Source organism: Clostridium sp. AUH-JLR23 (genome assembly GCF_964238065.1).
GTDB classification, from domain to species: domain Bacteria; phylum Bacillota_I; class Bacilli_A; order Erysipelotrichales; family Coprobacillaceae; genus Allocoprobacillus; species Allocoprobacillus merdigallinarum.
Genome location: NZ_CAXSKY010000016.1, coordinates 1 through 57,671 on the forward strand (window position 1 = coordinate 1; position 57,671 = coordinate 57,671).

Sequence of the window (57,671 nt, forward strand, 5' to 3'; positions counted from 1 at the left end):
ACATATAGTCATACCACAAGAATTACAGAAATAAAAAAAGAGTCACCTAGTCTAATATACTAAGTTGACTCCATTGAGCTTCTGTGAAGTAAGCTCTTTTTTTCAAGCAATTTTGCATTGAAATTCAAGTTATAATCTCTAAAAATATTAATATAGTAAGCGATTACAAAATGGGAGGAAAAGAAATGATAAAAAAACTGTTAAGAATAACATTATCATTAGTACTATCACTAGGAATGATTTTAAGTTCTTTAAATGTATCTTATGCAGCAAGTGATGATTTTGCAACAATTAAGTTACGATTAAAAGAATTTATGATTTCTCAAGATACTTTTGATGATGGTGCTAAAGTAGAAACATGTTATGTATCTAAGGCAAAAGATTATCTTGATATGATTCAAGATGATGGTTCTTTTGCAGATGTTGATTACACAACGACAGGAAGTGCAGCTAATGGTGGGGCATGGGAACCTTATTTGGCATTGGATCGTCTTCAAGCTATTGCAATTGCATATCATGTTGAAGGCAATGATCTTTATCAAAATAAAGAAGTCATTGAAAAATTGAATTTAGCCATTGCACATTGGACAAAAGCCAACAATGGCAGTGAACCAACAAATACAAACTGGTGGGAAAGACAAATTGGTATCCAATTAAGATTTTCTCGTATTGCTTTGATGATGGATGGAGTAGAGGGCATTACAGAAGAAACAATGAATACTTTACTTTATAAATTATTAGAGAAAACACCAGAAAAATATGGGACTGGTCAAAACAATCTCTGGTTTGATCAAAATTATGTATACTATGCTATTATTACAGAAAATGGGGCAAAGTATAAAGATTCTTTAAAAGATAGACATATGATTGATCTTAGAGAATTAGTTGATAATTATTTAAGTTACTGCTTAGTTGTACAGGAAGATGACAATACAGCTGAAGCTGTACAAGTAGACAATAGTTTCTATATGCATGGGAGACAATTCTATTCTAACGGCTATGGTCTTTCTATGTTTAGAGATATGAGTTATTGGCTTTATATGTTAAATGATACAGCATATGAATTTGATCAAAGTATTGTTGATTTAATGGCTGATTACATGTTAGATGGAACAAGTTGGACGATTAGAGATGATATTATGGAACTTTATCTTGGTTATCGTCCATATGATTCAGCCATTGGTTATGACAATTATGCATCAGCTTATATTTTGCCATTAGAAAGAATGATGGCTGTTGATACAGAACGTGCTGATGAATATCAAGCTATTTTAAATAATATTACTGATAAGAGTACGACAAATGGTAAAAATGGAAACTACTATATGTGGCGTTCGACTTATGCGTCTCATATGCGAGATAATTATGGTGTCAATATAAAAATGGATTCTAACCAGGTTATTGGTGGAGAGTGGCGAGGAAGCTGGACTGGACAAGAAGATGGTGGTCAATTAATTTATTGGACATCTTCAGCTTCATCTTATATTACTGTTAATGGTGGAGAATATATCCATGTTTATCCAACTTATGACTGGGCACATGTTCCAGGAACAACAACAGCTGCACGTGTTGTTGAAGATTATTCAAATTATGGACGTTTTACAAATGGAACAGAACATACGATTGGTGTATCTAATGGAAAATATGGGGCAACAGCCTACGATATGAATAAAAAAGGAACACAAGTCAAAAAAGGATACTTCTTCTTTGATGATGAATTTGTAGCATTAGGTGCAGGTATCAATTCTACAGAGAAAGTCAAAATTCATACAACACTTAATCAAAGTGAAGCAAAAGATGTAAATGTTGGTGGAACTGAAGTTCCAATTGGAACAGTTGATGAAACATATAACACAAAATGGTTATATAACGATGATATCGGATATGTCTTTTTAGACAATACTGATGTTGTTGTCAGCAATGCAAAACAGGATAATCCATCATTATGGAGTGAAGAAGCTAAAGAAAATGTTGCACCAGCATTTAAAGCTTATATTAATCATGGATTAAATCCAGATAATGATACTTATGCTTATATTGTTGTACCGGATAAGAGTGCTAACGAAGTTAAGAATTATGCTGAAGGAGAAATTCCTGTTACAATTCTTTCTAATACAAGTGATATTCAGGCAGTAAGACATGATGGATTAAAAATCACACAAATTAATTTCTATAAATCAGGAACATTAGATTTAAAAAATGATATGACAATCACTGTTGATCGACCTTGTAGTTTAATTGTTGATGAATCAAGTGATGTCAAAAAAATTTCATTAGCTGTTAGCGATACAAGTGCTAATGAAACAGTAAAAGTACAAATAAAAGATGGTAATCATGAATCACAAACAACATTTGTATCATCTGGTTTACCTTATGCAGGTCAAACAATGACAATGAATGAAGGTGCTGACAATCATTATCAGACAAGTTCACAAGTGTCAGATCATGGAATTGAAAAAGCATTTGATAATGATGAAGCAACATATTGGCAAAGTGAATCTCAACAAGATCAATGGGTAAGTTTCTTTACAGAAAACAATAACCATTTATCTATGCTTAATATTCTATGGGACGAAAACTATGCCAGTGATTATGATATTTATGTATCAGACAATGGTCAAAAATATGAATTGTTGAAATCTGTTACAGATAGTGATGGTGGAGAAGATACAATTGATTTAAATGGTGTTTATCCATATATTATGATTAAATTTGGTAATGGAGTAGGAGCAAATTATCAAATTAAGGAAATCACGTGGAAAGCAAGTGAATCACTAGCTTTAAATAAAGTGGTAGAAGTCAGCAGTACATCAACAAATGATCCAGGTAATACAAAAGAAAAAGCTGTTGACGGAAATACTTCAACAAGATGGAGTTCTCTAAGAAATGAAGATGATAACTGGATTATCGTTGATTTAGGGCATTATGCACAAATTGATGCCATGAGTATCCAATGGGAATCAGCATGTTCTGATGATTATGATATTCAAGTATCAAATAATAAAGTGAATTGGACAACTGTTGAAGATGGTAAGAAAACTTCTAGTGAATATCTTGATAGTTATAGTTATGATGAACCTGTTTATGGACGTTATGTGAAAGTTCATTCACATAAGTCAACGCAATTAAAATATGGTATTAGTATTTATGAACTATCTGTTTATGGAAAATTTGTAGATGAAGATATAGCATCAAATAAAAATGCGTTTTCAAGTACAATTAAGGATTTAAATTTACCAACAAATGCAGTTGATCATAAATCAAATACATCTTGGATTTCTGAAAAATCAGGAGAACAATGGATTTATGTAGAATTAAAAGGTATTTATGAACTTTCTCAGATGGATATTGAATGGGGAACAAATTATGCTTCTCAATATGAAATTCAAATATCTGATGATGCACAAGATTGGACAACAATAAAAACAGTCAAAGGACAAGGAAATATTGAAACAATTAATGATTTAGGCAATCAACAAGCAAAATATGTACGTTTGAAACTCAATGAATCAAGTGGAGATAATTATCAGATTGTACAGTGGTCTATTTATGGAAATCTTATAGAGGCAGATAGCCAAGAAAATATTGCTTTCAATAAAGAAGCAACTGCTTCATCAGTTCATAACAATGTTTATGATGCTAGTAGAGCCTTTGATGGCAGCTTCGAAAATAATGGTGGAAATAATCAATCAAGATGGGTTTCAAATAGAAATTCTAATGATGAATATATTCAAGTTGATTTAAATGGTATCTATGATTTAAGTGGGGCTAAACTTTACTGGGAAGGTAATGGTGCAAAGAAATATGAAATTTTAGTATCAATGGATGGTGAAAAATGGACACAAGTTTACTTGCAAGAAAATGGACAACCTGGTATTGATGAAATCGCATTTAATCAGGAAGTTCAGGCAAGATATGTAAAAATGCATGGTATTGATATAAGCAATAATAAATATGGTTATTCATTGTGGGAATTCGAGGTTTATGGAAAGTTCAATCATGATATTGATGAACCAGAACCAAAGGTGAATATTGCATTAAATAAAGATTCTGTGGCAAGTTCAGAGTTTATAGATACAAAGGATGGAAATAAACAGTATTATTCATCACTTGCTTTTGATGGTTCTACTGGAACAGTTGATGGTAAACAATCACGTTGGGTATCTTTAAGAACAAAAGAGATGCTAGATGCTAAAAATGAATGGATTTATGTTGATTTAGGAGCAAATTATGATATTTCAAAAGTTATTTTGAATTGGGAAGGTGCTGGAGCTAAAGAATATAAAGTTCAAGTATCTGATGATGCTAAAGAATGGAAAGATATCACACATATCACAGATGGTAATGGTGGTATAGATGAATTTGATTATGATAACGTTACTGGTCGCTATGTGAAAATGCAGGGATTAGAACCAGGTGGTGTATATGGCTTTTCATTATGGGAATTTGAAGTCTATGGTGAGGCAATCCTAGATGTTGAAGGACCAAACGAAAATATCTCTTTAAATAAAGAAGCACAATCAAGTTATGAATATAAGTCACATAAGGCTTCCTTAGCTTTTGATGGTTTAGGTATTGGACAAAATGCTGCAGATGGTACAGCATCACGTTGGGTATCATTAAGAAAAAAAGATGCTGGAGATCAAGACTATATGAATCAATGGATTTATGTCGATCTTGGTGGAACTTATGAGATTAATAAAGTTGTACTGATGTGGGAAGGAGATGGAGCTTCAGAATACAAAGTTCAGGTGTCTGATGATGCAAAAACATGGAAGGATGTCGCTCATATCATAGACACAAATGATGGAGTTGCTATGTTATCTATTGATGAAACAAAAGAAGGTAACAATCGCATTCAAACATTGACATTTGATACTGTTCAAGCGAGATATGTCAAAATGCAAGGAATTGAACCAGCTAGTGAATATGGATATTCATTATGGGAATTTGAAGTTTACAATACAACAGATTTAGATTTATTAGTTGAAGCATATAATCAATACAAAGACTTTGATGTTTCTTCTTATACACCAGCAAGTGTGGCTCAGTTTACAGAAGCATTAAATGCTCTTGTTGCATTAAGTAATGATAAAAAAACGACAAAAGAAGATATTTTAAAAGCTATTGAAAATCTTGAAGCAACAGTTTCAGCTTTAACAAAACTGGCAGATAAGACAGATTTAATTGCAGCTATTGATAATGCTTCTCAGAGTTTAGATACTGTAAAATATACACCTAATTCTATTACAAAAGTGACTGAAGCATTAGAAAAAGCAAGAAAAGTTTTCAGTAATGATAATGCAACTCAAGATGAGGTAGATGAAGCTATTGAAACTTTAAATCATGCAGTTGAAGGACTTGTTGAAAAAGCTCATAAAGATAATTTAACATCTATCTTTAATGAAGTTTATCAACTTGATAAAGAACAATATACAACAGAAAGTTACGCAAAAGTAGAAGCATTGTTATTACAGGTTGAAGCAATCATTGATGATGAAAATGTATCACAAAAAGATGTTGATCAAATGTATGAACAATTACGTCAAGCATTAGATGCTTTGGTTGTTATACCTTCTGAAGAAGAAAAACTTGGTGAAGAACCAAAACCAGAGGAAAAACCAGAAGAAGAAACAAAACCTGAAGATACAACGAAACCTGAACAAAAACCAGATAGCGATATTGAAATAACTGTTCAGCCTGATCAAAAACCTCAAGAAATTGAAAAACCTATTGGACAAGTCACAAATACAACAGAAACGGTAACGCAGACAGGAGATACAACATCTCTATTACCAATGATGATTCTTTTGATGGCTTCTAGTGCAGGGTATTATGTTATCAAGAAAAGTTCTTTATTTAAAAAGTAATATAAAAAATACGGTGTCATAAGGCATCGTATTTTTTATAAGTATGTGTTAATATTTTGAATAGCTGCTTGAATGCGGTGCAGTGCTTCTTCTTGACCAAAAATATGAATTAATTCTACAGCACCACCCGCACTTGAACGTTTGTTTGTTAATGCAGCTCTAACAGGTTCCATGATTTGACCATTTTTAAGTCCATTTTCTCTAGCAAGATTGATAAAGAATTGAAGAATATTTTCATCATTTTGAAAATCTGATATTTCATGCAAATGGTTTTGTACTAATAAGAGAGCATTGAGTGATTTTTCAGGATTTGTTTTAAATTTTTTATGAGAATAGACTTGAATATCAAATGGATATGCCTGATTGATAAAGTCTAATGTTTCTTGAATGATTGCATCATTGACCTGAAGTAAACGAGGTTGTAGGACACGAGAGACTTCTAATAAATTAACAGATTGATGAATAAAAGAATAGTGTGGTAATAAAAGTTTATGAAAATCCTGCAAAGGCATATTGCGTAAATACATACCATTGATCCATTTTAATTTTTCTATATCAAAAATAGCAGGAGCTTTAGAAATATGATGAATATCAAATTGTTCAATCAATTCATTTAAAGATAAGATTTCACAACCTTCAGGAGCCCATCCTAAAAGTGCAATATAATTCATAATAGCTTCAGTTAAAAAACCCTGATTTTTTAAATCATAATAAGATGCATCACCATCACGTTTACTTAATTTATGTGTTTCATCTTTATTGACAGTAGGAAGATGAATATAAATGGGAATATCCCAACCTAATGTCTGATAAATCAGATTATATTTAGGAGTGCTGGAAAGATATTCATTTCCTCTTACAACATGAGTGATGTGCATGAGATGATCATCAATAACATTTGCAAAATTATATGTAGGATAGCCATCACTTTTAATGAGAATACCTTCATTTAAAGTTTTGTTTTCGACTTCAATATGTCCATAGACTTCATCATCAAAAGTCGTTATACCTGTTTGAGGAATGGTTTGTCTAATAACATAAGGAGTACCATTTTGAATCTTTTGTTGAATTTCTTCATCACTTAAATGAATACAAGGATCTTGTTCTTGGATTTCATCTGAACAAAAACAATAATGGGCACCACCTTTACGAATTAATTCTTGAGCATAATGATGATAAATATCTAATCTTTGTGATTGGATATAAGGTCCATAAGGACCACCCATTTGAGGACCTTCATCATAATGTAGACCTGTTTCTTCTAAAGTCTGATATATTAATTGACTGGCATTACTGACTTCTCTTTTTTGATCAGTATCTTCAATTCTTAAAATAAAATCTCCATTATTCTTTTTGGCGATTAAATAACAATATAAAGCTGTTCTTAAATTACCAATATGCATGTAACCAGTAGGGCTAGGTGCAAAACGTGTGCGTATTTTCATTTTTTTCTTTACTCCTTTAAAAAAAAGATATATAATAGATTTTGTGATTGGGGTATAGCCAAGTGGTAAGGCATCAGACTCTGAATCTGACATTTCCTTGGTTCGAATCCAAGTACCCCAGCCATAAAGTTATCAAAGAATCATTCGTGATTCTTTTTTTAATTATAAATGATATGAGTGTCAAATCTCATTTCATATAGATTGATTTTATAATCTCTATTCTTTATTATATGAGTAAAAAATTATTTTCGCAATGAAATATACATATTATCATTTTAGTATTTATAGATGTTTTAAAGATCAATGATTAAAATCTGGACCCTTCAATTATTTAAAGTCCTATTGGCGCAGTTCTCTTTCTCTTTGAGTATTTTTATTTACTCATATAGTTCCCACTTCTAGTGTGCCACAAAGAATGATAATGTAAATTGAAAAGATGATAAAAATACGTCAATTGAAAAATGAAATTTTATTCCTAGACGATATTATGATTGGAGGAATATTTTTAATGTATTTTTGAACGTCAATTAAGTTGCTTTTATACTTATATAAATAATCATCATAAATAAGAAGTCATAAACTATGTTTTTCTAAATGAGTGTCGTAAATTAATATGTAAATTTTTAATTTTAACTACTTTTAATATAGACTTAAAAATATTTTTTCAATTCTTTTTAATTTAATTGGATATATACTAATGATATTATAATAAATACAGTTTCTAAATATGTGGATAAAAAAGATCTTTCCTTGATATTCGATGTCATATGTTTTATCTCTAATTTAAGAGTATATTTTTCTTTGATATTATGGTATATTATAAGCAGAGGTGATATTCATGGATTCTAAATTGAATGTAAATGATTTTCCAACTTCTAATGGTATTTCTAAAATACCTACAGATTTATTAACAAAAATGATAAAAATTTATAATGATAGTATTGATGAAGAATTTGAGAATAGAACTTTAGAAAAATATAAGCTCATCAAAGAAGGAAAAATAAAAACACATACTGAAGAAGAATTTTTTACTATTTTGGAAGAATCAGGGCTTTAATGTGTATAAGGTTATTGTTTCTACAGAAGTCAGTATGTTTTTATTAGAAAATAGAATGAGAATCAAAGATGAATTACAGGAAAAAATAAATGTTTTAAAAGAAAATCCTAGATTATATCCAGTTATTCATAACAATGATATTGTAAGGTCGTTTTATATACGTTCACTAGCTTTTTCGTATATTATAGATGATAATAATAAACTAATAACAATTACTGAAGCTGTATTTATTAAATCATCATTAAAATTGAAAGTAAAATAATATGTTAGGGGTTGTTTTTCAACTCCTTTTATTTTTTTTAGCATAAAAATCAGTAGATATAAAAATATATTATTATTAAAATCAAGATAATAATATGTGAATATATCTGTATATATTGAATATGTACGGACAAAAATGCATACTAGGGATAAAATGTGAGGAGATGTAATATGATGAAAAAAGAATTGAATTAAGAGTCAGTAAAGAAGAGAAAAAAATAATGAATGATACATTAGAAAATGATATGAGCATGACTGATATATATTGAGATGTGTTAATGCTCAAAGATGCTGTATAAATAATAATAGTATAAAGTTAGATAACACAAAAGATATTATCGAATGCATAATGGATCTTGATGATATTGCTAGTGAAAAAATGATGAACGATCAAGACACATGTTGAAAAGATTGGGGGATTTAGAATGTCTATTATAATTGTGATGAGCATAAACAAGTAGTCATAAACTATGTTTTTTTCTAAATAAGTGTCGTATGAGTGTCGCGGGTACTTTTAAAATGAAAAAAAGTCCATTTTATCGGACTTTTTTGATTTCTACTGGTAGTCCGTAGGGGTTTCGAACCCCTGAATGCTAGGATGAGAACCTAGTGTGTTGACCACTTCACCAACGGACCATTTTTGACTATACTATAAGTATAGCACTCTCAAATAAAGTGTAAAGATTTTTTTTTGAAATAAATGCAATAAAATGATTTATAAAAGTATTAATATAATAGAGATATTTTATTAGAAATAAATATGAAATAAGATTGTGATATGTCCATTTGAATGATATAATGAAGTCGAAAATTTTTTTGAAATTGTTTTGATATTAACGATATAAATGTGTATAATCTCATTAAAAAGAGAAATAGTGTCATAAATATTGATTAGATATATATAAATAAGTAGAAAGGAAATAAACACATGGCAGAAGTAATTGCGATTGATGGTGGATATAAATTAAATGGAACAGTAAGAATTAGCGGAGCAAAGAATGCAACAGTAGCATTGATTCCGGCAGCGGTTTTGTCAGATGGACCAGTAGAAATATTAGGAGTCCCAGAAATTTCAGATGTTGCAGCTTTAGCTACACTTTTAAGAGAATTAAAATGTGATGTAGAAATAGATGGAGAACGTATTAAAGTAGATCCAACTCATATGGAAGATATACCTTTAGTAAGTGATGCAGTGAACAAGTTAAGAGCTTCTTATTATTTTATGGGAGCATTACTAGGAAAATATAAAAGAGTCAAAATTAAAATGCCTGGAGGATGTTATTTAGGACCACGTCCTATTGATCTTCATTTAAAAGGATTTGAAGCTTTAGGAGCAAAAATCACATATGAAGATGATACGTATTTATTAGAAGCAGAAGAATTAGTAGGAAATTCTATTTATTTAGATTTTGCTTCTGTTGGAGCAACAATCAACATTATGTTGGCAGCAGTGCGTGCTCAAGGAAAAACAGTCATTGAAAATGCAGCGAAAGAACCTGAAATTATTGATGTTGCCAATTTGCTTACAAAAATGGGAGCAAAAATCAGAGGTGTAGGAACGGATACAATTACGATTGATGGAGTTGATCATCTGAGTGGAACTTTTCATGAAATCATTCCTGATCGTATTGAAGCTGGAACGTTCTTGATTATTGCTGCAGCGGCGGGTGAAAAGGTTATTGTTCAAAATATTATTCCTCAACACTTAGAAGCTTTAATTTCAAAGTTAAAAGAAATGGGAATTAAAATGGATGTTGTAGGAGATAGTATTGTTGTTTATGGTCGAGATGATGCTTTAAAACCAGTTAATGTTAAAACGCAGATTTATCCTGGTTTTGCGACAGATTTACAACAACCTTTAACAACACTTTTAACACAGGCACAAGGTGATTCGCATGTGAAAGAAACGATTTATATTGAACGTTTTAAACATTGTCCACAGCTTAATAAAATGGGAGCTCATATTGATTTAGAAGAAGCTGCCAGTGTGATTCATGGTCCAACACCATTGCATGGAACAAGAGTTGAGGCTACTGATTTAAGATGTGGTGCAGCTTTGGTTATTGCTGGACTTATTGCTGAAGGAAGAACTGAAATTACAAACGTTTATCATATTGATCGTGGTTATGATAACATTGATCATAAATTAATTACATTAGGGGCTCATATTACAAGATATCATATTGATGAATAAAAAATAAAAAAACTATTGTTTTTATCGTCAAGAAATGATATTATAATTGAGCAACTTACTTTGAAGTAGCAAATATTTCAAGGCGGAAGGAGAAATGAAAAATGAAAAAAGGAATTCATCCAGATTATAAAAAAGTAAAAGTCGTTTGTACTTCTTGTGGTGCTGAATTTGAAACTGGATCAGTATTAAACGAAATTCGTGTTGATACATGTTCAAATTGTCATCCATTCTATACAGGAAAACAAAGATTTGCTAGTGCTGATGGACGTGTAGAAAAATTCAATAAAAAATACGGACTTAAATAAAAAGAACCTGCTTACGCAGGTTTTTCTTTTTCACTATTATTTATTTTTATGTTCACCTTTCTTATATAAAGCAACAATAATATCAGCCACTTCTTCAATACCAAAATCACTATTGATAGTTAAATCAAAATTCTTTAATTGACCCCATTTTTTAGTCGTATAATAATTATAATAATTACTTCTTGCTTTATCTTTTTTCATAACAAATTTTTTATAATCTTCGTGTTTTTCTTTATAGTCTTCTTTAACACGTCTTACTCTTGATTCAAATGGTGCATGAACAAAGACAGTTAAAACATCATCAAAATCTTCTAGAATATAATCAGCGCAACCACTGACAATAATACATGTATCATTTTCAGCAATATGACGGATGATTTTAGACTGCATTGCAAAAACCTGATCGTTTAATGGTAGGGTAAAAGCAGTCGAAGAAAGAGTATACATAAAACTTGATGATTTTTCTTCAGAAACTTTACGAATTGTATCAACATCAAATCCCAATTCTCTGGCAGCAAGATCTATAATTTCATTATCGTAATAAAAGATTCCTAATTTTTCTGCAACACGTTGTGCAATTAAACGACCACCAGATCCGTATTCTCTTGCAATAGTAATAATTCTAGGCATAAAATACCCCTCCTTTGATACTTCTATTTTATCACATTTTTAATTTCTTGTTAAATTTTTCATATATGAAAAAGTTGTTTTTTTATGGTTGAATTTGTATAATAGAATCACAAAGGAGTTGAACTATGGAATTTCATGTTTTAGCAAGTGGATCAAAAGGTAATGCTACATTTATTTATGATCAGCAATGTGGGATATTGATTGATTGTGGTATTACTAGAAAACAACTTTTATTTAAATTAAATCAGTTAGGATTTCATGAAGAAGATATTACATATGTCTTTTTAACACATGATCATTATGATCATAATAAGAATATTCATATTTTTGATACAGGAAAAATTTATAGTGCTAAAAAGAATATTAAGGATTTAGATGAATATCACACATTAGAACCTTATACGCATCGTCAATTCGGTGTCTTTGATGTTTTAACATTGAGAACATCACATGATGCCAGTGATCCTATTGGATTTGTGATTTCCAGTCAGAATGAAAAGTTATTATATATGACGGATACGGGTTATGTGTCACAAAAAAATCGTCAATATATGCAAAATTTAGATTACTATATCATTGAAAGTAATCATGACATTGAAATGTTAATGGCGACAAAAAGACCGATGTTTTTAAAGAATAGAATTCTTAATGATAAAGGACATTTAAATAATGAATATAGTGCGCATTTAATGTGTGAAATGATAGGGGACAATACAAAAGAAATAGTATTAGCTCATTTATCACAGGAAGCAAATACAAAAGAAAAAGCTCTTGCAACATATGAACAAATATTTGCTAAGGAAAATATTGCTTTTTCAAATATAAAAGTAGCAAGTCAAATTGACGTTGTATCAGGAGGAAACTATGAAAATTAAATTGATTTGTGTTGGAAAATTAAAAGAAAAATATTTAGATGATGGAATCAAAGAATATTTAAAAAGAATATCAGCTTATTCAGATATTGAAGTGATTGAAGTTGCAGATGAAAGAATACCTGACAATCCTTCATTAGCTGAAGAAACAATTGTAAAATCTAAAGAAGGAAGACGTATTTTAGATAAAGTTAAACAAGATGATTATATGATTTTATTAGATGTTCAAGGTAAAGAATTAGATTCAATTCAATTTGCTGAACGTATTGAAGATTGTATGATTAATGGAAAAAGTACGATTGATTTTGTCATTGGTGGATCATTGGGACATGGAGAAGATGTACTAACAAGAGCCAATGCACGTATTAGCTTTTCACAAATGACTTTTCCACATCAATTAATGCGTTTGATTTTAGTTGAACAGATTTATCGTGCATTTAAAATTATAAGACATGAAACATATCATAAATAGCCACATTTGATGTGGTTATTTTTTACAATATATTTATAATAAAAATGATGCTTGTTTATTGTGTAAAGCTATAGAATGTTCATAAAAGTGGATGAATATGAAATTTTTATATGACTGATAGTTATGAATTGATAGTCAAAGAAATAAAGAGTAAAATAAATATAGAAAGAATAACAGTGGGAGTCTGAAAATAATGATTTTGAGTAGTACATATGAGAGTTGAAAATGATTCAGTATATGTTCATCAAGTCTCTATTTTGAAAATAAGGCTTTTTAAGTAGTAAGAAAAGTTTAGAGTTGTATAAATAAAAAAGTGAAAAGGTATTGTTTTAATCCCAAGATTGGAAGTTTTGTTGATGAAGCTATAAATCATGGTGCATAGGAGTGATGCTGATGACAATTATTTGGTATTTTATTATTATGGGAATTTGTTTGGTGACTATTTTTGTTTATTATCGTAAAAATAATAAAATCTATAATGAAAATTATATGTCAGAAGGCATAGGACTAGGAATATGTGCTGGAGCTTTATTATTTCGTGATTTAGGTGTTGCTTTAGGAATTAGTTTAGGAATGATGATTGGACTGACAATAGGAATGTTCATAAAAAAAGAGAAAAAGAGATAAAGGAGAATGTTATTATGAAATTGGTTATTGAAAAAGATTTGAAAGCAATGAGTGAGAGTGCTATGTATATTTTGCTTGGAGCTATGCTGCAAGATAAGAGGGTGAATATTTCTTTAACTTCTGGTAGAACTCCACGTATGTTATATAAGATGATGATTCCACTCATTAAAGATCAAGAAAAATTTAAAGATATTGAATATTATTTATTTGATGAAAATCCATATATAGGTGAAAAATATGGAACAAACTGGGCTGAGATGAAAGAAATGTTTTTTGAACCAGCACATATTTCCAAAGAACATATCCACCGTATTTCATTAGATAACTGGCAGGATTATGATTGGCAGATTAGACAGGCTGGAGGCATAGATGTGATGGTGCTTGGGCTTGGACATGATGGCCATTTTTGTGGTAACTGTCCACGTTGTACGCAGTTTGACAGTTACACTTACTGTATGGAATATAAAGATAAATTAGCAGTGAATCCAACTTATGGTGAAAGACCTCGACAACCTTATACGATTACAATGGGAGCTAAAAGTTTAATGCGTGTTAAACATTTAGTGATGATTGTAGATGGTCAAGAAAAAGCAGAGATATTTAAGCGTTTTATAGAAGAACCAATCAGTCAAGAGGTTCCTGCAACGATTTTGAAACTTCATCCTAATTTTACAGTGATTTGTGATGAGGCAGCAGCATCATTGTTATCTAAAAACAAAGATTTAAGATTGTAAAAGCGATAGAAAATATCGCTTTTTTGCATGAAAAAAAGACATCTCAAGGATGTCTAATATAAACGACGGCAAGTATACCATTCATTTTGCCAATAACTATAACTTAAATTAGCGACTTGGACAGGTTGCCCCGTAGATGGTGCATGAACCATTTGGTTGTTTCCAATATAAATACCTACATGGTGAACACCACTAGCTTGTCCATTACTACTAAAGAGAATAATATCGCCTGCTTGTAATTCACTTCTTGATATACCTGTTCCAGCATTGATGAGTGAACCAGTATAATGGATACGTCCTAAGTTGACTCCTGCCTGATAGTGCGACCAATTGACTAATCCAGAACAATCAAATTGTGTCCAATTAGGATTTTGAATACTGCTCCAACTGTGTCCACCACCCCATACATACATGTAACCTTGACGTGATAAAGCTTTATTTGCAATGGCTAAACCAAGTTCTTCACTAGATGTTAAGCTGTCACCAGGGGTTGTATTGTTGTTGTTTTCCTGATTATTGTTGTTGTTTTCATTGTTATTATTGTTATCTTCTTTTTCATCATTTTGATTTGAATCGCTTTGATTAGATTCATTTTGATCTTCACTTGGCTTTTGTGTTGATTGAGAACCAGATGGAGAAGAAGGCTTTTTATTTGGTGTTGCCTGTGTGACATTATTGACCTTTGAAGCATTTGATGCCTTTTGAATGGCTGCTAAATTCTTTTGGATAGTTTCAATAGATTCTTGATTTGCTGCTGCTTCAGAATTATTGTTGGCAATTGTTTTATTTTGTTCAGTCAGTTTAGCTTGGAATGTTTTTTGTAGATTAGCCTGTTCTTTTTTGTCAGCTTCTAAAGAATCCTTTAGATTTTTTAAAGTTGTTTCTTGCTTTTCAACTTCTTTTAAATTTTCATTAATTTGAGCAATCAATTCATTATCATAATTTGTAATTTCTTTGATATTAATGACACGACTCATAAAATCAGAAAAAGTGTCTGCTCCAAAAATATAAGTTGTAAAGATATGAGAATTTAAAGTTGTTTGCATACTATACAAACGTTCTTGAAGTTGTTCACTTTGTTTTTCAACTTCTTTTTTGAGTTTATCTATACTATCTTGAACATAGTTGAGTTCACTTTGAGCTGATTCTATTTTGGTATCAATTTGTGAAATTTGATCAGCAATTTTTGCAAGATCATCTTTTGTATCTTCAGCTTCTTTTTTAGCCTGAGAAGCTTCTTGTTTTAATTCTTTATTTTTTTCATATAAATAACTATTAAACTCTTTACATGTTGTTTGCTGATTGCTCGTTAATTTTGAAGAAGAGCATAGTTTAATATATTTGGATTCTTGACCTTCAAAATCAGTAGCATTGACTATATATGTTGATGCCAAAGCACAAGCCAGCATACTTAATGATAAAAGAGAGGCGACAATTTTCTTTTTCATCACAAGAGATTCCTCCTTTATTGCTATAATTCTATAATCTATTCTAAAGCATTTTTGGAAACTGTCAAATAAAATCAAGGAATTCTTATTGGAATATTATGGGAATTCATGTGATTATAACTATAAATTTTAAAAAAAGAAGCTCCTAAGAGCTTCTGACTACTATTGTTGATGGTTTGCAATCACACGTTTGGCAACATGTTCAGGAGCAAATTCATATCCCAAAAATTCCATATCAAAGAAGCCTTGACCTTGTGTCATTGCTCGTAAATCAACAGCATAATTCATGACTTCTTCTTGTGGGGCTTCAGCTGTAATCTTAATTAAACCATCTTCTAAGATTTCACTTCCCATCACACGCGCACGTTTTTTATTGAAATGTCCCATAATATCTCCCGTAAATTGTTCATCAATATAAACGTGTAAAGTCATGAATGGTTCTAATAAAGCTGGTTTTGCTTTTTCCATAGCTTCTTTAAAACACATAATTGTAGCTGTTTTAAATGCCATTTCAGAAGAATCGACACTGTGATATGAACCATCAATCAAAGTGGCTTTAATACCTAAAACAGGGTACTGTGCCAAAATACCATGTTTTGTTGCTTCCACTAAACCTTTTTCTACAGCAGGGAAATAAGCTTTAGGAACGGCTCCACCAAAGATTTTTTCTTCAAAGACAAAAGGAACAGTATAATCATGTAAAGGTTCAAATGTCATTTCAACATCACCATATTGTCCATGTCCACCTGATTGTTTCTTATATTTATATCTTTGTGTCACTTGACCACGAATTGTTTCACGATAAGGAATAATAATATTATCTAAAGTGACATCAATCTTAAATCTTTCTTTTAATTTAGAAACAACACTATCAATATGAATATCACCAATACCATAAATACATTGTTGTTTTGTTTCTGGATTGTTTTCAAATTTTAATGTTTTATCTTCTTCTAGAAGTTTATTAATAGCATTTGTAATTTTTTCTTCATTAGCCTTACCTACAGGTTTAATAGCTTTACCATAGTATGGTTTTGAAAATAAAATAGTTTCATAAGTCATACGATAATCTAAAGTACATAAAGTATCATTCGTTTGTGTATATGATAATTTAGATAAAGCACCAATATCCCCAGCATAGAGGCAATCTGTTTCAATCAAATCTTTACCTTTCATCACATAAAGTTTATTGATCTTTTCAGCTTCTTTTTTCTGTACATTAAATAATGTGATACCTGTACGAATAGAACCTGTACAAACTTTAAATAAAGAAATACGACCAACAAAAGGATCAGCAATTGTTTTAAAAACAAATAGGGATGGAGCTAAAGATTCATCATAACCAATCAAATCATCTTCATCCGTTTCTTCATTATGCACAACCATAGAATTAACCATATCTCCAGCAGCACTAAAGAATGCCACCATAGAATTTAAAATGATTTGAATACCAATTTGATTTGTTCCACATAAAACAGGAATCAATGTTTTATTCATAACACCTTGACGTAATGCCCAAGAAATTTCCTCTTTTGTAAAAGGTTCTTCATTAATATATTTTTCTAATAATTCATCATTGGTATTCGCGACAGCTTCGTCAATCATGTTTTTAATAGGTGTTATTTCGTCCCACATATTATCAGGAATAGGACAAGGATGAGTCTGTTCACCATCAAAATAACGACCTTCCATTTTCGCAACATTGACATAACCTACCATTTTATGACCTTCCATGATTGGCACTTGAATCGGTGCAATAGCTTTACCATAAGTCATTTTTAAATCTTCAAGTTTTTGATGATAGGCAGCATTAGGGTAATCTAAGCCACTAATATAAATCATTTTAGCTTTGTCATAAGCTTTATGCATTGCTTCCTTAGTACCAACACTAATACCTTCTGTAGCAGGTACAACAATTAATGCACTTTCAGCAACCTTTAAAGCCGCTTCTACTTCACCGATAAAATCAAAAGAACCAGGCGTATCTAACAAATTGATTTTACAGTTGTTCCATTCAAGAGGAATAACAGATAATCCTACAGAAGAATGTCTTTTGATTTCTTCAGGTGAATAATCACTAAGGGTATTCCCGTCTTCAATTCTTCCAATACGATTTGTTAAACCAGCACGATAAGCCATGGCTTCAATCACACTGGTTTTGCCACTCCCAGAGTGACCTAACACAACGACATTTCCAATTTCGTTTGAGTGATAAGCTCTCATTATCATCACGCTCCTTTAATATTTTTTTGGAATATCTTTCTTTCATTTTAACATATTTATAATTTAATGAAAACGGTTACAGCATAATTATAGTGAAATTTATTGAAAAAGATGTTATGATAGTGTCAGGAGGATAAAACATGGAAGTAGGACTGATTATTATATTGTTTTTGTCAAATGCTTTAGCATTGGACTGTCTTTATAATCATAGAATTAAAACCACGGGAGCTTTACTGATTCTCAATCTATGTTTAACTGTCGCTTTAGCATATCAATTTGAACAAATGAATAAAATAGTACATCTATTATTAGGTTTAATAGCATTAATTGTTTTATTTTTTGGTATAAAATTTTATTTACAAAAGAAAAAAGAACAAACAATACAGAAAAATGATCGAATGATTGAAGAGAAAGAGGATAAGTTATGAAAACGATTGATTTTGAAATTGAAATGGAAAATGGAGAAGTAATGTCTGGTGAATTATATCCTGAGATTGCGCCTCGTACTGTGAAGAATTTTGTTGACCTGATTGAAAGCCACTTTTATGATGGATTGATTTTCCATCGTGTCATTGCTGGCTTTATGATTCAAGGTGGAGGATATGATAAAGATATGCATATTCATGAAACACCAGCGATTAAAGGTGAATTTAAAAGCAATGGTATTGATAATCCTTTATTACATACAAGAGGAGTGCTTTCCATGGCACGTACGATGATTAAGGATTCTGCCAGCTCACAGTTTTTTATCATGCATGAAGATGCACCTCATTTAGATGGGGAGTATGCAGCTTTTGGAAAAATCACAAAAGGGAAACATGTGATTGATGAAATCGCTAATGTCCCAACAGATGCTCGTGATTGTCCAATTGAACCTGTTGTGATTAAGACAATGAGGTTAATTTAATATGAAATTATTTTATTTAAAGAATTGTCCATATTGTCGTCAGGCATTAGCCTGGATACAAGAATTGTATCAGCAGGATGCAAAGTATCAACGTATTCCTTTAGAAATGATTGAAGAAAGTGAACAGAGTGAATTGGCTGATACTTATGATTATTATTATGTTCCTTGTTTTTTTGAAGGAACAAAGAAATTACATGAAGGCGCTATAACAAAAGAGGCGATTCAAAAGATATTTGATGACTATTTAAGGGAGGAAAACAAATGAGAATATTAGTAACAGGTGGCGCAGGATATATTGGAAGCCACACAGTTGTAGAATTGATGCAGGAAGGACATGAGGTTGTCATTGTAGATAACTTTTATAATTCTAAACCTGAAGCATTAGATAACATTGCAAAAATCACTGGAAAAAGACCTGCTTTTTATGAAGTAGATTGTTGTGATTTAGAAGCAATGGAAAAAGTTTTTCAAGATAATCAAATTGATGGGGCTATTCATTTTGCCGGGTATAAGGCAGTGGGTGAATCAGTTCAAAAACCAATGGAATATTATCAAAACAATTTATTGAGTACACTTGTTTTATGTCAATTGTTAAGAAAATATAATTGTAAAAATTTGATTTTCTCATCAAGTGCAACTGTTTATGGAAATCCTCACACAGTTCCTATTCAAGAAGATTTCCCATTAGGACCAACAACAAATCCATATGGAACAACAAAATTAATGATTGAAAATATATTAAGAGATATTTATATTTCAGATCATGAATGGAATATTGTTTTATTAAGATATTTTAATCCTATTGGTGCACATGAAAGTGGATTATTAGGAGAAGATCCAAATGGTATACCAAATAACTTAGTTCCATATATTTCTAAAGTTGCAGTAGGAGAATTAGAATGCTTAGGTGTTTTTGGAAATGATTATGATACACCTGATGGAACAGGAGTCAGAGATTATATTCATGTTGTAGATTTAGCCAAAGGACATGTGAAAGCTTTAAAGAAACTTGTTGGTGATCATGGTGTTTATACTTATAATTTAGGAACTGGTCATGGTTATAGTGTCTTAGATATTGTGAAAGCTTATGAAAAAGCGAACAATGTAACAATCAATTATGAAATCAAACCAAGACGTGCTGGAGATATTGCAACTTGTTATGCTGATCCAACAAAAGCAAGAGAAGAACTTGATTGGGTAGCTGAAAAAACATTAGAAGATATGTGTAAAGATGCCTATAACTTTATTACTCATAACAAAAAATAAAGAATAGATGTTGAAGCTGTTGACTATATATGTTAACAGCTTTTTTGATGTAATTTTATATTTATGCAACGATTAATGAAAAATGATATACTTAAAGTAGATTGAGGTGAGTTAAAATGAAGAGAAGGATTTTAAAAAAGATTTATATTTTGATATTTCCTGTTTTCTACTTGATGTTGATGATGTATTATCAATACATTCGTTATGATATATTGGTTTTTATATCCCAATATAATTATTTATTGACTATCACATGGATATTCATAGGATTAGGGATTATGACATCTGTTTGGAATGGATTGTTGTTGATGGATAAAAATGATAGGAAGATGGATGTTATATGTTTGATAGTTTGGTTTATATTGATTGTTGCGGGTTTTATTTGCTTATTTATATTGCCAGAAGTTTATCCTCCAAAGATTTATTATATGTTGATAGATGGAATCCCTTTTCTTTTTTTTCTTATAGGAAATATGATGAGTTTATTAGGATATAATTTATCTTATATCCTAATGAAGAAATAAAGAGTAATCTCAAATCTAATTATTTTAAAACATTGATATAAAAAAATACAACAATGACTAAAATGTTAGTCGTTGTCGTATTTTTTATTTTTTTGCACCACAAATACTGCAATATTGATAATCTACATAAGTCTCAGTATATGTTTTTTCTTCTTGGTGAGTTTTTGCAGGTACAGTTTCATAATTTGTTATAATGGAGTGATCATTCGTATATTGATCATGACCATTAGCATCTTTTCCTAGATAGAGTTCAGGGGGATTCGTATATCCTGTTGTTTTCATCCATTGCATTTTTTGGACTGACCATTCCTTAAATACTTCAGGGTCTGTTGTTTCTGTCCATTTCTTACTATCCCACCAATACAATCGATATGTAGGGACTTCCTTTGAAGTTTCTGGTTCATCAACAACTGTTACTTTTTTTGTAACTTGTCTTTTGGCAGTATGGTCTTTCCATACATGTTCATGGGTTGATGATGAACTTTGGTTTGTAGAAGAACTTTTATTGGTTGTTGTCTTTTGTGAGCTTTTTGAAGTTGATTGTGTTTGAGAATTCTTTTTTGATGTTTGTGTTTGAGTATCTTTATTTGTTTCTTTTGTTTTTGATGCTGAATCATTTGAAGATTCTTGATTTTGTGATGAGTTGTTATCAGATTTTATGGTTGCTGTGTCTTGTTCTTGTTTTGAATCATCTGATTGTTGATTGGCAACAACTGTCTGATTCTCTGCTTTTTTTGTAACTGTCTGATTTTTTGAAAAGAAAAAGATACAAAGACAAAATATGATGATGAAAATAATTACTGCAATTATGATCATGGTTCTCTTTTTATTTGTGACAGGTAATTTGAAATTCATATGAAAACTCCTTTCATCTTTTTTGCTTTTTTATTATAGCACAAAATCATACGATTTATCATGAATTATAATGTTATGTAAAAATAAAGGAAAGAAATGGTAAAATGATTGTCTGTTAAAAATGACTATGATACGATGAAAGTAGGAAAAAGGAGGGAGTATGATGGATAAAAATGTTATTGAGGTTAAGCAACTATCAAAAAGTTTTCAGAAGACAGTTGCTTTACAAGGATGTGATTTTTCAGTTCGAAAAGGGGAAATTTTTGGTTTTTTAGGTCCTTCAGGAGCTGGAAAGACAACAACGATTAAATTATTGACGGGACAGTTAAAAAGTGATGGAGGAGATATTCAGATACTAGGGGAGAAGCCTTTTTCTTCAAAAATAAAAAGTCGAATAGGGATTATGAGTGATAATAGTGGATTATATGAAAAGATGAGTGTTTATGATAATTTACTGTTATTTGCAAAAATCTATGATATTGATAAAAGGTGTATTGAAAAAGTCTTAGAAGAAGTTGATTTATTAGATGCTAAAAAACAATTGGTTAGTCAATTATCAAAAGGAATGAAACAACGATTAATCTTTGCTAGAACCATTATTCATTCACCATCTCTTCTGTTTTTGGATGAACCAACAGCAAATTTAGATCCCTCAACTGCTAATGAGGTAAGGGAAATTATCAAGAAACTTAATGCGAAAGGGACGACTGTCTTTTTAACAACTCATAATATGGAAGAAGCAGATGAAATGTGTCATCGTGTTGCATTTTTGAATCATGGACACATTATTGAAAGTGGACATCCTGAAGATTTGAAACTTAAATATTCTAAAAAACAGATTCGTATGAAAACAAGTCAAGAAGACTATACGATTCCTTTAGATCCAAAACTTTTAAAACAGGAATTGGAACATATTGATGAACTATTAATGATTCATTCCATTGAACCAACTTTAAAAGAAGTTTTTTTAACACTGACTAAGGAGGAATCATGATGAATATACGTATTTGTAAAGCTTTGTTTATGAAGGATTTAAAGAATTGCTTCGTTAATAAAAATGTTTTTTTAATGTTGGCTTTGCCAGTTTTATTTGGTGTGATGTATAAATTTTTATTAGGGGATATTCTTAAGGGAGCTACAGGGAGTTTTGTTATTGTTATGTGTATTATTATGACAATTTCTATTGTTCCACTGAATGTTTTAGCCAATATGGTTGCTGAAGAGAAAGAAAAACATACTTTACGTTCTTTAATGTTGGCTAATGTCAGTGCAACTGATTTCTTATTGAGTAAAGCTTTTGTTGCACTGGTTTTGATGTTGATTGATGGCATTCTTATTTTCCTGGTTTGTCAGGAGCCAATGGAGTATTTTGGATATTTCCTTATCTTTTATGTTTTATCATCTTTAAGTGTCTTGTTTTTTGGAGCACTGGTAGGTCTACTTTCTAAAGATCAGATGAGTGCTGGAACATTGAGTTCTCCGTTGATGATTTTATTAATGTTGCCACCTATGTTCAGTCAGCTTAATGAAATGATTGAAAAGATTGCAGTTATTTTTCCAACAACATCTTTCCAAACGCTTTATTTACAATTGTCAGTTCAACAACCTTTCTTTAATCAGGAGACAGTGATAGCTATAATTGTCTGTATAGTATGGATTCTATTAGGGGTGATAGCTTTCATGTATGGTTATAAGAAAAAAGGATTGGATGATTAGAGAAATCTCATATTGATTTCTCTTTTTTTCATTTTTATAAAATGATAAAATAGAAAAAAAGAGGTGGTTATATGGTGAGAAAACATTTCATTTTTAAAGGGCGTGTACAAGGGGTTGGATTTCGTATTACATTTTACCAACAGGCAACACGTTTGCATTTAACAGGTTGGGTTAGAAATTTAAGTAATGGTGATGTGGAAGCATGCTTACAAGGAGAACTTTCTTTGATTCAGCAGGTTATTGACTATATGCATAGTATTCGCTATATTCGAATAGAACAATGTGAAGTTGAAGATTTGGCAGTTTTAGAGAATGAAAAAAGTTTTGAAATGAAATATTAGCGTTAGCGATTATTTTCTTGAGAATTATGTGCTTTATACTTTTATTTTGTCGATGAATAAGCTATAATAGATTCATACAAGTTTATAGAAAACAGATACATAAATCAAAAAGTATTGATATAATCAATGCTTTTTGATTTTGTTTGTGGAGAATTAAAAAAATCTTGAGTGATGGTGTATATTCCTTTTATTCAAAAGATGAATATGATAAACTAACAATTACAATAACAAGGAGGAAGGGTTTTTATGAAAATTATTAAACGTAATGGATCTGAAGTCTTATTTGATCAAACGAAAATTACTGCAGCGATTGAAAAAGCCAATAATGAAGTTGTAGAAACAGATAGATTATCAGACGAAGATATTGATAATATTACAAATAATGTGAAGTATCAATGTGAAAAAATGAAAAGAGCGCTAAATGTTGAGGAAATTCAAAATCTTGTTGAAAATGAAATTATGAAATTGAATGCTTTTGCAGTGGCAAGAAAATATATTACATATCGTTATATGAGAGCATTAGTGCGTAAATCAAATACAACAGATGAACAGATTTTAAGCTTGATTGAATGTGCTAATGAAGAAGTTAAACAAGAAAATTCTAATAAGAATCCAACTGTTAATAGTGTTCAAAGAGATTACATGGCAGGAGAAGTCAGCAAAGATATTACAAAACGTCTATTATTACCAGGACATATTGTGAAAGCTCATGAAGAAGGAATTATTCACTTTCATGATTCAGACTATTTTGCTCAACATATGCATAACTGCTGTTTAGTTAATCTTGAAGATATGTTACAAAATGGAACTGTCATCAGTGAAACAATGATTGAAAGACCTAAGAGCTTTTCTACAGCCTGCAATATTGCAACACAGATTATTGCACAGGTTGCTAGTTCACAATACGGGGGACAAAGTATCAGTTTATCTCACTTAGCTCCTTTTGTTGATGTCAGTCGTCAAAAATTCAGAAAAGAAGTAAGAGAAGAATTTGAACAGGAAAATATTCCTGTCAGTGAAGAACAAATTAATGAATTGGCTGAATATCGTGTGCGTAAAGAAATTAATCGTGGTGTTCAAATGATTCAATATCAGGTTATTACGTTAATGACAACAAATGGGCAAGCACCATTTGTAACTGTCTTTATGTATTTAAATGAAGTTCCTGATGGACAAATCAAAGATGATTTAGCTTTAATTATTGAAGAAACATTAAACCAAAGAATTTTAGGTGTTAAAAATGAAAAAGGTGTTTATGTAACACCAGCCTTTCCTAAATTAATTTATGTTTTAGAAGAAAATAATATTAGTGAAGACAGCAAATATTGGTATTTAACTGAATTGGCAGCAAAATGTACAGCGAAACGTATGGTTCCAGATTATATTTCTGAAAAGAAAATGTTGGAATTAAAAGTTGATAAAAATGATGAAGGACATTGCTATACATGTATGGGATGTCGTAGTTTCTTAACACCATATGTTGATCCTGAAACAAATAAACCTAAATATTATGGACGTTTCAATCAAGGTGTTGTGACAATCAATCTTGTAGATGTTGCCTGCTCTTCTAAAGGTGATATGAAAGAGTTCTGGCGTATTATGGATGAAAGATTGGATTTATGTAAAGAAGCGTTAATGTGTCGTCATAATCGTTTAAAAGGAACTGTCAGTGATGTGGCACCTATTTTATGGCAATATGGTGCTCTAGCAAGACTTAAAAAAGGTGAAACAATTGATAAATTATTATATGGTGGATATTCAACAATATCATTAGGTTATGCGGGTCTTTGTGAATGTGTCAAATATATGACAGGAAAATCACATACCGATCCAGATGCAACACCATTTGCATTAGAAGTAATGCAACATTTAAATGATGCCTGTGCAAAATGGAAAGCAGAAGAAAACATTGATTTTAGTTTATATGGAACACCAATTGAATCAACAACATATAAGTTTGCAAAATGTTTACAAAAACGTTTTGGAAAAATTCCAGGTGTGACAGATAAAAACTATATTACAAATAGTTATCATGTTAATGTTACTGAAGAAATTGATGCTTTTACAAAATTAACATTTGAATCACAATTCCAGAAATTATCACCAGGAGGAGCTATCAGCTATGTTGAAGTTCCAAATATGCAAGATAATATTGAAGCCGTTTTAGCTGTGATGAAACATATTTATGAACATATTATGTATGCAGAATTAAATACAAAGAGCGATTACTGCATGGAATGTGGTTATGATGGAGAGATTCAAATCAAAGAAGATAAAGATGGAAAATTGATTTGGGTATGTCCAAACTGTGGTAATACAAATCAAGATAAAATGAGTGTTGCTAGACGTACATGTGGATATATTGGAACACAATTCTGGAATCAAGGGCGAACACAAGAAATTAAAGAACGTGTTCTTCACTTATAAACATGAAGTATGCAACAATTAAAACAGTAGATATAGCCAATGGAACAGGAGTGAGAGTTTCACTCTTTGTTTCTGGCTGTACTCATCGTTGCCCTGAATGTTTCAATGAGATCGCATGGGATTTTAATTATGGACAGGAGTTTAACCAAGAAACAATTGATTTGATTTTAAAAGCATTAGAACCAAGTCATATTGCGGGATTAACGCTTTTAGGCGGAGAACCTATGGAACTTGTTAATCAGGAGGGATTGTTACCTTTATTACAACAAGTTCGAAAAATGTATCCTGATAAAGATATTTGGTGTTATACAGGCTATCTTTATGAAGATCTGTTACCAGGTGGCAAGGTGCATGGACCTTACAGTGATGAAATATTAAGTTATCTTGATATATTGGTTGATGGACCATTTATATTAGCTCAAAAAAATATTCGTTTAAAGTTTAGAGGATCTGAAAATCAAAGAATTATTGATGTTAAGCGTACAAATCAATCTCGCCAAATTGTTTTGTGGGATGAAAAGTGATTTTAAAAAAATCGCTTTTTTTGTGTGAAAAATAAAAAATGCGAAGATAAAAAATAAAAAAATCCTAAAATAAGTGGATATTTTTATGAAAATTATATATAATGTAAAGGCAATGGAAGGAGGATTCTTAGTGAAAGAAGGCATTAGAAGAGAGTATAAAAAACAATATGATGCTTCAACAAAAAGAATAGATGTTGTAGATGTGCCAGAGTTTAATTTTCTGATGGTTGATGGAATCGGAAATCCAAATGTGGAAGAATTTAAGTTAAAAGCAGAGGCTTTACATATATTATCGAAAGCAATTAAAGATTATTTTAAAGAAGAAATGGATTTATTATACCTCATTTCTCCATTAGAAGGATTATGGGATACATATGATAATAGTCAGTTTGATGTGACACGAAAAAAGATGATTAAATTTACATTAATGATTGCTCAACCTAAAGTTCTTGATGAGCAGACTTTTGAAACAATTAAGGAAAATATAACATTAAAAAAAGATAATCCTTATCTTGTTGATGTTTATTTAAAAAGGTTTAAAGAAGGACGTTGTGTGCAGATGATGCATAAAGGAGCTTATAATACAGAAATTAATACAACCAAACAAATTATGGAATATATTACAATTCAGGGAATGAAATTAAGTGGTTTTCATCATGAAATTTATTTAAATGATCCTGAAAGAAATCCAGAGGATAAACTCAAAACAATTGTAAGATATGCTATTGAAGAAGAGGGGGTATAACCCCTTTTTTATATCAAAGGAGGATATTATGTTATTTGTATCATGGAATGTGAATGGCTTAAGAGCGTGCTTGAATAAAGGATTTCAAGATTTTTTCTTATCAGTTGATGCTGATATTTTTGCGATTCAGGAAACAAAACTTCAAAAGCATCAGCTTGATTTACAGTTTGATGGTTATGTCTCTTATTATAATGATGCCCTGAAGAAAGGATACAGTGGGACGGCTATTTATACAAAGAGAGAACCTCTTTCAGTCAGTTATGGTTTAGGTAAGGAAGAACATGATCAGGAAGGTCGTGTGATTACTTTAGAATATGAGAATTTTTATTTTGTTACTGTGTATACGCCTAATTCTAAAAGAGGCTTAGAACGTCTAGATTACCGCCAAGTGTGGGAAGATGCATTTAGAGAATATGTGAATACATTAAAACAGAAAAAATCTGTTGTGATTTGTGGCGATTTGAACGTGGCTCATCAGGAAATTGATTTAAAAAATGATAAAACAAATCATAAAAATGCTGGATTTACAGATGAAGAAAGACAAAAATTTACAGAATTACTAGAGAGTGGATTTATTGATACTTTCAGATATAAATATCCAACTTTAGAAAAATATTCTTGGTGGTCTTATATGTTTAAAGCAAGAGAAAAAAATGCTGGCTGGCGTATTGATTATTTTGTTGTATCAGATAATCTAAAAGAACAGATTCAAGATGCTTATATCTATAATGATGTATTTGGATCAGATCATTGTCCAGTCGGTGTTGAATTGGAGGGATTGCAATGAAATTCATGATTGTTTCAGATATTCATGGCTCATATACAGATTTAAAGAGAGTTATGGAGATTTATGAAGAAGAAAAAATGGATAAATTGGTTTTATTAGGTGATTTATTATATCATGGGCCTAGAAATCCTTTGCCAGAAGGCTATCAGCCTCAAGAAGTCATGAAACTCTTGAATGCTTATAAAGAGAATATTATAGCAGTACGAGGAAACTGTGATGCTGAAGTGGATCAGATGGTATTGGAGTTTCCTATGAGAGGAGATTATAGTGAACTTTATTTAGATGGGCATCGTTTCTTTTTTACACATGGGCATTTATATGATGAAGAACACTTACCTATGTTAAAGGCGGGAGATGTCTTTATGTATGGACATATTCATAAACCAGTGTTAAAAAAAGAAAATGATATCACGATTTTTAATCCATCCTCTATATCTTTGCCAAAGGCTGGACAGAAAAGCTTTGGTATCTATGAAAACGGTGAATTGAAAATTGTATCTTTTGATAAAAAGGTGCTTCAAAGTATAAAAATATAAAAAAATAGAAAAAAACCGTGAAATTAAATCAAAAGTATGGTATTTTTATATTGATAGGGGTGAGTATATGGCTAAGTACAGAGATATTGCTGATGATATTCGTCAAAAAATAAAAAATCAAGAATATACATTTGGTCAAAAACTTCCCTATGAGTATGTTTTATGTATGAGCTATCATTGTAATAAAGAAACAATGAAAAAGGCATTAGATATATTGGTCAAAGAAGGACTCATTATCCGTCGTCGTGGTGCGGGGACATTTGTGAAGGATTATGATCCTGCCATGGATAATCCTGTTAGTAAATTTGGACGTGGTTTGACGGCACAATATGAAGGAATTAAAGAAGTCACAAGTGAAGTTCTGGAATTTGAAGTTGTTCCAGCGGATGAACATTTATCAGAGAAATTACAGATAGATGTTGGTGATTTTGTCTATCATATTATAAGGCTCAGATTTTTAGATAAAATTCCTCATTTAATTGATATTACATATATCCCCATTAGTGTTGTTCCTAATTTAAAGTTACAGCATTTAAAAGGATCTGTATATGGATATATCGAAAAAGTTTTAAAGTTAAAAATCCAAAGCTGTCATTTAACGATTAATGCAGCTTTATCTACATCTTTAGAACAACAATATTTGGGATTAAAAGAAAATGAGCCATATATTCAAGAAGAACAGATTTCTTTTTTAAGCAATGGTTCTATTTTCGAATATACACTCTCAAGACAGCATTTTTCTCATTTTGAATTTCAGACTGTTATAGTACAACAATAGCTATCCTAAGGGATAGTTTTTTACTAGAAAGAGTAGTCGGTATGATTAATGATTAAAAGACAAATATTTATAAAAATGGCATAGTTATTCATATTTTGAGCAAAAAATACAAAAAAACAACTAAAAAACAGGTAAAATAAAATAAAAAATAAGTAAAAAACACTGTTAAAACCGTCTTTTATTGGAAAAGTACCATACTTTTGATATAAAAGCATTGACTTTTAATAAAAAAAATTTTATACTTATATTGTCAAAAATATTTTAAGGGAGGAAAAATTTTATGGATGCTTTTGCTGATAAGCTAGGGCGCATTGGAGCATGGGCTGGACAAAACAAATATCTTGGTGCCATCAAAAATGCGTTCCAAAACTTCATGCCAGCAACTATTGCTGGTGCCATTGGTGTTCTTTGGACAAACGTATTAATTACCGATGCTGTTGTCAATGGTGCACCTCAAGGGCTAGGTGGGTTAATTCCTGCTGTTATGGTTTTAGAACCAATTAATGCTGTATTCAACGCAATACAGTTCTGTTCAATTTCATGTATCGCTATTGGAATTGTTATGTTAGTTGCTCAAGAAATTGGGGAAGCTAACGGTGAAACTGGAGCTTTTCCAGCTATTTTAGGATTTATGTGCTGGGCTATGGTTACTCCAACTGCACATGCAGTAACTGGATTAACTGCTTACACTGATGCAGCTGGTACTGCTGTTACAATTGGAACAGTTTTAGAACAAGCTGGTGTTGATTTAGCTGGTGTAGGGACTTTCACTGGTTTTGCTGGAAGCTACATGGGAGCTACTGGTTTATTTACTTCATTGATTATTGGTATTTTAGGGCTTGAAATTTATAACTTCTTCCGTAAAAGAGAAGGATTAAAAATCAAAATGCCTGATCAAGTACCTCCAGGTGTTGCTCGTGCATTCGAAGTTTTAATTCCAACATTCTTAACTTTATTAGTTGTTGGTGTTATCGGATGGGCTGTACAAATGGCTACTGGATTATATTTCAATGATGTTATTTCTACTTATTTACAACAACCATTACAAGATATCATTGGTGCTAATATCGTAGCAGTTATGTTAATGTATGTATTAATCTCATTATTCTGGTTAGTAGGTATTCATGGTAATAACATGTTATCTGCTGTTAAAGAACCAATCTTCCGTCCAATGTTATATGCAAATACAGCTGCATTTACTGCTGGAAAACATGGAGCAGAAATCCCTAATGTATTGAACTTAACAATGTTACAAATGTTCGCTGAATGGGGAGGTTCTGGGGTTACTTTAGGTTTAGTTATTGCAATCTTTATCTTTGGTAAACGTGAAGATAACCGTGCAATTGCTACATTATCTATCGTTCCAGGTCTTTTCAATATCAATGAAACAGTTACATTTGGTATTCCATTGGTATTAAACCCAATCTTAGGTATTCCATTTATTCTTGCTCCAGTAGTATGTATCTTCATTGGATGGTTATTAGTTACTATTGGATTCTGTCCAAAAATCGTTATCGAAGTTCCATGGACAATGCCACCATTATTATTAGGATTCTTAGCAACTGGTGGAAATATTATGGGAGCTGTTTCACAAGTTATCGTTATTGTAGTATCTACATTAATTTATATTCCATTCGTAATTGTTTACGAAAGATTCCAAAACAAACAAGCTGCTGAAGCTGAATAAGATATTAAACGATTTTGAAAACTTAAAGAGCGGAATTTCCGCTCTTATTTTTTTAAAGTTTAAATTGTTATTTATATGCATATCGTGTATAATATTCAAAGGGAAGTGAGGAGTTTTATGGAAGAAGAAGTTAAAGAGTTTAAAGTGCGAATGAATACTGCAACAATTATTTTTCTTACTGCATTAGCATTCTATACTGTGTTTACAGTTTTCACGCAGGATAAACAGACTGCTTTGGTTATTGTCGTTTTTGCAATTGTTTGTTTTGCATTTTTCTTAGGATGTAGACCAAACAAATATACTATACATAATAGAGAATTAACAATTCATTATTATTTATGGAAAAATAGTCATGTAGATTTAATGAACTGTGATACAATTTGTGATCCTGTTCCACGTATGGCTGACTTAGTGACAAGACCACATGCAATTGAACTTTATACAAATACAAAGAAAAGATATTGCTTTTTTCCAAAGAAAAGAGTTGAATTTGTACATGCAGTTGTAAAGGCTAATAAAAGAATTCATTGTACAGTTAAAGAATATACAGATGTTTATAGAATCTTAGAAAAGAAAGATCGTAAAGAAAGAAGAAAAGCAGAGAAAAAAGCTGCAAAAGAAGCTGCACAATCAAAGAGTTAATAAAGCGAGTATATAATCATAGAATTGATTATGTACTTTTTTTTCTCCTGAAATATGTCATTTTTTATGTATAATGAATAGAAGGAGGATATAATTATGCAATTAACATTAGAACATTTATCTTTTTATTTGAATCAATGTGAAAATAAACGTTTAAGCTGGCATACCTTAAAGGCTTATCGCATTGATTTAAAACAGTTTTATTCATTTATGATGAATAAGGATATGAATAAGCGTGAAATATCTTACTATATTCATTATCTGAATCATCATTTTAAGCCTAAGACTGTCAAACGCAAATTAGCGAGTTTACATGCTTTTTTTGAAGATATGGTCTTTTATGAAATAATTCAAGAGAATCCTATGGACAAAATGAGGTATAAAATTCAAGAAGAAAAGACTTTACCACGCATTATTCAATACCATCAATTACAGGATTTATTTCATCGTTTAGATCAAGATCAGCACTTTTTTATAAAAAGAGATAAAGCCGTGATTGAATTGCTTATTTCTACAGGGATTAGAGTTTCTGAATTATGTGCTATTAAAAATGAAGATATTTATTTAGAGGAAAAGTATCTCATTATTTATGGCAAGAATGCAAAAGAAAGAGTTATATTTTTAGGTGAGGAAGTTTATCTGGCATTAAAAGAATATGAACAGGCTTTTCATGACAGGATTAGTGAGCAGGAATATTTTTTTATCAATAATCAATATCATCGTTTAACAGATCAGTCTGTTCGTCATATTATCAATAGATATACAGATGATTTTCATATCACACCACATATGTTTCGCCATACCTTTGCCACAATGCTTTTAGAGCAGGATGTTGATATATCATATATCCAAAAGATATTAGGTCATAGCTCTATTACAACAACCAGCATTTATGCCTATGCTTCTATTCAAAGACAAAAAGAGATTATGATGAATAAAAATCCAAGGCAACTTATTAAATAATATTTCTTTTTTATATATTTTCATATATGATAATGATGAGGTGATAACAATATGCAAAGATATGAAGTCTGGCGACAATTATATACATATGCAGATGAGTGGGTACAGCTAAAACCATGGGAAGTCTTATGGAGTAATGATTTTGTTGCTTTAGAGATTAATGAGAAAACATACTATTGTACAATTATGGGGAAATTAGGTGATTGTATTGGGGTATCTATATATGAAGGAGAAGAGGGATATGCAGATTTATGTAGTATAGCTCATGAATATCCAGATCAAGCTATTGCGCAATATATGATGTTTGAACAAAATTGTTTAACATTTTATATGGGAGATCGCGAAGAGGTTCCAAAAGGTCAAAAAGAAATCATTAAAAAATTAGGATTAAAATATAGAGGAAAAGGACATTGGCCATATTTTCTTTCATTTGTGCCAAGATTTTATCCTTATGAAATTAATGATCAACAGGCAAGTGTGATTGTACAAGTTTTTAAGCATCTCATTCCACTTATGAAAGCTTATATGAATCACGAAGTTGCTGTGGATTTTGATAATGGTGAGATACTTTTTGCTCATGATCATCATGGTTGGAAATATGAAGCTATACAAAGACCTGAAGAACAAGAAAAATTCTATGTTGTAGATTTGGAAGATCAGCAATATCTCAATTATTTAAAAGAGTTACTACAAACGCAAAATCAGTATATCATTGATTTGGCATATTTATCCGGTGGTTTTATAGATGAAAGATATGATCGTCCAGTCAGTTCGCTTGTTTTATTAGTTATGGATTTGCTTTCACAAGAAATTATTAATATATATATGTTAAAACCTGAAGATGATGAAGATTCTATATGTATTCAACAATTGAGTAAAGTTATAGAAAAATTTGGGAAACCACAGGAAATTTTTGTTAGAAATCCAAGAGTTTATAGCTCATTAGTTTCTATTTGTGACACATGTCAAATTGATGTACATATTACATCATTACCAATGATGGATGACGTTTTGGGTCAAATGGAAAGCTTTATGCAAATGTAATATGATTCTTTATACTCTTTCATTGCAAAAATATATCTTTCATGTATAATAGAATGGACTTGTCAAAAAGGAGAATTAATAAAATGATAGCAACTCAAAATGTGTCTTTGCGATATGGCGATCGTGCTTTATTTGAAAATGTATCTATTCAATTTACTGAAGGAAACTGTTATGGAATTATTGGTGCCAATGGGGCTGGTAAATCTACTTTTTTAAAGATTTTATCAGGAGAAATTGAACCGAATAAAGGTGAAGTTGTGATAACACCGGGACAGAGATTATCTGTATTAAAACAGGATCATTTTGCTTATGATGATCAGGAAGTTTTAAAAACAGTTTTAATGGGAAATAAACGTCTTTATGAAATTATGTTAAAAAAAGAAGAGCTTTACAGTAAAGCTGACTTTAATGATGAAGATGGTATTGAACTTGCTGAACTTGAAGGTGAGTTTATGGAAATGGATGGCTGGAATGCTGAAACTGATGCTGAGATTCTTTTAAATGGATTAGGTGTAACAGGTGAATATCATCACTTGCTTATGAAAGAATTAGGTGACCAACAAAAAGTCAAAGTTTTATTGGCACAGGCTTTATTTGGTAATCCTGATATTTTATTATTGGATGAGCCGACTAACCATTTGGATTTAAAAAGTGTCACATGGTTAGAAAACTTCTTATTGAATTTCCCTAATACAGTCATTGTTGTTTCTCATGATAGACATTTCTTGAATAAAGTTTGTACGCATATTGCGGATATTGATTATAGTAAAATTCAGTTATATATAGGAAATTATGATTTCTGGTATGAATATTCTCAGATGATGTTAAAACAGGCAAAAGAAATTAATAAAAAAGCTGAAGCAAAGAAAAAAGAATTGGAAGAATTTATTGCGCGTTTTAGTGCCAATGCTTCTAAAGCAAAACAGGCAACATCACGTAAAAAATTATTAGATAACTTAGAGATGGTAGATATTAAACCATCATTAAGAAGATATCCATTTATTGGTTTTACACCAGATAGAGAAGTTGGAAATATTGTTTTAACTGTTGAAGATTTAGGATACAGTCAAAATGGTGAACAAATCTTTGATCATGTCTCATTTTCTATTTCACCAAAAGATAAAGTTGCTTTTGTTTCAGATCATGAGCTGGCAGTGACAACTTTTTTTAAGATTATCATGGGTGAAATTACAGATTATACAGGAACTTTCCAATGGGGAGTGACAACATCTCAATCATATTTCCCAAAAGATAACAATGAATTTTTTGATGATTGTGATTTAACGCTTGTTGACTGGTTAAGACAATATGCTGGAGATGATGCTTATGAACAAGATTTAAGAGGCTGGTTAGGAAGAGTCTTATTTTCTGGAGAAGAAGCTTTAAAGAAAGCAAATGTCTTATCAGGTGGAGAAAAAGTCAGATGTATGCTGGCAAAAATGATGATGGCTAATGCCAATGTGCTTGTTTTGGATGAACCAACCAATCACTTGGATTTGGAATCTATACAGGCTCTTAATGAAGGATTAATTCGTTTTAAAGAAAATGTTTTATTTGCTTCTCATGACCATCAATTTGTACAAACAATTGCAAATAGAATTATTGAATTAACACCACAGGGATGTATTGATCGTTTATCAACATATGATGAATATTTAGAATATAAAGAAACTTTAGAAAATTAAACAATAATCAAGTTTTTTTAATTCTCATCTGGTATGATTTCAAAAGAAAGATAATAATCATAAATTAAAGATTGATAAAGGAGACGATGTTCATGATTTCATTTCAAAATATTGCGATAATTCAAGATATGCATGATTGTTTGATTCCAGAAGATCTCAAGGCAGATGTTATTCATTATTTAAAAGAAGCTCATATTCCCTATAAATAAATCTATACCATGCAAAGAAGTCGAAGATGGTCCTGCTAAAGAGAAAGCAATCAATCAATATAGACAGGCAGGATGTCGATCTCATTTGCATTGATGGGTATTTTACAAGTTCCGATACAATCAGATGTTATGTTTCAGCAGATCTGTCAATTCTTTGGTCCACAGATAGACTCTGATTTTGCGATTCAAAAACAAAATATTGAAAAGAAATCTGACGAAATGTACGAAAAGTGTTATAAAGACTGGTTACAGGAAGGAGAAATTCCTGTCAAAAAATAAGACTTATAAAATATGAAAGATTTAGGAATTATCTTTGCATATGATGATGCTTTTCGAGCAATCCGATTAGCAATGAATATGGAAACATATTTAAATTATGCTTGAGAACGTTTAACTGAAAAAGCAAAAGAAAAAGGTGGCAATGCTGTTTTAGGCATATGTTTTGATTTAAGAGATACATGAAAGCCCATGTTAATGGGAACAGTCGTTATATTAGAAGATGAGTAAAGTGATGTGTATGCATCACTTTTTTTGAATAGATTTTCAAAATATCGGAAACAATAGATAGTGATGTTTTATTTATGAAAAAACAAGCATATATAATAAAAAGGCTTATGTTCTTTGAACATAAACACCTTTTATTTTAGCAATATAAACACGATGATAATCCTGATCAGGATACCATTTTGTATCTAGAGATGTATCTTTAAAGTTTTCAGGTTTAATGTCATCTTCATAGATTTTTTCAACAATGAAGACCAAATGTGCTTCTTCAAATGTAGGTACGCCATCAATATATGTGGTATGGAAATGAACATGATTGATTTTATCTTGATCACGTCCAGAAACTGTACCTAAAACAGAAAGTTCTTTCTTATATCCATCAAAAAATGATAGAGAGAAGCATTCTTGCTGGTCAACAAACTGTTTTGTATAGCGTTGTGGACGGATAAATGCATAAACAACGTTTTGTCCCCATAAAACACCCATACCGCCCCAAGAAGCTGTCATCGTATTGACTTTTTGATGATCACCAGCCGTTATAAGCATCCAGTCTTTGCCAATGGCCTGAAAAGTATTCATATCTAGAGTATTTATATCTATTTTTTCAAATGCCATCATTCTTCCTCCTTTTTCCTGATTATAACATAGTATATGCAAAAAATATGAAATATAAAGAGGTGAAACCATAAAAATGAAAAAAATCATCAAAATCATTTCAATCATTATCTTGATTTTGACAATATTTATCATGGGTATCACTTTATATATTGGAAATTATTTATATGACTATACCCTCAATCCCCATTCTAATCATTCCTTATTTGATAGTGAACTTTATCAAAAAGATACCCAAGATGCTCAAAAATGGTTAGAAGATAAGAGTGTTCATCTTTCTATTTCAAGTTATGATGATCTTTTTTTACATGCTTATTATATTGAACAAAATAATCCCATTTATGCCATTATGGTGCATGGGTATCGAGGAGATAGTTCCAGCATTATTTCACCTGTCAAACATTTTTATGAGCAGGGATATAATCTTTTGATTCCTGATTTACGTGGTCATGGACAAAGTGAAGGAGATTATATTGGAATGGGTTGGGATGATCGTTATGATATTATGGGATGGATTGACTATCTTGTATCTCAAAATCCACAGGCTCAAATTATTTTATATGGTGTTTCTATGGGTGGAGCTACGGTCATGGATGTAGCTGGAGAAAATTTACCATCACAAGTGAAGGCTGTTATTGAAGATTGTGGTTATACGAGTGTCTGGGATGTTTTTCAATATCATATTCCTATGAAAAAGTGGCAAAGTGAAGTGGCTTTGCATATGGCAAGTCTTGTGACTCAAATAAGAGCAGGCTATGCTTTGGAAGATGTTCAACCTATTCAACAGGTTCAAAAAAGTCAGATTCCTATTTTATTTATTCATGGTCAGGACGATGATTTTGTCCCCGTGGATATGATAGATGAACTATATTTAAAAGCCAATTGCCCTAAAGAAAAACTTATTATTAAAGGAGCTGGTCATGCTCAAAGCTGTTCTACTGATGCGAAAACATATTATCAGACTATTTTTCAATTTATTCATCGTTATACAAAAAAATAGATGTTATCAAACATCTATTTTAGGCTGTATGTGTGCGCATTTCATTTTTTAATTCATATAATGCATGACGGGCTTCTTCAATGTCATCAATCACATCATAAATTTCTTTACGTTGTTCTTCATTGATAGAATCATATTTAGAAATATCAAGAAGCTTTTCTAAAGCCTGATAAATATAATGATTTGCCTGATTTAATTGTTCCATCATTAACCTCCTTTAAATAAATAGATGTATACCAATCATAATCAATATCATTGATACATAATGATAACTCCAAATCTTATAGAATACAAGTAAAAAAATAAAAACAAGACTCCATAGGATCAATTGTAGAGCGATTAGTCCAAAAGATAAAGGTAAAGAAAAGAAAATAAAAAAGAAAATGTGAATCAATGTATAAAAACTTATATATTTGAACCATTGTTTCAAAAAAATCTCATGTTTCTTTCGTTTAGAAAGACGTAAGCTTATCAGTGTATCAAGATAGAGATACTGATAAACGATTTGATAGAAAATATAACTCCAGAATATTTGGATGATAACAAAAATAAGATATCGAAAATCAAAGAAGGGATAGTGAAGAAGAATATAAGGTGTTATATCCTGATAAAGATATTTCAAAAAATAAACAAGCAAGCCATAAATAACAGTTATTTTAATCCATTTCATCTAAGAATAATTGTCCCTCTTCTAAACGATAGATATGTGTATAATGGATATCTGGTAAGTAATCATGAGCAGCAATCACAATGGTATGTCCTTTGTCATGTAATTGATTGATGAGCTGACAGAATGTATGAATAGATGTCTGATCTAAACCACGTGTGGGTTCATCTAATAAAATAAGTTCCTGATTTTCCATAATGGCTTGAATGATACCTGCTTTTTGACGCATACCAACAGAAAAGTTTTTTAACTTCATGGAGCTATGTAAATCTAATTGAAATTGTTGACACAATGATTCAATATAAGTGCTATCATATTGATTTTTTAAAGAAGCCAGGAATTGAAGATTATAAGCGAGAGTTTCGTTTTCTAGAAAACCTGGATTTTCAATTAAAGCTCCAATCTGTAAATCATTCTTTTTGGTGATTGTCCCTGAAGTAGGTTTGATAATATCGCAGATCAGCTTAAAAAGTGTTGATTTTCCTGAACCATTGATACCATGAATATAGATACATTCATGACCATCAAGATGAAATGAAAGATGTTGTAATACGGGTTGTTTATGAAAACTTATACTTAAATCTTGAATATCTAACATAAATCCTCCTTAAAATAGTTTTGTATAAACAATATGAAATAAAAAGTTCATAAAGATAGGTAAAGCTAAATAAATAAAATTCTTTTTTTGACCAATTTGTAGATATATGAATGTTGTTTCAATAAAAGTGACAATAAGATTAAGAATCATAAATAAAATCGTCACAAACATATCTTCTGGTAAGATGCCACCAAAAAAGAAAGCATAGCTTATATAAATAATCATTGTATAAATAAAACTGACCATCATTAAGAAATAATAAACGGAAGTATATGTTTTCTGTTCACCAATTCTTGTGATAATAGGAGAAAGCAAGCGATTGCATTGTGCTGTAAACTGATAGTTCATTAATAAAAAGACATTATTCATATAAACACAAAGATAATTCGAATAAATGAGACAAATTGTATAAGTGTTTTTTCCACAAAGGATGGGTGATGCAAACAACATCATAATCAATATGATCATGACTTTCACATCGAGAAGTTTGAACCATTTTTTAATCATTTGTTTCTCTCCTTTTCAATAAGATCTGAAAACAAAGATAAGAAACTATGGCATATATGAAAAAACAAATCGTATACAATGCAAGATGTGAAAGACCAAATGGATTTTCACGAACATGTTCTAATCCTAATGCAACTAAATTGTTGATTTGAATAAGAAAAGCTGCTTCTGGAATAGGTAAATATCCTTGAATCAAGGCAGGAATTAATACCAGCAAAATACCAATGATCACACCACAACAACGATAGACATATTTGTTGGTGATAAAAGTCTGTAATGCCAAAATAACACTGGACATTAAAGCATAGCCTAAAGAAGTGAGGGTTATAAAAAGAATCAGATTGATCACTTCAATAGGGCATAGAAGCTGAGTCGTGATATAGTATCCATCAGGATAAGTCATGCTTTGAAAATGTATAGGAATTAAAAAGACATGACAGAAAATAAGTAGGCCTACCTGGATCAGGGTGATCACTCCAAAGGTCAAAAGTATATTTTTGATGCTGACTTCCAGATAATAATGTCTTCTTGTTAATCTTGTTTCAATCATGTAAGCACTGCGAGTTTGATGCATATTTAAAAAATCATATGCCATGATATTTGGCAGCAACAGCATCAGTAAAATAAATAAAAATGGGTTTGTACCAATACGATATAAACTGTAAAAAAATTCAAGTCCAGCATTAGGATAAGCTTCCTGATAACCAGGACTGGAAAAAATAGATTGTTGAAAACTATAAATAGTGCTTATGATAATGAATATAAAAATGACAGTCACTAGAAATAGTTTTTCTTTTGAAAGAAACGCTTTCCATAAGGAACGATGTCTTTCCATAAAATTATTGTCCTCCTTTCTTATATGTTTCCTTTATACCTTAACAGACTTATGCAAAAATAAGTCGAAAGTGTGCTAAAAATGCACAAACAGGAGTGAAAGTGGCATTTTTTATTTAAAAATGAATAGGTAAAATAAAAAAAGGGATAAGGAGTGAAGAAGATGAAAGTATTTATTTGTATGGATGATGAAGATTGTATAGAAAAATTAAGTGAATTATTATATCAGACACATATGGAAGAAGGTATATCTATTGATAGCTATGATCAATTTGTCAATATAGCATTTTTACGTCAAAGAGAAAGCTATGATGTGGCTTTTATTGGAAATCGTATTTATGGTGACAATGGTTTTTTAATGGGTGAGTATTTACATGATGTGAATCCTGAATGTTTGATTATCTATATTGGTGATGATTATGCGCATATGCATGAAAGTTTTCGGGCATATGGATATCAGATGTTTTTAAAACAGGAATTACCAGAACTGTTTAATGGTGAATTTCAAAGAATATGGAGTCATTACCAAAAATTACATCACGAGGAAATCTTCTATCTTGATAATGGAGGAATACGACGTTTTTTACCAGGGGAAATCGTTTATATTGAAAATGGACGTTTTCAAACACAGGTGGTGACTGCACATCAGCGTTTTTATGGACATTTTGGTGATTTAACCAAAACAAAAACGAAGTTATTAAAGTATTCTTTTTTTCAGATGCACCCCCGTTATTTTGTAAATATGCATTATATTTTAATGATTCGAAATGGTGAATTAGAAATGAAAAATGGGGATTGTATTCCAACTTCTATTATGAATAAAGAATTAATTAATGATGCGATTCAATCTTTTCTTTCTAGTCAGTAAAAAATATGAATAAATATTGAAAAAAAAGGTAAGAAATGATATTATTCAATTAGTTATACAACTGACGGAAGTGGAATAGACCACATGGAGTATAATGGGAAAGAGTCGACCGTCTGGGCAACAGTCTGGACGTTTAGACTCTTTTTTTGGTTTTTCATAAATTGATAGCGATATCAATAGTCAAAACCATGAATTTGTGATATAAAGAAAGTGTCAAGAGGTCCTAAAAATAAAAAAAGAAAGGGTGTTTAATGATGTTAACAGATGTAGAGATTGCACAAAGTGCAAAAATGAAACCCATCAAGGAGATTGCTGAAAAAGTTGGACTTGATGAAGATGATTTGGAGCTTTATGGTAAGTATAAAGCTAAGATTTCATTAGAAGCGATTTCTCAACTTAAGGAAAAAGAAAATGGAAAGTTAATCTTAGTGACTGCCATTAATCCCACACCTGCAGGTGAAGGAAAGACAACAACAATGATTGGATTATCTCAAGCTTTGAATAAATTAGGGAAAAAATCTGTTGTGGCTATGCGTGAACCAAGCTTAGGTCCATGTTTTGGCGTGAAAGGTGGTGCAGCTGGTGGTGGTTATGCTCAAGTTGTTCCAATGGAAGATATCAATCTGCATTTTACTGGTGATATTCATGCTATTACGACTGCCAATAATTTAATTGCAGCGATGTTAGACAATTCTATTCAACAGGGAAACCCATTGGATATTGATACAAGACAGATTGTCTGGAAAAGATGTGTGGATCTTAATGATCGTGCATTAAGACATATTGTTGTGGGACTTGGTGGTAAAGTCAATGGTGTTCCTAGAGAAGATGGATTTGATATTTCAGTAGCGAGTGAAGTCATGGCTATTTTGTGTTTAGCAACATCATTGGAAGATTTAAAACAACGTGCAGGACGTATGATTGTGGCTTATAATCATGCTGGTGAACCTGTGACGGTGGATGATATTCAGGCCACAGGAGCTGTCACATTATTATTGAAAGATGCTATTAAGCCCAATTTAGTCCAAACACTTGATCATACGCCAGTCTTTGTTCATGGGGGTCCATTTGCGAATATTGCACATGGATGTAACTCTGTTATGGCAACAAATTTAGCTATGAAATTAGGTGATTATGCCATTACTGAAGCTGGTTTTGGAGCTGATTTAGGTGCTGAAAAATTCTTAGATATTAAATGCCGTCAGGCTGGATTAAAACCAGATGCAGTTGTTATTGTCGCAACTGTCCGTGCGCTTAAAATGCATGGTGGCGTAAAGAAAACAGATTTAGCAGTAGAAAACTTAGATGCCCTTAGAAAAGGAATTGAAAACTTAGAAAAACATATTGAAAATATTCATAAATACCATTTGCCTAGTGTTGTTGCTATTAATGCTTTTCCAACCGATACAAAGGCTGAACTTGAATTATTAAAGGAAATCTGTAAACAAAAAGGTGTCGATGTTGCCATTAGTGAAGTGTGGGCAAAAGGAGCAGATGGTGGCATTGAATTGGCTGAAAAATTATTAGAAGTCTTAGATACAAAAGAAGCTCATTTTGAGCCATTATATGATTTGAATTTACCAATTGCTGACAAAATCAAAGTCATTGCAAAAGAAATCTATGGTGGGGATGATGTGACTTTCACTAAGAAGGTCATGAATAAAATGAAAAAATATGAAGCACAGGGATTAGGTCAATTACCAATCTGTGTCGCAAAAACACAATATTCATTATCTGATGATCCAACATTGCTTGGTCGTCCTCATGGATTTGTGGTTGAAATCAATGATTTGATTCCAAATACAGGTGCAGGATTTTTAGTCGCTATTAGTGGCGATATTATGCGTATGCCTGGATTACCAAAACAACCAGCTGCCGTGAATATGGATATTGATGAAGATGGCAAGATTGTTGGATTATTTTAAATAGAAGGAGATGGAGAAATGAAAGTAGCAGTGATTATGGGTTCAACAAGTGATTTACCTAAAGTTGAACCAGCTATTCAAATTTTAAAAGATTATGGTGTTGAAGTTCAGGTGAGATGTTTATCAGCTCATCGTGCTCATCTAGGACTTAGTGAGTTTATGAAGGAAATCAATCAAAATGGGACAGAGGTTGTAATTACAGCAGCAGGTATGGCCGCTGCCTTACCAGGTGTTGTCGCATCTCAAACAGTATTACCTGTTATTGGTGTTCCACTAAGTGGCGCAACATTAGATGGTATGGACGCTTTGTTGTCAATTGTCCAAATGCCTTCTGGTATCCCAGTTGCAACAGTCGCTATCAATGGAAGTAAAAATGCAGCTTATTTAGCATTACAGATGATGGCTGTACATCATGAAGAATTAAAAACAAAACTCATCGCCTTCCGTCAGGATAATGAAAAACAGGCAATGAAAGCAAATCAGGAAGTTATGGAAAAATATCAATAAAAAAGGAGAACAAAACAATGGCAAAATTATTATATGAAGGAAAAGCAAAACAAGTTTATGAAACAGAAAATCCAAATGAATACATCATTCATTATAAAGATGATGCAACAGCTGGTAATGGTGTGAAACATGATCAGTTTGAAGGAAAAGGTGTCTTAAATAATACGATTTCTTGTATTATTTTTGATATGTTAGAAGAAGCAGGAATCAAGACACATATGATTGAAAAAATCAATGAAAGAGATATTCGTGTTAAAAAAGTAGAAATCTTCCCATTAGAAGTCATTATTAGAAACATTACAACAGGATCATTCTGTAAAAGATTAGGAGCAAAAGAAGGTATTGTCTTAGATGAACCAATATTCGAATTAAGTTATAAAAATGATGACTATGGTGATCCATTAATCAATGATGATCATGCTGTAGCATTGGGACTGGCAACGCGTGATGAATTAAAATATATCCGTGAAACAACATTAAAGATTAATGAATTATTAAAAGCATTCTTCTTAAAATTAAATTTAAAATTAGTAGATTTTAAAATTGAATTTGGTAAAACTGAAGATGGTCAAATCTTATTGGCAGATGAAATTTCACCTGATTCTTGTCGTTTATGGGATGTTGATACAAATCAAAAATATGATAAAGATGTCTTTAGACAAGATATTGGTGATTTAATTGAAACTTATAAAGCCGTTTTAGCAAGAATGGAAAATAAATAAGGAGAAAAAGTATGGATTATAAAAAAGCTGGTGTAGATATTGAAGCTGGATACAAATCAGTAGAATTAATGAAAGAACATGTCAAAGCAACGATGCGTCCTGAAGTCATTGGTGGACTTGGTGGTTTTGCTGGAGCATTTGATTTAAGTGCCATTAAAAATATGGAAGAACCTGTTTTATTATCAGGAACTGATGGTTGTGGAACAAAGGTGAAATTAGCTTTTGTGATGGATAAACATGATACAATAGGTATTGATGCTGTTGCAATGTGTGTCAATGATATTGCATGTAGTGGTGGAGAGCCGTTGTTTTTCTTGGATTATATTGCCTGTGGAAAGAACTATCCCGAAAAAATTGCAACCATTGTTAAAGGGGTTGCTCAAGGTTGTCTTCAATCTGAGTGTGCATTAGTTGGTGGTGAAACAGCAGAACATCCAGGATTAATGCCTGAAGATGATTATGATTTGGCTGGTTTTGCAGTAGGTGTTGTTGATAAAAAAGATATTATTGATGGTTCAAATATCAAAGCTGGTGATGTTTTGGTTGGTATCGCATCTAGTGGTGTGCATAGTAATGGTTTTTCACTTGTGAGAAAAGTTTTTGATATCACAAAAGAATCATTAGAAACATATTATGATGAATTAAATGGAACATTGGGTGAAACATTATTAACACCAACAAGAATTTATGTCAAAGCTTTAAAAAATATCAAAAAAGCTGGTGTTCAAGTTAAAGGATGCTCACATATTACAGGTGGAGGATTTTATGAAAATGTTCCAAGAATGTTACCAGATCATGCATTAGCCCTCATTCGTAAAGATAGTTATCCTATCCCACCTATTTTCAATCTGATTCAAAAGAATGGACAAATCGAAGAACAGATGATGTATAATACGTTTAATATGGGACTAGGAATGGTGATTGCTTTAGATCCTGCAGATGTTGACACAGCTATGAAAGCTATTGAAGAAGCAGGTGATCATTGTTATGTTGTTGGACATATTGAAGAAGGTCAAAAAGGAGTTCAGTTATGTTAAAGATTGCTGTGATGATATCTGGTGGTGGCACAGATTTGCAATCAATTATTGATGCCTGTCAGGCTGGAAAAATCAATGGAACGATTGAACTTGTGATTTCTAATCGTCAAAAAGCTTATGGTTTACAGCGTGCTCAAAAAGCAGGGATTGAAACAGCAGTTGTCAAAAAGAATGATACATTGATTGTATCAATGTTAAAGGAAAGAAACATTGATTTGGTTGTTTTAGCTGGTTATTTAGCCATTTTAACAGATGAACTGATTGATGCCTATCCAAATCAGATTATCAATATTCATCCTTCATTGATTCCTTCATTTTGTGGGGCAGGTATGTACGGAATGCATGTCCACGAAGCTGTTTTGAATAGAGGCGTGAAAGTCAGTGGGGCGACTGTTCATTTTGTCAGCAGTGAAATAGATGGTGGTCCTATCATTAAGCAGGTTGCCTGTGATATTTCGGATTTAGATAAACCAGAAGATATACAGGCTAGAGTTTTAGAGATTGAACATCGCATCTTACCTGAAGTTGTCGGGTTATATTGTGATGGAAGAATAAAAGTAGAAAATGGAAGGGCAAAGGTGATTTAAGTGAAAAGAGCTTTGATTTCTGTAACAAATAAAGATGGTGTTGTTGATTTTGCATCAGGTTTAGTGAAACTCGGATTTGAAATTGTTTCTACTGGTGGAACAATGAAAGTTTTAGAAGACAATGGTGTTCACTGTATTGCGATTGATGATGTCACTGGTTTTCCTGAAATGTTGGATGGGAGAGTGAAAACTTTACATCCTAAAGTTCATGGTGGACTTTTATTTAAAAGAGATAATCCAGAACACGTGAAAACAGTTCAAGAACATCATATTCAACCTATTGATTTGGTTTGTGTGAATTTATATGAATTTGAAAAAGCTTTAAGAGCTGGAAAACCAATGGAAGATATGATTGAAAATATTGATATTGGTGGACCTTCTATGATTAGAAGTGCTGCTAAAAACTTCAAAGATGTTTTGATTGTCACTGATCCAAGTGATTATGCAAAAGTCTTAGAAGCTATTGAAAACAATCAGACTGATTATGATTTCAGATTACGTCTTGCTTATAAAGCTTTTAGTACAACAGGGGCTTATGACGCCATGATTTCACGTTATTTTGCAGATGTATGTCATGATGAATTCCCTGATACTTTAAACATTTCATTAAAGAAAGTGGAACATTTACGTTATGGAGAAAACTCTCAACAGGCAGCTAATAAATATGAAGACAGCTATGTTCAAAAATCATTATTAGATTATGAACAATTACATGGAAAAGAAATTTCTTTCAATAATGTCAACGATTTATATGGAGCTGTGGCTTTAGTGAGAGAATTTGGTGATCAGATTGTTACAGCGGCTATTAAACATTCAACACCTTGTGGGGTTGCGATTGGTGAAACTGGTTATGATTCTTATATGAAAGCTTATGAAGCAGATCCACAATCTATCTTTGGTGGAATTGTAGCCGTGAACTATAAAATTGATAAACAGACAGCTGAACAGATGCATAAGATTTTCTTAGAAATCGTTGCAGCACCTGATTTTGATGTGGATGCTTTGGAAATCTTAAAGAAAAAGAAAAACTTACGTATCTTAAAATTAAAGAATTTAGATGCCAGAGATGCCAAATATGATATTAAATATCTTGAAGGTAAAGTGCTTGTCCAAGAGTTAAATACAAAGATGATTGATGAAATGAAAGTTGTCACTGAAGCAAAGCCTACACCAGAACAGCTAACAGATATGGAATTTGGTATGAAAGTTGTCAAATATGTCAAATCAAATGCAATCTGTATTGTGAAAAATGGTGTGACTTTGGCTATTGGTGGAGGACAGACTTCACGTGTCTGGGCTTTGGAAAATGCTATTAGAAACAATCCTGATAAGAATTTCGAAGGCTCAGTTTTAGCTAGTGATGCTTTCTTCCCATTTAATGACTGTGTTGAAGTTGCTGCCAAGGCAGGAGTTGGCGCTATTATTCAACCAGGTGGAAGTATCAGAGATCAGGATTCTATTGATTTGTGTAATGAAAAGAATATTCCAATGGTCTTTAGTGGATATAGACATTTTAGACATTAAGATATAAATAATGAATGCTAAACAGATGTGGGACAAGTTTTTGGACAAAGAAGCTGGAGATAGTTACGATGCATGGCAGTATGGTAGTCATGCCAATGGGCTTGCTTTACTGACATTACTGAAAATCAAAACAGCAACATCTTCAGCTTATCCCATATATGTCCAATACGATGAACCTCTACCACAGGTTGGAAGTTACAGCATAATCTTAGATAAACAAGATCATGCTGTATGTATCATTCAAACGACAGAAGTTACCATCATTCCCTTTGATCAAGTGAATGATGAGCATGCTTATTTAGAGGGAGAGGGAGATCGTACGCTTGATTATTGGCGAAAAATACATGCAGATTTTTTTACACAGGAAATGGAAAATATGGGTCAGCAGTTTCATAAGGACATGTTAGTTGTGTGTGAAAAATTTAAAGTTGTATATCCAAAATCATAAGAGGAGGAAACCATGAAAGTATTAGTTATTGGTAGTGGTGGTCGTGAACATGCGATTGCTTATGCTTTAAATAAAAGCCAGAAAGTTGATGAAATTCATGCTATACCAGGAAATCCAGGTATGGCTGAAATTGGAACTTGTCATCCTGGTCATGTAGAAGATTTAGATAGTATTTTAAAATTTGTTGAAGAACATGCGATTGATTTTACAGTGATTGGACCTGAAGTGCCTTTATGCATGGGATTAGCTGATTTATTGGAAAGTCATGGACATAAAGTTTTTGGCCCAACGAAACAGGCTGCAACTTTGGAAGGAAGTAAAGCTTTTTCTAAGGATTTTATGAAAAGACATCATATTCCTACTGCCGCCTATCAGGAAGTTCACTCTTATGAAGAGGCTATTGAAGCTTTAACTTCATTTGATTATCCTGTTGTTGTCAAAGCAGATGGATTGGCAGCTGGTAAGGGTGTTGTGATTTGTGAAAATGAATCACAAGCAAAGCTGGCTTTACAGGAAATGATGATAGAAGGAGCTTTAGACGGAGCTGGAAAAACAGTTGTTTTAGAAGAATTCTTAACTGGATTTGAATGTTCACTTCTTTGTTTTACTGATGGTGAAACAATCGTTCCCATGGTGAGTGCTAAGGATCATAAACAAATCTATGATGAAAATAAAGGACCAAATACAGGTGGTATGGGAACTGTTTCTCCAAATCCTTTCTTACCAGAGGGAATGGAAGAGATTTTGAAAAAAGATGTTCTAGAACCATTTATGGCTGGTTTAAAAGCTGATCATATGGATTATAGAGGTGTTGTTTTTATTGGTTTGATGATCGAAAATAATCAACCAAAAGTTCTTGAATTCAATGTTCGCTTTGGAGATCCTGAAACACAATCTATTCTTTTAAGATTAGATACAGATTTATTTGATATTATGTATGCTGTAAGTACAAAAACATTAAAAGATATTGATATTCAATGGAAAGACGAACATGTGGCCTGTCTTGTTTTAGCAAGTCAAGGTTATCCAGGAAGCTATGAAAAAGGCAAGGTTATTACGGGTATTGATCAGGTTGATGAAGATATCGTGATTTTCCATGCTGGAACTGCTATCAATCAAAATGGTGAGCTTGTAACAAATGGAGGACGTGTCTTAAATATTTGTGCCTATGGTCAAACATTAGAGGAAACACGTGATAAAGTTTATCAGGCTGCCAAGACTATTGAGTTTGATGGTAAATATTATCGTAAAGATATTGGATTAAATTGAGGTGAAAAGATGAGTAAAGTCTATCGTGTATATGTTGAAAAGAAAAGTGCATATGCTATTGAAGCGAATGAGTTATTAAATAATATTCAGACACAATTAAAAATAGAAACAGTGACAGATGTTCATGTTGTGAATCGTTATGATCTTCAAGGTGTCAGTGAAGATGTTCTTAAACAAGGGATTCCAACAATTTTAAGTGAACCTATGGTTGATGAAATTTATCAGGAAGATTATCCTTTAAATGAACATCAAAAAGCTTTTGCGATTGAATTTTTACCTGGACAATATGACCAGAGAGCTGATGCCTGTGAGCAATGTTTTCAGGTTTTAACAGGTGAAAAAAATGTTAAGGTCAAATGTGCCAAATTAATTGTTTTAGAAGGACAGGTATCTGATGATGATGTCAAAGATATTCAAAATTATTTGATTAATCCAGTAGATCAGCGTTTGGCTTCATTAGATAAACCAGAACATTTGAATGATGAAGATGTACATATTAACCCTGTTCCAATTATTGATGGATTTATGGATATGAGTGATGATGAATTAAAACGCTTTATACAAGATAATGGTATGGCCATGAATGAAGATGATTTAAAAGTCACTCAAGATTACTTTAAAAATGAAGAAAAACGTAATCCAACAGAAACTGAATTAAAGGTATTAGATACATATTGGTCTGATCATTGTCGTCATACAACATTTGCGACAATCATTACAGATTTAGACATTGAAAATGGTGCATTTAAAGAAATTTTAGAAAAAGATGTTGAAAATTATAAAACATCACGTCATTTGGTTTATGGTGTGAATACAGATCGTCCATTAACTTTAATGGATTTAGCAACGATTTCTATGAAAGAATTAAGAAAAACAGGCTATTTAGATGATTTAGAAGTTTCTAAAGAAATTAATGCCTGTTCTGTAGAATTGACTGTTCATACCAATGAAGGTGATGAAGAATGGCTATTGATGTTTAAAAATGAAACACATAACCATCCAACAGAAATTGAACCATTTGGTGGGGCAGCAACATGTTTAGGTGGTGCCATTCGTGATCCTCTTTCAGGACGTGCTTATGTTTACCAGTCTATGCGTATTACAGGAGCTGGAGATCCAAGACAGCCATTAGACGAAACAATGAAAGGAAAACTTCCTCAACGTAAAATCTGTCAGGAAGCAGCTCACGGTTTTTCAAGTTATGGAAACCAGATTGGTTTAACAACTGGTTTTGTCCATGAAATTTATGATGATGGATTCCTTGCAAAACGTATGGAACTTGGTGCCGTTGTGGCAGCTGCACCAAAAGATCAGGTGAAACGTTTAGAACCATTAAAAGGACATATTGTTTTATTGATTGGTGGACGTACTGGTCGTGATGGTATTGGTGGAGCGACAGGTTCATCAAAATCACATGAATTAAAAACCACAACAACAGCTGGAGCTGAAGTTCAAAAAGGAAATCCAGTAGAAGAAAGAAAAATTCAAAGATTATTTAGAAATCCTGAAGTGTCAAAACGTATTGTACGTTGTAATGACTTTGGGGCAGGTGGAGTCTGTGTAGCCGTAGGTGAATTGGCAGATGGACTGGAAATCAATTTAGATGCTGTCTTAAAGAAATATGAAGGTTTAACAGGAACAGAATTAGCGATTTCTGAATCTCAGGAACGTATGGCTATTGTGATTGATCCTCGTGATGAAGCTTTCATTAAAGATGCCTGTGATCAGGAAAATCTTGAAGTTGTCAAAGTCGCAACAGTCACTGACAAAAACCGTTTAACAATGTCTTATATGGGACAGACTGTTGTTGATATTGATCGTGGCTTCTTAGATAAGAATGGAGCTTCACGTTATCAGAATATTCATGTTGAATTACCTGATTTTGATCAGACACCTTTTGATGAAGTGAAACAGACATCATTTGTCAAAACTTCAAAAGATGTTTTAAGTCGTTTATCTGTTTGTAGCCAAAAAGGATTGGTGGAAAGATTTGACTCATCTATCGGTAATGGAACTGTTTTATCACCATTTGGTGGAAAGACTTTAAGAACTGAAACTGAAGGTATGGTCGCTTTAATTCCAGTATTACAAAAAGAAACAACAACATGTTCAATCATGAGTTATGGTTATAATCCTGTCATTTCAAAATGGTCACCTTATCATGGTTCTATTTATGCGATTGTTGAATCTATTGCGAAAATTGTCGCAATGGGTGGAGATTATCATACAATTCGTTTCTCTTTCCAGGAATACTTTGAAAAATTACTTGATATTCCAGAAAAATGGGGAAAACCATTTGCAGCATTACTTGGTGCATATCGTGTTCAATCTGAGATGAAACTTCCATCTATTGGAGGAAAAGATTCTATGTCAGGATCATTTGAAGATATACATGTGCCACCAACACTTGTCTCTTTTGCGATTACTGGTGGAGATGTGCAAGATGTGATGACACCAGAATTAAAAGCAGCTCATCATACTTTGGTAGAAGTGATGTTACCAAAAGATGAATTCCATATTTTTGACTTTGATGCTTTAAAAGCACAATATGATGGTATTATGGAATTGATGAAAAATAAACAGGTTTATAGTGCTTATACTGTCAAAGATGGTGGTGTGATTGAAGCTGTTTATAAAATGGCATTTGGAAATGCAATTGGTGTACAATTGAATGATGAATTGGCATTAGAAAGCTTCGTTCAAAAAGATTATGGACATATCATCTTAGAAGTTGAAAATGATTCAGTTGTGACACTGCCACATACAAGAATTATTGGACATACAGTTGATTCATCTGTTATGATATATCGTGATGAAACTTTATCATTAGATGAAGCTTATCAAGTTTATGAATCTGTTTTAAATGATGTTTATCCAACAACAGAAAAAGCTCCAACAAGTGATATGATTGTGAAAGACTGTCATCAAAGAAGTGAATTAAAAGCAAAACAGACATATGATGAAGTCAAAGTTGTTATTCCAGTATTCCCAGGAACAAACTGTGAATATGATTCAAAACGTGCTTTTGAACGTGCTGGCGCAACAGTTCAACTTGTCTTGATGCGAAATAAAACAGCTCAAGAAATGAAAGATTCTGTTGAAGAATTAGAAAAGGCTATTCGTCAATCACAAATTATGATGTTACCTGGTGGATTTAGTGCTGGTGATGAACCAGAAGGATCTGGTAAATTTATTGCGACAGTTTTAAGAAGTCCAAAACTAAAAGCTGCCATTGATGATTTATTAGAAAATCGTGATGGATTGATGATTGGAATTTGTAATGGATTCCAGGCATTAGTGAAATTAGGATTACTTCCTTATGGACATATTAAAGATATGGATGAAAATGATCCAACATTAACATTCAATACAATTGGTCGTCACTTATCTCAGATGGTGAATACAAGAATTGCTTCTGTAAAATCACCTTGGTTAACAGGTGTGAATGTAGGAGATATTCATACTGTTCCTATTTCTCATGGAGAAGGACGTTTTGTTGCTCCAAAAGAAGTCATTGAACAATTATTTGAAAATGGGCAGGTTTTTAGTCAATATGTAGATGAAAACAATCAGCCAACTATGGTTTCACCATATAATCCTAATGGATCAATGATGGCTATTGAAGGTATTGTTTCAAGTAATGGACGTGTATTAGGAAAAATGGCTCATAGTGAACGTCAAGGTGAAAATAGAAATAAGAATATTTATGGTGAAATGGATCAGAAATTATTTGAAGCAGGTGTAAATTATTTTAAAGGTGGTAAATAAATGGAAAGACAAATTTTTGAAAGTATGACACTTTGTCCTTTAGATGGACGTTATAGTAATGTCAAAGATGCTTTTGCCCAATATTTTAGTGAATATGCTTTAGTTAAATATCGTGTATATGTAGAAATTCAGTGGTTAAAGTTCTTGATTGAAAATATTGAAAGTGATATCTTAAAGAATTTTGATCAAGCCAATATGAAACAAATTGAAGATATAGCTAATCATTTTGATGAAGAAGCTTTTGCCAAAATTAAAGAGATTGAATCTTCAACACGTCATGATGTTAAAGCTGTAGAATATTATATTGGTAATACTTTAAAAGAAATGGGTTACGATGATTTAATCAGCTTTGTTCATATCGGTTGTACTTCAGAAGATATCAATAATACGTCTTATGCTTGTATGATTAAACATGGTTTACAAGATGTCTGGTTAAAAAAAGCAAATGAAGTTGTAGATGCAATGAATAAATGGGCAATTGAACATAGTGATGATGCCATGTTGGCACATACACATGGTCAACCAGCGACACCAACAACAATTGGTAAAGAATTTAAAGTCTATGCTTATCGTTTTGCTTCTAGTATTGAAAATATTAAAAATATTCAGATTAAAGCAAAATTCAATGGTGCAACAGGAAATTATAGTGCTATTTTAACAGCTTTTCCAAATGTTGACTGGCCTGCACAAGCTAAGAAATTTGTTGAAGAATATTTAGGTTTAACTTTCAATCCATTAACAACACAAATTGAAAGTCATGATTATACTTGTCATATTTTAGACGGTATTCGTCATTTCAATAATATTTTAATGGATTTAGATGTTGATATGTGGCTTTATATTTCTATGGAATACTTTAAACAGATTCCAGTTCAAGGAGAAGTAGGAAGTAGTACAATGCCTCATAAAGTCAATCCAATTCGTTTTGAAAACAGTGAAGCCAATGCAGATATGTCAAATCATATTTGTGTAGCTTTATCTAATAAGTTACCAAAATCTCGTATGCAAAGAGATTTATCTGATTCTTCTAGTCAAAGAAATTTAGGATTAGCTTTTGGATATTCTTTACAGGCTATGAATGAAACATTAAATGGACTTGCTAAATGTGTAGTGAATAAAGAAAAATTAGCATATGATCTTAATGAAAAATGGGAAGTTTTAGCTGAACCAATTCAAACAATGTTAAGAAAATATGGTGTGCCTGATGCTTATGATACTTTAAAAGCTCTAACAAGAGGAAAAAGTATTTCTAAAGAAGATATTTTGAAATTTGCTGAAAGTTTAGATATTCTTTCTGATGAAGACCGTGAAACTTTAGTGAATATGACACCAGCTTCTTATATTGGTAAAGCAAGTGAACTTGCAAAAATGAAATAAATAGAGAAGGTAATGGGCATCTATGATGAACATTACCTTTTTACGTAAACAAAACTATATAATTTATGCTTTACAATGAATTGATCAATCAATCTGATATTTTAACCATGAAAAGTCTGGATATGTTATAATTGTTATAAAAGGGGATGGGATAATGAAATATCGTGTTATTTATAATAAAGGACTACCTAAGTCCATGTTAGAAAAGATAAAAAATAGGGAATATACATTAGATGAGATTCATTCTATGTATCAAGTTATAAAAAGAAACCATGATGCTAAACAAAAGGGATGGATACGTGCTATGATCATTTTGATAATATGTATTGTTGGCGTAGGTGGTTTAGGAATAACAAAAGTTCAACAACAGGCCTTAATAGTTTATCTTTTTTCCATTGGTTTTGTAGCTGGATTATGTATCTTGATATTGATATATGCAAAAATCAATGCAGTCAATAAAGAAATGAACCAACTTCAAAAAGCGTTAGAAATAGGGTATCCAGAATTGGCTGAAAGATTTTTTGTGAAATCGTGATATTTTTCTCAAAAACTTAGCAGCGAAAGACATTTATGAGATAAAAGAACCTATATAATATATAGCTTTATGATTTAGAAAATATATGAAAAATGTCGATAGAAATGTTAAGATTATGTTAAAAATATTTACATTATGTTAGGAATATGTTAAGTTTTACTTGTGTATAAATAGGAGGGACATGATGGAACTGACAAACATATTCTCTTTGCTTGGAGGGTTGGCTTTATTCCTTTATGGGATGACAATGATGTCAAATGGTTTAGAGTTGGCTGCCGGGAATAAGATGAAGTCAATTTTGGAAAAATTGACAACAAATCGTTTTTTAGGGGTTGCAGTTGGAGCACTGATAACAGCGATTATTCAATCTTCATCAGCAACAACAGTTATGATTGTAGGCTTTGTTAATGCAGGACTTATGCAATTGAAAAATGCTGTATGGGTCATCATGGGTGCCAATATTGGGACAACAATCACAGGACAGTTGATTGCCTTGGATATTACAGCTTTAGCACCTATTATTGCTTTTATTGGGGTTGTGTTGATTGCCTTTTTCAAAAGCAAGAAACTTGATGCAATTGGTGAAATTATTGCTGGTTTAGGTATTTTATTTATGGGAATGGAAATGATGTCAACAGCAATGGCGCCATTAAGAGAGTCTGCAGAATTTGCAAGTATTGTCGCAAACTTCCAAAATCCATTGATTGGTATTTTAGTAGGTGCAGTCTTTACTGCCATCATTCAGTCATCATCAGCGTCAGTAGGTATTTTACAGGCGTTAGCGATGAGTGGAGTTGTAACTTTACCATCAGCTATTTATGTTTTATTTGGACAAAATATCGGAACATGTATTACGGCTGTTCTTGCATCAATAGGGACAAATAGAAATGCAAAGCGAACAACAATTATTCACTTATCATTCAATATTATAGGAACAATTATCTTTGTTATTATTAGTATGACAACACCATTTGCTGCGTTTATGGCATCATTAACACCAACAAATGTTGCTGCACAAATTGCCAATGTACATACAGTATTTAATGTTGTGACAACAATCATCTTGTTGCCAATTGGAACAAAACTGGTCGATTTATCATTCATTATTTTACCAGAAAAGCCAGAATTGGAAGGAAAGATGCAGTTAAAATACTTAGACTTTGGTATCTTTACAAACGACTATCATATTGGAACAAGTGCTATTGCGAATACGCAGTTGTTCAATGAAACACAGAACATGCTAGATGTTGCAATAGACAATGTCCGCAAATCATTTGAACTTTTGATAGAGTTCAAGGAAGACAAATATGAAAAGCTACAAAAGAATGAAGAATATATTAACTATTTGAATAAAAATATCGTAGACTTTACAACAAATGCGATTTCAACAGAATTTCCATTAGAAGGATCACAGGCCATTGGTTTATTCATGAAGATATCATCAGACATTGAAAGAATTGGAGATCATGCGGTGAACATAGCCCAAAGGGCCGAGCTACTTCAAAGTGAAGACAGACGATTCTCACATGAAGCCATGGATGAGATAGGAATCATGAGCAGTCTTTGTGTCAATATACTAGATGAGCTGAGAATCATGAACTATGATGAGTTCAGTAGCATTGTAGACAAAGTTGATGTAATAGAAGAGAACATAGACAAGACACATCATCAGTTTACAGTGAATCAGCTTAAGAGATTGAAAGATAAAAAATGTACAACAGAGAACAGTGTTGTCTATACAAAGATTCTTACAGATTTTGAAAGAATTGGAGATCATGGATTGAACATAGCCAAAGGTTTCTATAAAGCCAGAGAAGCAATGAAAGCTATGAAAATGGTGAAACCAGAAATGATCGAAGAAACAGAAAAAGCAACAGCGTAAAACTTTATGTGAAAACATAAAGTTTTTCTGTTTTTAAAGTTAAAAATAATATTTTATATAAACAGTAGTTTCTATGATGAAAATTTGTTATAATATTGAACAACATAGGAGGTAATAATAATGAAAAAAGTTATATCAACGGATAAAGCACCAGGAGCTATTGGACCATATAGTCAGGGTATTGATTTAGGAAATATTATTTTCTTCTCTGGTCAAATTCCTTTGAATCCTCAAACTGGTGAAATGCCAGAAGGAATCGAAGCACAAACAAAACAGGCTTTAGATAATGTCAAAGGATTACTTGAAAGTCAAAATTTAGATTTTTCTCATGTTGTAAAGACAACAGTATTTTTAGACGATATGAAAGATTTTAATACTGTTAATAGCATTTATGCTCAATATTTTGTAGAGCCTTATCCTGCTAGAAGTGCTATTGAAGTAGGAAGCTTACCAAAAGGCGCACTTATAGAAGTGGAAATTATTGCCGTCAAATAACACTATTATTTTAGCTGAAAGATTTCATCATTATATTAAAATTTATTATAGTGATGGACATACGGAAATTATTTTTGAAGATATAAAAAGTTATCTTCAACAAAAAAGAGCAAAAAAAGGATATAAAAATGCTATTTTACTACATGAAAATTGGCTATATCCAACTATGAATCAAAAAGATTATTCATGTCATTGGGTTAACTTGTATTATTTACGTGAAAAAAATCC

Annotated in this window: 54 protein-coding genes, 2 tRNA genes and 1 riboswitch (1 of these 57 running past the window's edge); of the genes, 45 read left to right on the forward strand and 11 right to left on the reverse strand. The window is 31.7% G+C overall.

All coding sequences use genetic code 11. The annotated features are described in order from the left end of the window. Nucleotides 1-185 precede the first annotated feature (185 nt). Nucleotides 186-5,870: a discoidin domain-containing protein gene (locus ACESR5_RS08745; protein WP_373155130.1), complete on the forward strand. Its 5,685-nt coding sequence runs from the start codon at nt 186-188 to the stop codon at nt 5,868-5,870. Between the two features lie 35 nt (nt 5,871-5,905). Here ACESR5_RS08745 and gltX read toward each other — a convergent pair whose 3' ends face one another. Next, nucleotides 5,906-7,315 carry a glutamate--tRNA ligase gene (gltX, locus tag ACESR5_RS08750; protein WP_373155131.1) on the reverse strand — a complete coding sequence of 470 codons (1,410 nt, stop codon included), beginning with the start codon at nt 7,313-7,315 and terminating at the stop codon, nt 5,906-5,908. Nucleotides 7,316-7,363: 48 nt separating this feature from the next. On the opposite strand from gltX, the gene ACESR5_RS08755 reads away from it, so the two are divergent. From ACESR5_RS08755 to ACESR5_RS08765, 3 genes are all read left to right on the forward strand, one after another. Further along, nucleotides 7,364-7,439, forward strand: a tRNA-Gln gene (locus ACESR5_RS08755). A gap of 714 nt (nt 7,440-8,153) precedes the next feature. Then, entirely contained in the window at nt 8,154-8,372 is a 219-nt protein-coding gene (locus tag ACESR5_RS08760; protein ID WP_087244803.1) for a hypothetical protein, read from the forward strand. Between the two features lies 1 nt (nt 8,373). Continuing rightward, nucleotides 8,374-8,634 (forward strand): hypothetical protein, encoded by a 261-nt coding sequence (locus ACESR5_RS08765; protein WP_129737999.1) that lies wholly within the window; start codon nt 8,374-8,376, stop codon nt 8,632-8,634. A 559-nt stretch (nt 8,635-9,193) separates the two neighbouring features. Here the strand turns inward: ACESR5_RS08765 and ACESR5_RS08770 are convergent. Next, nucleotides 9,194-9,269: transfer RNA gene (locus ACESR5_RS08770), tRNA-Glu, on the reverse strand. Nucleotides 9,270-9,561: 292 nt separating this feature from the next. Here ACESR5_RS08770 and ACESR5_RS08775 point away from each other — a divergent pair. Continuing rightward, entirely contained in the window at nt 9,562-10,827 is a 1,266-nt protein-coding gene (locus tag ACESR5_RS08775) for a UDP-N-acetylglucosamine 1-carboxyvinyltransferase (RefSeq protein ID WP_087244800.1), read from the forward strand. Nucleotides 10,828-10,928: 101 nt separating this feature from the next. Beyond that, a complete protein-coding gene (gene rpmE / locus ACESR5_RS08780) occupies nt 10,929-11,132 on the forward strand; it encodes a 50S ribosomal protein L31 (RefSeq protein WP_087244799.1) in 204 nt (67 codons plus the stop codon). A 36-nt stretch (nt 11,133-11,168) separates the two neighbouring features. On the opposite strand, the gene ACESR5_RS08785 is transcribed toward rpmE, so the two are convergent. Beyond that, on the reverse strand, nt 11,169-11,762 hold the full coding sequence (locus ACESR5_RS08785) for an AAA family ATPase (protein ID WP_087244798.1): 594 nt from the start codon (nt 11,760-11,762) through the stop codon (nt 11,169-11,171). Nucleotides 11,763-11,887: 125 nt separating this feature from the next. On the opposite strand from ACESR5_RS08785, the gene ACESR5_RS08790 reads away from it, so the two are divergent. The 4 genes from ACESR5_RS08790 (at nt 11,888) to ACESR5_RS08805 (ending at nt 14,467) form a co-directional block, all read left to right on the forward strand. Beyond that, nucleotides 11,888-12,637, forward strand: coding sequence for an MBL fold metallo-hydrolase (locus tag ACESR5_RS08790; protein ID WP_087244797.1), 750 nt, complete (start codon nt 11,888-11,890; stop codon nt 12,635-12,637). Next, nucleotides 12,627-13,106: a 23S rRNA (pseudouridine(1915)-N(3))-methyltransferase RlmH gene (gene rlmH, locus ACESR5_RS08795; protein WP_087298189.1), complete on the forward strand. Its 480-nt coding sequence runs from the start codon at nt 12,627-12,629 to the stop codon at nt 13,104-13,106. Before ACESR5_RS08790 ends, rlmH begins: the two co-directional genes overlap by 11 nt. Before the next feature lie 393 nt (nt 13,107-13,499). Continuing rightward, nucleotides 13,500-13,733 (forward strand): hypothetical protein, encoded by a 234-nt coding sequence (locus ACESR5_RS08800; RefSeq protein ID WP_087244795.1) that lies wholly within the window; start codon nt 13,500-13,502, stop codon nt 13,731-13,733. 14 nt (nt 13,734-13,747) lie between these two features. After that, nucleotides 13,748-14,467, forward strand: coding sequence for a glucosamine-6-phosphate deaminase (locus tag ACESR5_RS08805; RefSeq protein WP_087244794.1), 720 nt, complete (start codon nt 13,748-13,750; stop codon nt 14,465-14,467). Between the two features lie 53 nt (nt 14,468-14,520). On the opposite strand, the gene ACESR5_RS08810 is transcribed toward ACESR5_RS08805, so the two are convergent. After that, on the reverse strand, nt 14,521-15,915 hold the full coding sequence (locus ACESR5_RS08810) for an NlpC/P60 family protein (protein WP_373155135.1): 1,395 nt from the start codon (nt 15,913-15,915) through the stop codon (nt 14,521-14,523). A gap of 162 nt (nt 15,916-16,077) precedes the next feature. Then, entirely contained in the window at nt 16,078-18,138 is a 2,061-nt protein-coding gene (locus ACESR5_RS08815; RefSeq protein WP_087244792.1) for a translation factor GTPase family protein, read from the reverse strand. Nucleotides 18,139-18,278: 140 nt separating this feature from the next. On the opposite strand from ACESR5_RS08815, the gene ACESR5_RS08820 reads away from it, so the two are divergent. From ACESR5_RS08820 to galE, 4 genes are read left to right on the forward strand one after another with little or no spacing between them, the layout of a single operon-like run. After that, entirely contained in the window at nt 18,279-18,566 is a 288-nt protein-coding gene (locus tag ACESR5_RS08820; RefSeq protein ID WP_087244791.1) for a hypothetical protein, read from the forward strand. Further along, nucleotides 18,563-19,045 (forward strand): peptidylprolyl isomerase, encoded by a 483-nt coding sequence (locus ACESR5_RS08825; RefSeq protein WP_087244790.1) that lies wholly within the window; start codon nt 18,563-18,565, stop codon nt 19,043-19,045. Before ACESR5_RS08820 ends, ACESR5_RS08825 begins: the two co-directional genes overlap by 4 nt. Nucleotide 19,046: 1 nt before the next feature. After that, entirely contained in the window at nt 19,047-19,310 is a 264-nt protein-coding gene (locus ACESR5_RS08830) for a thioredoxin family protein (protein ID WP_087244789.1), read from the forward strand. Continuing rightward, entirely contained in the window at nt 19,307-20,311 is a 1,005-nt protein-coding gene (galE, locus tag ACESR5_RS08835) for a UDP-glucose 4-epimerase GalE (protein ID WP_087244788.1), read from the forward strand. The genes ACESR5_RS08830 and galE overlap by 4 nt, the downstream gene beginning before the upstream one ends. A gap of 608 nt (nt 20,312-20,919) precedes the next feature. Here galE and ACESR5_RS08840 read toward each other — a convergent pair. After that, nucleotides 20,920-21,690 (reverse strand): hypothetical protein, encoded by a 771-nt coding sequence (locus tag ACESR5_RS08840; protein ID WP_373155138.1) that lies wholly within the window; start codon nt 21,688-21,690, stop codon nt 20,920-20,922. A gap of 163 nt (nt 21,691-21,853) precedes the next feature. On the opposite strand from ACESR5_RS08840, the gene ACESR5_RS08845 reads away from it, so the two are divergent. The 15 genes from ACESR5_RS08845 to ACESR5_RS08915 all read left to right on the forward strand — a co-directional run bounded on the left by ACESR5_RS08845 (nt 21,854) and on the right by ACESR5_RS08915 (nt 36,053). Continuing rightward, entirely contained in the window at nt 21,854-22,684 is an 831-nt protein-coding gene (locus ACESR5_RS08845; protein WP_087298184.1) for an ABC transporter ATP-binding protein, read from the forward strand. Further along, the gene (locus tag ACESR5_RS08850; protein WP_224759477.1) at nt 22,684-23,406 is read left to right on the forward strand and encodes an ABC transporter permease; all 723 of its coding nucleotides are present in this window, start codon (nt 22,684-22,686) and stop codon (nt 23,404-23,406) included. Before ACESR5_RS08845 ends, ACESR5_RS08850 begins: the two co-directional genes overlap by 1 nt. Before the next feature lie 71 nt (nt 23,407-23,477). Then, nucleotides 23,478-23,747, forward strand: a complete 270-nt coding sequence (locus ACESR5_RS08855; RefSeq protein ID WP_087244784.1) for an acylphosphatase — start codon at nt 23,478-23,480, stop codon at nt 23,745-23,747. Between the two features lie 246 nt (nt 23,748-23,993). Next, the gene (nrdD, locus tag ACESR5_RS08860; RefSeq protein ID WP_373155140.1) at nt 23,994-26,174 is read left to right on the forward strand and encodes an anaerobic ribonucleoside-triphosphate reductase; all 2,181 of its coding nucleotides are present in this window, start codon (nt 23,994-23,996) and stop codon (nt 26,172-26,174) included. A gap of 2 nt (nt 26,175-26,176) precedes the next feature. Beyond that, nucleotides 26,177-26,698, forward strand: a complete 522-nt coding sequence (gene nrdG, locus ACESR5_RS08865; protein WP_087244404.1) for an anaerobic ribonucleoside-triphosphate reductase activating protein — start codon at nt 26,177-26,179, stop codon at nt 26,696-26,698. Nucleotides 26,699-26,783: 85 nt separating this feature from the next. Then, entirely contained in the window at nt 26,784-27,443 is a 660-nt protein-coding gene (locus ACESR5_RS08870; RefSeq protein WP_241146923.1) for a GyrI-like domain-containing protein, read from the forward strand. Between the two features lie 28 nt (nt 27,444-27,471). Continuing rightward, nucleotides 27,472-28,230 carry an exodeoxyribonuclease III gene (gene xth, locus ACESR5_RS08875; RefSeq protein WP_087244405.1) on the forward strand — a complete coding sequence of 253 codons (759 nt, stop codon included), beginning with the start codon at nt 27,472-27,474 and terminating at the stop codon, nt 28,228-28,230. Beyond that, nucleotides 28,227-28,766, forward strand: coding sequence for a phosphodiesterase (yfcE, locus tag ACESR5_RS08880; RefSeq protein ID WP_087244406.1), 540 nt, complete (start codon nt 28,227-28,229; stop codon nt 28,764-28,766). The genes xth and yfcE overlap by 4 nt, the downstream gene beginning before the upstream one ends. Before the next feature lie 67 nt (nt 28,767-28,833). After that, entirely contained in the window at nt 28,834-29,544 is a 711-nt protein-coding gene (locus tag ACESR5_RS08885; protein WP_087244407.1) for a GntR family transcriptional regulator, read from the forward strand. A 280-nt stretch (nt 29,545-29,824) separates the two neighbouring features. Then, complete coding sequence (locus ACESR5_RS08890) at nt 29,825-31,231, forward strand: PTS sugar transporter subunit IIC (protein ID WP_373155143.1); 1,407 nt, start codon at nt 29,825-29,827, stop codon at nt 31,229-31,231. 117 nt (nt 31,232-31,348) lie between these two features. Then, entirely contained in the window at nt 31,349-31,873 is a 525-nt protein-coding gene (locus ACESR5_RS08895; protein WP_087244409.1) for a hypothetical protein, read from the forward strand. 96 nt (nt 31,874-31,969) lie between these two features. Continuing rightward, nucleotides 31,970-32,836, forward strand: coding sequence for a tyrosine-type recombinase/integrase (locus tag ACESR5_RS08900; protein ID WP_206080640.1), 867 nt, complete (start codon nt 31,970-31,972; stop codon nt 32,834-32,836). Between the two features lie 51 nt (nt 32,837-32,887). Further along, complete coding sequence (locus tag ACESR5_RS08905; RefSeq protein WP_373155145.1) at nt 32,888-33,880, forward strand: hypothetical protein; 993 nt, start codon at nt 32,888-32,890, stop codon at nt 33,878-33,880. 83 nt (nt 33,881-33,963) lie between these two features. Further along, complete coding sequence (locus tag ACESR5_RS08910; RefSeq protein WP_373155147.1) at nt 33,964-35,565, forward strand: ABC-F family ATP-binding cassette domain-containing protein; 1,602 nt, start codon at nt 33,964-33,966, stop codon at nt 35,563-35,565. A 281-nt stretch (nt 35,566-35,846) separates the two neighbouring features. Further along, on the forward strand, nt 35,847-36,053 hold the full coding sequence (locus ACESR5_RS08915; protein WP_087936450.1) for a hypothetical protein: 207 nt from the start codon (nt 35,847-35,849) through the stop codon (nt 36,051-36,053). A gap of 333 nt (nt 36,054-36,386) precedes the next feature. Here ACESR5_RS08915 and ACESR5_RS08920 read toward each other — a convergent pair whose 3' ends face one another. Next, nucleotides 36,387-36,893, reverse strand: a complete 507-nt coding sequence (locus tag ACESR5_RS08920; RefSeq protein WP_373155149.1) for a flavin reductase family protein — start codon at nt 36,891-36,893, stop codon at nt 36,387-36,389. Nucleotides 36,894-36,969: 76 nt separating this feature from the next. Here ACESR5_RS08920 and ACESR5_RS08925 point away from each other — a divergent pair, with 76 nt between their 5' ends. Continuing rightward, on the forward strand, nt 36,970-37,893 hold the full coding sequence (locus tag ACESR5_RS08925) for an alpha/beta hydrolase (RefSeq protein WP_168082139.1): 924 nt from the start codon (nt 36,970-36,972) through the stop codon (nt 37,891-37,893). A gap of 19 nt (nt 37,894-37,912) precedes the next feature. Here the strand turns inward: ACESR5_RS08925 and ACESR5_RS08930 are convergent, their stop codons facing one another. The 4 genes from ACESR5_RS08930 to ACESR5_RS08945 all read right to left on the reverse strand — a co-directional run bounded on the left by ACESR5_RS08930 (nt 37,913) and on the right by ACESR5_RS08945 (nt 40,500). Then, nucleotides 37,913-38,098: a hypothetical protein gene (locus ACESR5_RS08930; RefSeq protein WP_087244417.1), complete on the reverse strand. Its 186-nt coding sequence runs from the start codon at nt 38,096-38,098 to the stop codon at nt 37,913-37,915. Between the two features lie 451 nt (nt 38,099-38,549). Then, on the reverse strand, nt 38,550-39,158 hold the full coding sequence (locus tag ACESR5_RS08935; protein ID WP_191341025.1) for an ABC transporter ATP-binding protein: 609 nt from the start codon (nt 39,156-39,158) through the stop codon (nt 38,550-38,552). A 9-nt stretch (nt 39,159-39,167) separates the two neighbouring features. Next, entirely contained in the window at nt 39,168-39,665 is a 498-nt protein-coding gene (locus ACESR5_RS08940; protein WP_087244419.1) for a hypothetical protein, read from the reverse strand. Further along, nucleotides 39,658-40,500, reverse strand: a complete 843-nt coding sequence (locus ACESR5_RS08945; protein ID WP_168082145.1) for a hypothetical protein — start codon at nt 40,498-40,500, stop codon at nt 39,658-39,660. Before ACESR5_RS08945 ends, ACESR5_RS08940 begins: the two co-directional genes overlap by 8 nt. Before the next feature lie 162 nt (nt 40,501-40,662). Between ACESR5_RS08945 and ACESR5_RS08950 the strand changes: the two genes are divergently transcribed. From ACESR5_RS08950 to ACESR5_RS09020, 15 genes are all read left to right on the forward strand, one after another. Continuing rightward, nucleotides 40,663-41,367 (forward strand): LytTR family transcriptional regulator DNA-binding domain-containing protein, encoded by a 705-nt coding sequence (locus ACESR5_RS08950; RefSeq protein ID WP_373155151.1) that lies wholly within the window; start codon nt 40,663-40,665, stop codon nt 41,365-41,367. A gap of 47 nt (nt 41,368-41,414) precedes the next feature. After that, nucleotides 41,415-41,493: riboswitch (ZMP/ZTP riboswitch) on the forward strand. Nucleotides 41,494-41,621: 128 nt separating this feature from the next. Further along, a complete protein-coding gene (locus ACESR5_RS08955) occupies nt 41,622-43,292 on the forward strand; it encodes a formate--tetrahydrofolate ligase (RefSeq protein ID WP_087244422.1) in 1,671 nt (556 codons plus the stop codon). Nucleotides 43,293-43,310: 18 nt separating this feature from the next. Then, nucleotides 43,311-43,799 carry a 5-(carboxyamino)imidazole ribonucleotide mutase gene (gene purE, locus ACESR5_RS08960; RefSeq protein ID WP_087244423.1) on the forward strand — a complete coding sequence of 163 codons (489 nt, stop codon included), beginning with the start codon at nt 43,311-43,313 and terminating at the stop codon, nt 43,797-43,799. Beyond that, a complete protein-coding gene (purC, locus tag ACESR5_RS08965; protein WP_224759479.1) occupies nt 43,796-44,521 on the forward strand; it encodes a phosphoribosylaminoimidazolesuccinocarboxamide synthase in 726 nt (241 codons plus the stop codon). The genes purE and purC overlap by 4 nt, the downstream gene beginning before the upstream one ends. Before the next feature lie 11 nt (nt 44,522-44,532). After that, nucleotides 44,533-45,558, forward strand: a complete 1,026-nt coding sequence (gene purM / locus ACESR5_RS08970; RefSeq protein WP_087304247.1) for a phosphoribosylformylglycinamidine cyclo-ligase — start codon at nt 44,533-44,535, stop codon at nt 45,556-45,558. Next, the gene (gene purN, locus ACESR5_RS08975; protein ID WP_087244426.1) at nt 45,552-46,145 is read left to right on the forward strand and encodes a phosphoribosylglycinamide formyltransferase; all 594 of its coding nucleotides are present in this window, start codon (nt 45,552-45,554) and stop codon (nt 46,143-46,145) included. Before purM ends, purN begins: the two co-directional genes overlap by 7 nt. Continuing rightward, entirely contained in the window at nt 46,146-47,669 is a 1,524-nt protein-coding gene (purH, locus tag ACESR5_RS08980; protein WP_087936455.1) for a bifunctional phosphoribosylaminoimidazolecarboxamide formyltransferase/IMP cyclohydrolase, read from the forward strand. It begins immediately after the preceding gene. A 40-nt stretch (nt 47,670-47,709) separates the two neighbouring features. Then, nucleotides 47,710-48,117, forward strand: coding sequence for an ASCH domain-containing protein (locus ACESR5_RS08985; protein WP_373155154.1), 408 nt, complete (start codon nt 47,710-47,712; stop codon nt 48,115-48,117). A gap of 12 nt (nt 48,118-48,129) precedes the next feature. Then, entirely contained in the window at nt 48,130-49,386 is a 1,257-nt protein-coding gene (gene purD, locus ACESR5_RS08990; protein WP_191492388.1) for a phosphoribosylamine--glycine ligase, read from the forward strand. 9 nt (nt 49,387-49,395) lie between these two features. Then, a complete protein-coding gene (locus ACESR5_RS08995; protein ID WP_087244430.1) occupies nt 49,396-53,154 on the forward strand; it encodes a phosphoribosylformylglycinamidine synthase in 3,759 nt (1,252 codons plus the stop codon). Next, nucleotides 53,155-54,531 carry an adenylosuccinate lyase gene (purB, locus tag ACESR5_RS09000; protein ID WP_087244431.1) on the forward strand — a complete coding sequence of 459 codons (1,377 nt, stop codon included), beginning with the start codon at nt 53,155-53,157 and terminating at the stop codon, nt 54,529-54,531. It abuts the gene before it with no gap. A gap of 154 nt (nt 54,532-54,685) precedes the next feature. Then, nucleotides 54,686-55,066 (forward strand): hypothetical protein, encoded by a 381-nt coding sequence (locus tag ACESR5_RS09005; RefSeq protein WP_087244432.1) that lies wholly within the window; start codon nt 54,686-54,688, stop codon nt 55,064-55,066. 184 nt (nt 55,067-55,250) lie between these two features. Further along, entirely contained in the window at nt 55,251-56,948 is a 1,698-nt protein-coding gene (locus tag ACESR5_RS09010) for a Na/Pi cotransporter family protein (protein WP_373155157.1), read from the forward strand. Nucleotides 56,949-57,065: 117 nt separating this feature from the next. Then, entirely contained in the window at nt 57,066-57,443 is a 378-nt protein-coding gene (locus tag ACESR5_RS09015) for a RidA family protein (protein ID WP_373155159.1), read from the forward strand. After that, on the forward strand, nt 57,430-57,671 hold the 5' portion of the coding sequence (locus ACESR5_RS09020) for a hypothetical protein (protein ID WP_087244435.1). The gene runs 118 nt beyond the window's last position; the window shows 242 of its 360 coding nt (coding positions 1-242); its start codon is at nt 57,430-57,432; its stop codon lies off the right edge, out of view. Before ACESR5_RS09015 ends, ACESR5_RS09020 begins: the two co-directional genes overlap by 14 nt.

Excerpts from the sequence above, each read along its gene's own strand:
- ACESR5_RS08745 (WP_373155130.1), top strand. The coding sequence starts at position 186 with ATGATAAAAAAACTGTTAAGAATAACATTATCATTAGTACTATCACTA.
- gltX (WP_373155131.1), bottom strand. The coding sequence starts at position 7,315 with ATGAAAATACGCACACGTTTTGCACCTAGCCCTACTGGTTACATGCAT.
- ACESR5_RS08760 (WP_087244803.1), top strand. The coding sequence starts at position 8,154 with ATGGATTCTAAATTGAATGTAAATGATTTTCCAACTTCTAATGGTATT.
- ACESR5_RS08775 (WP_087244800.1), top strand. The coding sequence starts at position 9,562 with ATGGCAGAAGTAATTGCGATTGATGGTGGATATAAATTAAATGGAACA.
- rpmE (WP_087244799.1), top strand. The coding sequence starts at position 10,929 with ATGAAAAAAGGAATTCATCCAGATTATAAAAAAGTAAAAGTCGTTTGT.
- ACESR5_RS08785 (WP_087244798.1), bottom strand. The coding sequence starts at position 11,762 with ATGCCTAGAATTATTACTATTGCAAGAGAATACGGATCTGGTGGTCGT.
- ACESR5_RS08790 (WP_087244797.1), top strand. The coding sequence starts at position 11,888 with ATGGAATTTCATGTTTTAGCAAGTGGATCAAAAGGTAATGCTACATTT.
- rlmH (WP_087298189.1), top strand. The coding sequence starts at position 12,627 with ATGAAAATTAAATTGATTTGTGTTGGAAAATTAAAAGAAAAATATTTA.
- ACESR5_RS08800 (WP_087244795.1), top strand. The coding sequence starts at position 13,500 with ATGACAATTATTTGGTATTTTATTATTATGGGAATTTGTTTGGTGACT.
- ACESR5_RS08805 (WP_087244794.1), top strand. The coding sequence starts at position 13,748 with ATGAAATTGGTTATTGAAAAAGATTTGAAAGCAATGAGTGAGAGTGCT.
- ACESR5_RS08810 (WP_373155135.1), bottom strand. The coding sequence starts at position 15,915 with ATGAAAAAGAAAATTGTCGCCTCTCTTTTATCATTAAGTATGCTGGCT.
- ACESR5_RS08815 (WP_087244792.1), bottom strand. The coding sequence starts at position 18,138 with ATGAGAGCTTATCACTCAAACGAAATTGGAAATGTCGTTGTGTTAGGT.
- ACESR5_RS08820 (WP_087244791.1), top strand. The coding sequence starts at position 18,279 with ATGGAAGTAGGACTGATTATTATATTGTTTTTGTCAAATGCTTTAGCA.
- ACESR5_RS08825 (WP_087244790.1), top strand. The coding sequence starts at position 18,563 with ATGAAAACGATTGATTTTGAAATTGAAATGGAAAATGGAGAAGTAATG.
- ACESR5_RS08830 (WP_087244789.1), top strand. The coding sequence starts at position 19,047 with ATGAAATTATTTTATTTAAAGAATTGTCCATATTGTCGTCAGGCATTA.
- galE (WP_087244788.1), top strand. The coding sequence starts at position 19,307 with ATGAGAATATTAGTAACAGGTGGCGCAGGATATATTGGAAGCCACACA.
- ACESR5_RS08840 (WP_373155138.1), bottom strand. The coding sequence starts at position 21,690 with ATGAATTTCAAATTACCTGTCACAAATAAAAAGAGAACCATGATCATA.
- ACESR5_RS08845 (WP_087298184.1), top strand. The coding sequence starts at position 21,854 with ATGGATAAAAATGTTATTGAGGTTAAGCAACTATCAAAAAGTTTTCAG.
- ACESR5_RS08850 (WP_224759477.1), top strand. The coding sequence starts at position 22,684 with ATGAATATACGTATTTGTAAAGCTTTGTTTATGAAGGATTTAAAGAAT.
- ACESR5_RS08855 (WP_087244784.1), top strand. The coding sequence starts at position 23,478 with ATGGTGAGAAAACATTTCATTTTTAAAGGGCGTGTACAAGGGGTTGGA.
- nrdD (WP_373155140.1), top strand. The coding sequence starts at position 23,994 with ATGAAAATTATTAAACGTAATGGATCTGAAGTCTTATTTGATCAAACG.
- nrdG (WP_087244404.1), top strand. The coding sequence starts at position 26,177 with ATGAAGTATGCAACAATTAAAACAGTAGATATAGCCAATGGAACAGGA.
- ACESR5_RS08870 (WP_241146923.1), top strand. The coding sequence starts at position 26,784 with ATGAAAATTATATATAATGTAAAGGCAATGGAAGGAGGATTCTTAGTG.
- xth (WP_087244405.1), top strand. The coding sequence starts at position 27,472 with ATGTTATTTGTATCATGGAATGTGAATGGCTTAAGAGCGTGCTTGAAT.
- yfcE (WP_087244406.1), top strand. The coding sequence starts at position 28,227 with ATGAAATTCATGATTGTTTCAGATATTCATGGCTCATATACAGATTTA.
- ACESR5_RS08885 (WP_087244407.1), top strand. The coding sequence starts at position 28,834 with ATGGCTAAGTACAGAGATATTGCTGATGATATTCGTCAAAAAATAAAA.
- ACESR5_RS08890 (WP_373155143.1), top strand. The coding sequence starts at position 29,825 with ATGGATGCTTTTGCTGATAAGCTAGGGCGCATTGGAGCATGGGCTGGA.
- ACESR5_RS08895 (WP_087244409.1), top strand. The coding sequence starts at position 31,349 with ATGGAAGAAGAAGTTAAAGAGTTTAAAGTGCGAATGAATACTGCAACA.
- ACESR5_RS08900 (WP_206080640.1), top strand. The coding sequence starts at position 31,970 with ATGCAATTAACATTAGAACATTTATCTTTTTATTTGAATCAATGTGAA.
- ACESR5_RS08905 (WP_373155145.1), top strand. The coding sequence starts at position 32,888 with ATGCAAAGATATGAAGTCTGGCGACAATTATATACATATGCAGATGAG.
- ACESR5_RS08910 (WP_373155147.1), top strand. The coding sequence starts at position 33,964 with ATGATAGCAACTCAAAATGTGTCTTTGCGATATGGCGATCGTGCTTTA.
- ACESR5_RS08915 (WP_087936450.1), top strand. The coding sequence starts at position 35,847 with ATGTCGATCTCATTTGCATTGATGGGTATTTTACAAGTTCCGATACAA.
- ACESR5_RS08920 (WP_373155149.1), bottom strand. The coding sequence starts at position 36,893 with ATGGCATTTGAAAAAATAGATATAAATACTCTAGATATGAATACTTTT.
- ACESR5_RS08925 (WP_168082139.1), top strand. The coding sequence starts at position 36,970 with ATGAAAAAAATCATCAAAATCATTTCAATCATTATCTTGATTTTGACA.
- ACESR5_RS08930 (WP_087244417.1), bottom strand. The coding sequence starts at position 38,098 with ATGGAACAATTAAATCAGGCAAATCATTATATTTATCAGGCTTTAGAA.
- ACESR5_RS08935 (WP_191341025.1), bottom strand. The coding sequence starts at position 39,158 with ATGTTAGATATTCAAGATTTAAGTATAAGTTTTCATAAACAACCCGTA.
- ACESR5_RS08940 (WP_087244419.1), bottom strand. The coding sequence starts at position 39,665 with ATGATTAAAAAATGGTTCAAACTTCTCGATGTGAAAGTCATGATCATA.
- ACESR5_RS08945 (WP_168082145.1), bottom strand. The coding sequence starts at position 40,500 with ATGGAAAGACATCGTTCCTTATGGAAAGCGTTTCTTTCAAAAGAAAAA.
- ACESR5_RS08950 (WP_373155151.1), top strand. The coding sequence starts at position 40,663 with ATGAAAGTATTTATTTGTATGGATGATGAAGATTGTATAGAAAAATTA.
- ACESR5_RS08955 (WP_087244422.1), top strand. The coding sequence starts at position 41,622 with ATGTTAACAGATGTAGAGATTGCACAAAGTGCAAAAATGAAACCCATC.
- purE (WP_087244423.1), top strand. The coding sequence starts at position 43,311 with ATGAAAGTAGCAGTGATTATGGGTTCAACAAGTGATTTACCTAAAGTT.
- purM (WP_087304247.1), top strand. The coding sequence starts at position 44,533 with ATGGATTATAAAAAAGCTGGTGTAGATATTGAAGCTGGATACAAATCA.
- purN (WP_087244426.1), top strand. The coding sequence starts at position 45,552 with ATGTTAAAGATTGCTGTGATGATATCTGGTGGTGGCACAGATTTGCAA.
- purD (WP_191492388.1), top strand. The coding sequence starts at position 48,130 with ATGAAAGTATTAGTTATTGGTAGTGGTGGTCGTGAACATGCGATTGCT.
- ACESR5_RS08995 (WP_087244430.1), top strand. The coding sequence starts at position 49,396 with ATGAGTAAAGTCTATCGTGTATATGTTGAAAAGAAAAGTGCATATGCT.
- purB (WP_087244431.1), top strand. The coding sequence starts at position 53,155 with ATGGAAAGACAAATTTTTGAAAGTATGACACTTTGTCCTTTAGATGGA.
- ACESR5_RS09005 (WP_087244432.1), top strand. The coding sequence starts at position 54,686 with ATGAAATATCGTGTTATTTATAATAAAGGACTACCTAAGTCCATGTTA.
- ACESR5_RS09010 (WP_373155157.1), top strand. The coding sequence starts at position 55,251 with ATGGAACTGACAAACATATTCTCTTTGCTTGGAGGGTTGGCTTTATTC.